48 protein-coding genes (2 of these 48 only partly in view) are annotated in these 57,671 nt (G+C 66.2%); 25 read left to right on the top strand and 23 right to left on the bottom strand.

Features of this window, described 5'->3' with window-relative positions:
• A protein-coding gene (locus BLT40_RS09630; protein ID WP_090353852.1) for a uroporphyrinogen-III C-methyltransferase crosses the window boundary here: on the top strand, window positions 1-86 show its 3' portion. The gene continues 1,087 nt to the left of window position 1, outside the view; 86 of the gene's 1,173 nt are visible here — the last part of the coding sequence; its start codon lies beyond the left edge, outside the window; it ends in the stop codon at window positions 84-86.
• Window positions 83-1,336 carry a heme biosynthesis HemY N-terminal domain-containing protein gene (locus BLT40_RS09625; RefSeq protein WP_090352775.1) on the top strand — a complete coding sequence of 418 codons (1,254 nt, stop codon included), beginning with the start codon at window positions 83-85 and terminating at the stop codon, window positions 1,334-1,336. The genes BLT40_RS09630 and BLT40_RS09625 overlap by 4 nt, the downstream gene beginning before the upstream one ends.
• Here the strand turns inward: BLT40_RS09625 and BLT40_RS09620 are convergent, their stop codons facing one another.
• From BLT40_RS09620 to polA, 6 genes are all read right to left on the bottom strand, one after another.
• Window positions 1,337-2,482, bottom strand: coding sequence for a hypothetical protein (locus BLT40_RS09620; protein WP_090352774.1), 1,146 nt, complete (start codon window positions 2,480-2,482; stop codon window positions 1,337-1,339).
• Window positions 2,479-3,396: a J domain-containing protein gene (locus tag BLT40_RS09615; protein ID WP_090352773.1), complete on the bottom strand. Its 918-nt coding sequence runs from the start codon at window positions 3,394-3,396 to the stop codon at window positions 2,479-2,481. Before BLT40_RS09615 ends, BLT40_RS09620 begins: the two co-directional genes overlap by 4 nt.
• A gap of 5 nt (window positions 3,397-3,401) precedes the next feature.
• Window positions 3,402-5,117 (bottom strand): molecular chaperone HscC, encoded by a 1,716-nt coding sequence (locus BLT40_RS09610; RefSeq protein ID WP_090352772.1) that lies wholly within the window; start codon window positions 5,115-5,117, stop codon window positions 3,402-3,404.
• Window positions 5,118-5,184: 67 nt separating this feature from the next.
• Complete coding sequence (gene uvrD, locus BLT40_RS09605; RefSeq protein WP_090352771.1) at window positions 5,185-7,392, bottom strand: DNA helicase II; 2,208 nt, start codon at window positions 7,390-7,392, stop codon at window positions 5,185-5,187.
• Between the two features lie 46 nt (window positions 7,393-7,438).
• Window positions 7,439-7,657 (bottom strand): hypothetical protein, encoded by a 219-nt coding sequence (locus tag BLT40_RS09600; protein ID WP_079520367.1) that lies wholly within the window; start codon window positions 7,655-7,657, stop codon window positions 7,439-7,441.
• A 400-nt stretch (window positions 7,658-8,057) separates the two neighbouring features.
• Window positions 8,058-10,808 (bottom strand): DNA polymerase I, encoded by a 2,751-nt coding sequence (gene polA / locus BLT40_RS09595; RefSeq protein ID WP_090352770.1) that lies wholly within the window; start codon window positions 10,806-10,808, stop codon window positions 8,058-8,060.
• A gap of 109 nt (window positions 10,809-10,917) precedes the next feature.
• On the opposite strand from polA, the gene BLT40_RS09590 reads away from it, so the two are divergent.
• On the top strand, window positions 10,918-11,451 hold the full coding sequence (locus tag BLT40_RS09590; protein WP_036110089.1) for a DUF2782 domain-containing protein: 534 nt from the start codon (window positions 10,918-10,920) through the stop codon (window positions 11,449-11,451).
• 47 nt (window positions 11,452-11,498) lie between these two features.
• Here the strand turns inward: BLT40_RS09590 and BLT40_RS09585 are convergent, their stop codons facing one another.
• A complete protein-coding gene (locus BLT40_RS09585) occupies window positions 11,499-12,197 on the bottom strand; it encodes a glutathione S-transferase (RefSeq protein WP_090352769.1) in 699 nt (232 codons plus the stop codon).
• Between the two features lie 45 nt (window positions 12,198-12,242).
• Window positions 12,243-13,133, bottom strand: coding sequence for a LysR family transcriptional regulator (locus BLT40_RS09580; RefSeq protein ID WP_079520371.1), 891 nt, complete (start codon window positions 13,131-13,133; stop codon window positions 12,243-12,245).
• Between the two features lie 96 nt (window positions 13,134-13,229).
• On the opposite strand from BLT40_RS09580, the gene BLT40_RS09575 reads away from it, so the two are divergent.
• The gene (locus BLT40_RS09575; RefSeq protein WP_079520372.1) at window positions 13,230-14,219 is read left to right on the top strand and encodes a bile acid:sodium symporter family protein; all 990 of its coding nucleotides are present in this window, start codon (window positions 13,230-13,232) and stop codon (window positions 14,217-14,219) included.
• 45 nt (window positions 14,220-14,264) lie between these two features.
• Here BLT40_RS09575 and purH read toward each other — a convergent pair whose 3' ends face one another.
• The 3 genes from purH to BLT40_RS09560 form a co-directional block, all read right to left on the bottom strand.
• Complete coding sequence (gene purH / locus BLT40_RS09570; RefSeq protein ID WP_090352768.1) at window positions 14,265-15,854, bottom strand: bifunctional phosphoribosylaminoimidazolecarboxamide formyltransferase/IMP cyclohydrolase; 1,590 nt, start codon at window positions 15,852-15,854, stop codon at window positions 14,265-14,267.
• Between the two features lie 71 nt (window positions 15,855-15,925).
• Window positions 15,926-16,159, bottom strand: coding sequence for a helix-turn-helix domain-containing protein (locus tag BLT40_RS09565; protein ID WP_051943271.1), 234 nt, complete (start codon window positions 16,157-16,159; stop codon window positions 15,926-15,928).
• 223 nt (window positions 16,160-16,382) lie between these two features.
• The gene (locus BLT40_RS09560; RefSeq protein ID WP_090352767.1) at window positions 16,383-17,189 is read right to left on the bottom strand and encodes a zinc-ribbon and DUF3426 domain-containing protein; all 807 of its coding nucleotides are present in this window, start codon (window positions 17,187-17,189) and stop codon (window positions 16,383-16,385) included.
• A 62-nt stretch (window positions 17,190-17,251) separates the two neighbouring features.
• Here BLT40_RS09560 and prmA point away from each other — a divergent pair, with 62 nt between their 5' ends.
• On the top strand, window positions 17,252-18,151 hold the full coding sequence (gene prmA / locus BLT40_RS09555; protein ID WP_090352766.1) for a 50S ribosomal protein L11 methyltransferase: 900 nt from the start codon (window positions 17,252-17,254) through the stop codon (window positions 18,149-18,151).
• Window positions 18,152-18,246: 95 nt separating this feature from the next.
• On the opposite strand, the gene accC is transcribed toward prmA, so the two are convergent.
• The 6 genes from accC to BLT40_RS09525 form a co-directional block, all read right to left on the bottom strand.
• Window positions 18,247-19,611, bottom strand: a complete 1,365-nt coding sequence (accC, locus tag BLT40_RS09550) for an acetyl-CoA carboxylase biotin carboxylase subunit (protein WP_036110106.1) — start codon at window positions 19,609-19,611, stop codon at window positions 18,247-18,249.
• Between the two features lie 10 nt (window positions 19,612-19,621).
• Entirely contained in the window at window positions 19,622-20,092 is a 471-nt protein-coding gene (accB, locus tag BLT40_RS09545) for an acetyl-CoA carboxylase biotin carboxyl carrier protein (protein WP_036110111.1), read from the bottom strand.
• Between the two features lie 61 nt (window positions 20,093-20,153).
• Window positions 20,154-20,603 (bottom strand): type II 3-dehydroquinate dehydratase, encoded by a 450-nt coding sequence (gene aroQ, locus BLT40_RS09540; protein ID WP_036110114.1) that lies wholly within the window; start codon window positions 20,601-20,603, stop codon window positions 20,154-20,156.
• A 137-nt stretch (window positions 20,604-20,740) separates the two neighbouring features.
• Complete coding sequence (locus BLT40_RS09535; RefSeq protein ID WP_079520375.1) at window positions 20,741-21,295, bottom strand: DUF1415 domain-containing protein; 555 nt, start codon at window positions 21,293-21,295, stop codon at window positions 20,741-20,743.
• A 20-nt stretch (window positions 21,296-21,315) separates the two neighbouring features.
• The gene (locus BLT40_RS09530) at window positions 21,316-21,849 is read right to left on the bottom strand and encodes a TlpA family protein disulfide reductase (RefSeq protein ID WP_079520376.1); all 534 of its coding nucleotides are present in this window, start codon (window positions 21,847-21,849) and stop codon (window positions 21,316-21,318) included.
• Window positions 21,846-24,083 carry a protein-disulfide reductase DsbD family protein gene (locus BLT40_RS09525; protein WP_090352765.1) on the bottom strand — a complete coding sequence of 746 codons (2,238 nt, stop codon included), beginning with the start codon at window positions 24,081-24,083 and terminating at the stop codon, window positions 21,846-21,848. The genes BLT40_RS09530 and BLT40_RS09525 overlap by 4 nt, the downstream gene beginning before the upstream one ends.
• Before the next feature lie 242 nt (window positions 24,084-24,325).
• On the opposite strand from BLT40_RS09525, the gene BLT40_RS09520 reads away from it, so the two are divergent.
• Together BLT40_RS09520 and groL are read left to right on the top strand one after the other, a co-directional pair.
• Window positions 24,326-24,619 (top strand): co-chaperone GroES, encoded by a 294-nt coding sequence (locus tag BLT40_RS09520; RefSeq protein ID WP_036110126.1) that lies wholly within the window; start codon window positions 24,326-24,328, stop codon window positions 24,617-24,619.
• Window positions 24,620-24,679: 60 nt separating this feature from the next.
• Window positions 24,680-26,323 (top strand): chaperonin GroEL, encoded by a 1,644-nt coding sequence (groL, locus tag BLT40_RS09515; RefSeq protein WP_036110129.1) that lies wholly within the window; start codon window positions 24,680-24,682, stop codon window positions 26,321-26,323.
• 89 nt (window positions 26,324-26,412) lie between these two features.
• On the opposite strand, the gene BLT40_RS20605 is transcribed toward groL, so the two are convergent.
• Entirely contained in the window at window positions 26,413-27,420 is a 1,008-nt protein-coding gene (locus BLT40_RS20605) for a hypothetical protein (protein ID WP_090352764.1), read from the bottom strand.
• Between the two features lie 201 nt (window positions 27,421-27,621).
• Window positions 27,622-29,514, bottom strand: coding sequence for an LTA synthase family protein (locus tag BLT40_RS09505; protein ID WP_090352763.1), 1,893 nt, complete (start codon window positions 29,512-29,514; stop codon window positions 27,622-27,624).
• A gap of 177 nt (window positions 29,515-29,691) precedes the next feature.
• Between BLT40_RS09505 and glnE the strand changes: the two genes are divergently transcribed.
• From glnE to BLT40_RS09485, 4 genes are all read left to right on the top strand, one after another.
• Window positions 29,692-32,577: a bifunctional [glutamate--ammonia ligase]-adenylyl-L-tyrosine phosphorylase/[glutamate--ammonia-ligase] adenylyltransferase gene (glnE, locus tag BLT40_RS09500; RefSeq protein WP_090352762.1), complete on the top strand. Its 2,886-nt coding sequence runs from the start codon at window positions 29,692-29,694 to the stop codon at window positions 32,575-32,577.
• Window positions 32,578-32,626: 49 nt separating this feature from the next.
• Complete coding sequence (locus BLT40_RS09495; protein ID WP_079520381.1) at window positions 32,627-33,559, top strand: nucleoside hydrolase; 933 nt, start codon at window positions 32,627-32,629, stop codon at window positions 33,557-33,559.
• A gap of 88 nt (window positions 33,560-33,647) precedes the next feature.
• Window positions 33,648-33,893, top strand: a complete 246-nt coding sequence (locus BLT40_RS09490; RefSeq protein WP_036110142.1) for a type B 50S ribosomal protein L31 — start codon at window positions 33,648-33,650, stop codon at window positions 33,891-33,893.
• Window positions 33,894-34,159: 266 nt separating this feature from the next.
• Window positions 34,160-35,455 (top strand): citrate synthase, encoded by a 1,296-nt coding sequence (locus BLT40_RS09485; RefSeq protein ID WP_090352761.1) that lies wholly within the window; start codon window positions 34,160-34,162, stop codon window positions 35,453-35,455.
• 131 nt (window positions 35,456-35,586) lie between these two features.
• Here the strand turns inward: BLT40_RS09485 and BLT40_RS09480 are convergent, their stop codons facing one another.
• Together BLT40_RS09480 and BLT40_RS09475 are read right to left on the bottom strand one after the other, a co-directional pair.
• A complete protein-coding gene (locus BLT40_RS09480; protein ID WP_090352760.1) occupies window positions 35,587-36,243 on the bottom strand; it encodes a hypothetical protein in 657 nt (218 codons plus the stop codon).
• Window positions 36,244-36,277: 34 nt separating this feature from the next.
• Entirely contained in the window at window positions 36,278-38,854 is a 2,577-nt protein-coding gene (locus tag BLT40_RS09475) for a penicillin-binding protein 1A (RefSeq protein ID WP_043696079.1), read from the bottom strand.
• Window positions 38,855-39,089: 235 nt separating this feature from the next.
• Here BLT40_RS09475 and BLT40_RS09470 point away from each other — a divergent pair, with 235 nt between their 5' ends.
• The 11 genes from BLT40_RS09470 (at window position 39,090) to BLT40_RS09420 (ending at window position 51,499) form a co-directional block, all read left to right on the top strand.
• Window positions 39,090-40,148: a pilus assembly protein PilM gene (locus tag BLT40_RS09470; protein WP_036110152.1), complete on the top strand. Its 1,059-nt coding sequence runs from the start codon at window positions 39,090-39,092 to the stop codon at window positions 40,146-40,148.
• Complete coding sequence (locus BLT40_RS09465; protein ID WP_079520382.1) at window positions 40,148-40,894, top strand: PilN domain-containing protein; 747 nt, start codon at window positions 40,148-40,150, stop codon at window positions 40,892-40,894. Before BLT40_RS09470 ends, BLT40_RS09465 begins: the two co-directional genes overlap by 1 nt.
• Window positions 40,891-41,541 carry a type IV pilus inner membrane component PilO gene (gene pilO, locus BLT40_RS09460; protein WP_036110159.1) on the top strand — a complete coding sequence of 217 codons (651 nt, stop codon included), beginning with the start codon at window positions 40,891-40,893 and terminating at the stop codon, window positions 41,539-41,541. The genes BLT40_RS09465 and pilO overlap by 4 nt, the downstream gene beginning before the upstream one ends.
• Window positions 41,541-42,068: a pilus assembly protein PilP gene (locus BLT40_RS09455; RefSeq protein ID WP_036110163.1), complete on the top strand. Its 528-nt coding sequence runs from the start codon at window positions 41,541-41,543 to the stop codon at window positions 42,066-42,068. The genes pilO and BLT40_RS09455 overlap by 1 nt, the downstream gene beginning before the upstream one ends.
• A gap of 19 nt (window positions 42,069-42,087) precedes the next feature.
• Window positions 42,088-44,367 (top strand): type IV pilus secretin PilQ, encoded by a 2,280-nt coding sequence (locus tag BLT40_RS09450; protein ID WP_090353850.1) that lies wholly within the window; start codon window positions 42,088-42,090, stop codon window positions 44,365-44,367.
• A 139-nt stretch (window positions 44,368-44,506) separates the two neighbouring features.
• A complete protein-coding gene (locus BLT40_RS09445; protein WP_036110165.1) occupies window positions 44,507-45,499 on the top strand; it encodes an AAA family ATPase in 993 nt (330 codons plus the stop codon).
• Between the two features lie 152 nt (window positions 45,500-45,651).
• A complete protein-coding gene (locus BLT40_RS09440; protein ID WP_255363983.1) occupies window positions 45,652-46,416 on the top strand; it encodes a DUF58 domain-containing protein in 765 nt (254 codons plus the stop codon).
• A 20-nt stretch (window positions 46,417-46,436) separates the two neighbouring features.
• Window positions 46,437-46,925, top strand: coding sequence for a DUF4381 domain-containing protein (locus BLT40_RS09435; RefSeq protein ID WP_176809138.1), 489 nt, complete (start codon window positions 46,437-46,439; stop codon window positions 46,923-46,925).
• On the top strand, window positions 46,918-47,898 hold the full coding sequence (locus BLT40_RS09430; protein WP_043698355.1) for a VWA domain-containing protein: 981 nt from the start codon (window positions 46,918-46,920) through the stop codon (window positions 47,896-47,898). The genes BLT40_RS09435 and BLT40_RS09430 overlap by 8 nt, the downstream gene beginning before the upstream one ends.
• Entirely contained in the window at window positions 47,895-49,817 is a 1,923-nt protein-coding gene (locus BLT40_RS09425; RefSeq protein ID WP_090352757.1) for a tetratricopeptide repeat protein, read from the top strand. The genes BLT40_RS09430 and BLT40_RS09425 overlap by 4 nt, the downstream gene beginning before the upstream one ends.
• 2 nt (window positions 49,818-49,819) lie before the next feature.
• Complete coding sequence (locus BLT40_RS09420; RefSeq protein ID WP_176809137.1) at window positions 49,820-51,499, top strand: BatD family protein; 1,680 nt, start codon at window positions 49,820-49,822, stop codon at window positions 51,497-51,499.
• Here the strand turns inward: BLT40_RS09420 and BLT40_RS09415 are convergent.
• The gene (locus tag BLT40_RS09415; protein WP_090352755.1) at window positions 51,496-52,008 is read right to left on the bottom strand and encodes an O-acetyl-ADP-ribose deacetylase; all 513 of its coding nucleotides are present in this window, start codon (window positions 52,006-52,008) and stop codon (window positions 51,496-51,498) included. The genes BLT40_RS09420 and BLT40_RS09415 overlap by 4 nt on opposite strands.
• A gap of 77 nt (window positions 52,009-52,085) precedes the next feature.
• Here BLT40_RS09415 and BLT40_RS09410 point away from each other — a divergent pair, with 77 nt between their 5' ends.
• From BLT40_RS09410 to BLT40_RS09400, 3 genes are all read left to right on the top strand, one after another.
• Window positions 52,086-52,547: a MarR family winged helix-turn-helix transcriptional regulator gene (locus tag BLT40_RS09410; protein ID WP_036110181.1), complete on the top strand. Its 462-nt coding sequence runs from the start codon at window positions 52,086-52,088 to the stop codon at window positions 52,545-52,547.
• A gap of 122 nt (window positions 52,548-52,669) precedes the next feature.
• Complete coding sequence (locus BLT40_RS09405; RefSeq protein WP_090352754.1) at window positions 52,670-53,797, top strand: efflux RND transporter periplasmic adaptor subunit; 1,128 nt, start codon at window positions 52,670-52,672, stop codon at window positions 53,795-53,797.
• Complete coding sequence (locus BLT40_RS09400) at window positions 53,794-56,895, top strand: efflux RND transporter permease subunit (protein WP_090352753.1); 3,102 nt, start codon at window positions 53,794-53,796, stop codon at window positions 56,893-56,895. Before BLT40_RS09405 ends, BLT40_RS09400 begins: the two co-directional genes overlap by 4 nt.
• A 33-nt stretch (window positions 56,896-56,928) precedes the next feature.
• Here BLT40_RS09400 and BLT40_RS09395 read toward each other — a convergent pair whose 3' ends face one another.
• Window positions 56,929-57,671 carry the 3' portion of a M20/M25/M40 family metallo-hydrolase gene (locus BLT40_RS09395; protein ID WP_043696059.1) on the bottom strand. Its footprint extends 700 nt past the window's final position, so the window shows 743 of its 1,443 coding nt (coding positions 701-1,443); the start codon falls outside the window, past its right edge — the gene reads right to left on this strand; the stop codon is at window positions 56,929-56,931.

Genomic DNA, 57,671 nt, shown 5'->3' with positions numbered 1-57,671 from the left:
GTCCCGCCCATGCGGCCAGCGCGTCCGCGCCTGCGGCACCGGCCGTTCCGTCGAGCGCCGCTCCGGCGCCGAAGGCCACGCCATGAAGCTCTGGCGCTGGATTGTCGGTCTCATTCTCGTCGCGGTGATCGCCGCGTTCGCATGGCACTGGGTCGCCGACGATCCCGGCTATGTACTGATCCACCTGCGCGGCACCAACGTGCAGATGACGGTGGTGACCGCCGTCGTGATCCTGTTGCTGGCATGGGCGGCGATCACCGCGCTCGTGGCGCTGATCCGCTGGCCGTTCGGTGCGATGACGCGTCGTCATCGCAACCTCAGTCGCCGCCGTCTCTCCGATGGTCTCGTCTCGCTGATTGAAGGCCGTCACGGCGAAGCCGAGCGCGACCTCAACCGCGCGGCGCGTTACCCCTCCGTTCGCGGTCCCGCCCTGCTCGCCGCCGCCGAAGCCGCCGAGCGTCATGGCGAGTCGACCCGAGCGCTGGAAACACTCGACCAGGCCGCGCAGGAAACGCCGCGTGCCGCCCGCGTGTTGCGTGCCCGGTTGTTGCGTCGTGCCGGTAAGCCGGCCGACGCCGCCACCTTGCTGGCGCCCGAAGCCAACAGCGGTGCGCTCACGCCCGCGGGCTGGATCGAATTTGCCGAAGCCTCGCTCGCCTCGGGTGACGCACGCGGCGCGGTCCGCGCGATCGAACCCTTGCAGAAGAGCGGTGAGTTCGGCTCGCGTGCCTTTGCCGAACTGGAATCGCGCATCGTCACGGCGTATATCGCCAGCGCGCCGGACGGCGCGGCACTGGCCGCGTTGTGGTCGCAGCTGCCGAAGGGGCAGCGTCGCCTGCCCGCGGCCGTGGACGCGTATGCGCGGCAGGCGGCGCGTCACGGTCAGATCATGGCGGCGATGGACGAGATCGAGACGTCACTGCGTCGCGAATGGTCGCCGACGCTGATCGCCACCTATGGCGGCATGGGTGCGGAAGATATCGATCAGCGCCTGCGCAAGGCGGAGGCATGGATCGACACGCATCCGAACGATGCGGCACTGCTTACGGCAGTCGGCCGTATGTGCGTTCGCGTGCGTCTGTGGGGCAAGGCGAAGCCGCTGCTGGAGCGCGCGCTGGCCATCGAGCCCAGCGTCGCCGCCTGGGAAGCGCTTGGCGACGTCTACGTCGGCGAAGAGAATCCCGCCATTGCCCAGCGTTGCTATCGCAACGCGCTGGCACTGGCGCGCGGCGAGGTCACCGAGGCACTGCCCGAGATCCGTACGGGACGTATCGATACGCGTGTCACGGCGGTGGAAGAGCGTGACCAGCACGGGGTGCCGCGTTTGTCGCCGTGATCAGCGACCGGGCGCTGGCGGATGCCAGTGCCCGGCTCTGGCGCAGCGGTCCGCACGTGTCTTGAGGCGTTCCGCCTCCACAGATGCCCTTCCGGCCAACGCGTCAGGCGCATCGAGTTCCAGATAGAGATCGGCACACTGGCGTGGCGTATCCGCCGGTAATGGCGTCGGGTCGTACGGCACGGAAGGTTTGTCTGCGAACCCGTTAAAGACCAGATGTCCGATGCCTACGCACATCGACATGACCAGCACCGCCAGCCACGAGGACGACCTGCCTCGTGCGCGTTCGCGGGCACGGGCGACCCTGGCCGGTAGAAAGGCCGAATCGGGCAACGCCATGCGCCTGTACATGTCCTGGGAGGATGGCGACTGCGCGTCGAACATGGATTGCCATGCTTGCAGCGTGTCATGCGACAGGTGCAGGCCGAGCCACGCCGGATAGCTCTCGCGGAGCCTTGCCACCTCAGGCCAGTGTCGCAGCAGCGATGTGTCCAGCGACGTCCCGGCACGGGCGAATACCGCGAGCCATCCATGGCGCTGGTCGGTACCCAGCTCGTTCCACGCATCGCGTTCGGACAGCACCTTCTCGACCCACTGGCCCCGTTCGCCCAGCGCGGCAAGATGGCCCACCTCGTGCCAGTGGAACTGCTCTTCCGCCGCCGCGAAGACGTCCACCCGATGGCCGATACGCTGCAGCGCGACCAGATCGATCAGGTGTTCCTCGTACAGTCCCGGCGCATCGATGTATTGCTTGCGCACCTCCGCCAGCGAAGCAGCCAGAAGCGCGGCCACCTGCCCGGCGCCGTGGGTACCGACCCCGGCGGCGAAATCCATGGCCAGCGCCAGTGTGTTGTCCGTCACGGGGGGATGGTCGGGGGATGCCCCGGCGGTCACTTCTTCCGGCTCACGGGCGTCGTACCGGAGCGCCCCGACGTCCGTCGACACGGCGAGGGGCGGCTCGCTTGCTCCCGCCTCGCACCACGCCCGGGCCGCTTCGTACGCTTCGCGCAGCCTGCCGAAACCGGCGGGATCCGTTTCGGGATCGATCTGACGGAGCGCGGCGGCGTACGCGCGACGGACCGCGACCGGGTCCGCATACCCCGGCAACCCGAGCACCTGCAGATGCCACGGGGTTCCCGCGGTCACTTCATCCATCCGAGCTGGCGAAAGATGGCGACGGCGATGCGGACCGCCATGCCGAAGTAGAAGAGCCAGGCAAGTCCGCCAGTGAAACGCTCCCTGATCCAGCTCCACCACGCCGCCGGTGCCGCACCGCGCTCCGCCTTGCGTTCGAGCTTGCGACGACGCGCCGGCGGCAAGGCCGCAAACGCCTCGCGCCAGGCCTCGAGCACCTCGTTCGTGACGCGAAGTGACAGGTAGGTTCGATACGTACCGAGATATCGGGCGATCAGGGGCCATGCGGCGACCACGTGGGGCGCCCGCACGTCGTCCTCGCGTGTGGCGGCGCGAATCGCGTCGAAAACCCGCTCCTGCACGCGTTCCGGCAGTGCCTTCCATCCGGTCTCCTGGACGAGCACGTATTCGACCCAGCGCCCGTGATCGCCCAGCTCGGCGAGACGGCCGACCTCGTTCCAGTGGAATTCCTGCGTCGCCGCAGCGAAGACTTCATCGCGCCTGGTCAAATCCTGCCCGGCGATCGCGGCGATCAGCAGCACTTCGAACCAGGCCGGCGCATCGACGTGGCCGCGTACGGTCTGCGTCACGCGATACAGAAGCACACGCGCGCCGGTGCCAGGCTCCGCGACAAGGCTGCCCGCAAAGGACGACAAGGCAGCGCTCGCTTCGTCCCGGGGGTCGAGGCTGGCTGTCGCGGGTGTCGGCGGAACATCGTCCGTCACCGCGTGCTGGCGCGGAACGTCGGCGCCCGCGCCGTCGCGATACCACGCCTGCGCCTCTTCATACGCCTCGCGCAGCGTCGCAAAGGCCGCTGGCTCCCGCGCCGGATCGATGGCCTTCAGGCGTGTGGCATACGCGCGCCGGATGGCGCGCTCATCGGCGTCGGGATCGATGCCCAGCACGGCGAAGAAGGATGATTCCATAACGGTCAGACCGCCGGATCCGGCATGAGGTAATGGTCACGTTCGACGCTGTCGATCGCCTCGCGGAACGCGGCCGCGTCGCGTGCGATCAGTCGCGGATCCTGCGTGGCGAGCGTCTGTTCAAAGCGGAGAATGACGTCGCCGAGACGATCGCGCAGATCGCCCAGCGATTGCTCGTACATGCGTTCCGCCCGCGCGAGCAGCGTCCTGTTTTCCAGGGTGTCGCGGGGATGGATCTTCAGCTCGGACAGCGCGGCAAGGCGACGGGCGACTTCGGCGGGTTGCATGTGCGTATCGCCGCTCTCGATCACGAGCTGCTCGACCTTGCCCGTCGCGACGACGGTGACCTCCACCTCGAGCAGGCCGTTGACGTCGTAGGTGAAGCGAACATCCACACCGTCGGCGTGTCCGGGGCCCGGCTCCAGCGGCAAGGTCAGTTCACCCAGTGAGATGTTATCGCGCACCATGCGCGACTCGCCCTGATACACACCGATCCGGATCTGTTTCTGCTGCGGTGTCAGCGGTACGAAACGCTGTACACGACTCACCGGCACCACCGTGTTGCGTTCGATCACCGGCGCATAGAAGCCGGCGGCCTGGCTGCCGTTCTCGATCCGTCGAGACACTTCCGTACCCAGCGTGTACGGGCATACATCGGTCATTACCGTCTCGTCGAGCGCCTTGTCCTTCATTTTCAGGCCCGCCTGCACGGCGGCGCCGAGCACGACCACCTCGTCGGGAGGGTGACCGACCGCGGGGAAACGCCCGAACATGCGTGTCGCCAGCGCGCGAATCATCGGCATGCGTGTGGCACCGCCGGCCAGCACCACGTTGTCCAGGTCCGCGGCGCGAATGCGCGCGTCACGCAACGCACGCTCGATCGGGCGCCACAGGCGGTTCAGAAGCGGCTGGGCGAGCTTCTCGAACGCGTCCCCGTCGAGCGCCACGGCTACGGTCTGGTCACGCCAGGCGATCTCGAAGCGCGCCTTTCCCTGCGTACTCAGCTCACGCTTGGCGATTTCCGCCCGTGCCGCGAGGCGCTGCATGAACCTTGCATCGTCGCGTGCGGCTTGCGGAATACCCTCGACGAAAGCGAGATCGGCAATCAGTGTGGCGAAATCCTCGCCACCCAGCATGTTGTCACCCGCGCTGGCGCGCACTTCCATGACACCTTCGAACATCTCCAGAATCGACACGTCGAAGGTGCCGCCGCCCAGGTCGAAGACCAGAAACTGGGTCTCGCCGCCGGCGTCATGCAAGCCATAAGCGAGCGCCGCGGCCGTAGGCTCGTTGAGCAACCGCTCGACCTTCAGCCCGGCGAGTTCACCGGCGACACGCGTGGCTTTGCGCTGTGCATCGGAGAAATACGCCGGGACGGTGACGATGGCCTCGGTGACCGGCTGGCCGAGGAATGCTTCGGCATCCGCTTTCAGTGAACGCAGGACCAGGGCGGAAAGTTCTTCCGGGCGATACTCGCGATCGGCCAGACGTACGGTCCGGGCACTGCCCATGTACCGTTTGAACAGGGATGCCGTGCGCTGCGGGTGGGTCTGCAGGCGCTCGCGTGCCGCCGCGCCGACGAGGACGCTGCCGTCGTCATCGATGCCGACGCAAGAAGGCGTCAGCACGCCGCCCAGAGCATTCGGAATGAGGCGCGGCGCGCCATCGATCCACGCGGCAACGAGACTGTTCGTGGTTCCCAGGTCGATCCCGACGATCATGCCTTTCTTCCCTTGCCTGCATGAGCCGCGTAGTCGTCCATGCCAGGCGATCGGCGTTGGAGCCCCCTTACAACGCGGTCAGATTGGCATAAGCGTAAACCAACCACTTGCTCCCGGCATCCTCGAAATTCACCTGGACGCGCATGTGCGCACCGGCGCCCTCGGCACTGACGATGGTGCCCTCGCCGAACTTGGGGTGGCTGACCCGCTGTCCCAGGCGAATCGGCGAGGCTTCCTCGAGCGATGGACTGCCGGCGTAACGGTCCGCATACGCCGGGCGGGACACCTGCACCCGCGGGCGCAGCTCATCGATCAGCTCGGGCGGGATCTCGCCAAGGAAGCGCGACGGTCGGGCGAGCATCTCGGTGCCGTGCATGCGGCGCGATTCCGCATGCGACAGGAACAGGCGCTCGCGGGCGCGCGTGATGCCCACATACGCCAGGCGTCGTTCTTCCTCGAGGCGATTTTCTTCCTCCGTGGAGCGCTGGCTCGGGAACAGGCCTTCCTCCATGCCGACGAGGAACACCACCGGGAATTCCAGGCCCTTGGCCGAATGCAGGGTCATCAGCTGGACGCAGTCGTCCCACGCTTCGCCCTGACCTTCGCCCGCCTCGAGCGCGGCGTGTGACAGGAAGGCGGACAGCTCGTTGAGCCCGGCATCCACATCTTCCGGTGTCATCTCGAAGCGGCTGGCCACGTTGACCAGCTCGTCCAGGTTCTCGACCCGGGCCTCCCCGTTGCCGCGCTTGTCGTTTTCGTAGAAGTCGCGCAGACCGGTATGCAGGATGGCGTGTTCGATCTGCTCGGCGAGGTCGAGCGCGGTGGGGGTGTCGTCGCCGCTGACGTTGTCGTGACCGCCGAAGGTACGAGCCAGGTTATCGATGAGCCCGATGAAGGCCTTCAGTGCGTTTTTCGCCCGGCCCGCCAGCGAACCGATCGAGGCTTCGGTGAGTGTGGATTCCCACATCGAGCTGCCATCGCTGCGGGCGCGGCGGCGCAGTTCGTCGAGCGTGCGGTCGCCGATGCCGCGAGGCGGCGTGTTCACCGCGCGCTCGAAGGCGGCGTCGTCATGACGGTTGGAGGCGAGGCGCAGATAGGCCAGCGCGTCCTTGATTTCGGCGCGCTCAAAGAAGCGCAGGCCGCCATACACGCGGTAAGGCGTATCGCGCTGGATGAGCTGTTCTTCGAAGTTGCGCGACTGCGCGTTGGAGCGGTAGAGAATGGCGCAGTCGCGGGCATTGCCGTGCTCCGCGATGTGCTCGCGGATACGTTCGACCACGAAGCGTGCTTCGTCCTGTTCGTTGTACGCCGCATACAGCGCGATGCGCTCGCCTTCGCCGCCGTCGGTCCACAACTGCTTGCCCAGGCGTCCGCCATTGCGGGCGATCACCGCGTTGGCGGCGTTGAGGATGGTCGAGGTGGAGCGGTAGTTCTGCTCGAGGCGGATGGTCCTGGCGCCCTGAAAATCGCGCAGGAACTGCTGCACGTTTTCCACCTTTGCGCCGCGCCAGCCGTAGATCGCCTGATCGTCGTCGCCGACCACGAAGACCTGCCCCGTGTTGCCGGCGAGCACGCGGATCCACGCGTACTGCAGCGTGTTGGTGTCCTGGAACTCGTCGATCAGCAGGTAGCGCCAGCGATCCTGGTAGTGCTTGAGTACCTGCGGGTCCTTCAGCCAGAGCTCGTGCGCGCGCAGCAGCAACTCGGCGAAGTCGACCAGGCCGGCGCGCTGGCACTGCTGCTCGTACGCCTTGTAGACCTCGACGAACGTGCGCGTGACCGGATGGTCGCGGTGCTCGATGCTGTCCGGACGCTTGCCCTCGTCTTTCCAGTTGTTGATCTGCCAGGCGGCCTGACGCGGCGGGAAACGCGCCTCGTCCAGCCCCATGCCGGCAATCACCCGCTTGATCAGCCGTTGCTGGTCGTCGGAGTCGAGGATCTGAAAGCCCTCGACCAGCCCGGCCTCGCGCCAGTGACGGCGGAGCAGGCGGTGGGCGATGCCGTGGAAGGTGCCGACGGTAAGCCCCTGCGTACCGCCAGGGATGATCCCCTCCAGGCGCGAGCGCATTTCGCCCGCCGCCTTATTGGTGAAGGTGACCGCCAGGATCGCCCAGGGCGGAACGCGTTCGACCTGGGTCAGCCAGCCGATGCGGTTGATCAGGACGCGGGTCTTGCCGGAGCCGGCGCCCGCGAGGATCAGATAATGGCCGGGCGGGGCGCTGACAGCCTCACGCTGGGCGTCGTTCAGATCGTCGAGAAGGTGGGAGACATCCATCCGCCCATTGTAGCGGCTAGGCTCCCACCTTGGCCCGAGGGGGCGATCAGCGCTTCTGCGCGATGCCCGCGACAGCGACGATGCCGCCGATCACGATCCCGGCGATGCCCACCCACTGCGGGATGGACTTGTTATGGGTCGCTTCGATCTTGGCCGGTCCCAGCGACGCGACGGTGTCGGTCTTCTGATAGCTGCCGCCGCCGACGGTGATCCAGATACCTGCCGCGACAAGGATAATGCCAACGACAATCAGGCCTGCACGCATGTTTGATTCCTCCCGGTTCGATGTGGGCGGGAGGATGCGTTGACGGATGTGAGGGCGACGTGGGGAGAGCCGGTTTCCGCAAAAAAAACCCCGGAGGCCAGGGGAGCCTCCGGGGCGGGGTGGATGACCGGGCCCAGGGGAAGACCGGGTCGTCCTGAGGTGATCCCAGGGAGGTGGGATCCACCGATGGGACGCCGTTGCGTGCGTCCGAAGATATAGACGCGCGAACGAGGAGAAAGTTGCAACGGATCGCGAAAAAAAGTCAGCCCGTATTTATGGGCTGACTTATCAACGAGTTGCCGTCATTCAATATGAACGACAAAACGGAAATCTTACGTTTGGACGGCCGCGTGATTCCGAAAACGACCAAGAGCGCCGCGGTACGACGCTTGGTACACCCTCAGTGCGCCTCGTCCCAGTTGGCTCCGACGCCGATGTCGACCTGTAACGGCACGCTGAGCGATGCCGCACCGGTCATGTGCTTCTCGATGCCGGCGCGGATCTCGTCAACGGCGTCCTCGCGAACCTCGAAGACCAGTTCATCGTGCACCTGCATCAGCAGGCGGACATCGTCGCGGCCTTCGATCCAGCCCGATACCGCGATCATCGCGCGCTTGATGATGTCGGCGGCGGTTCCCTGCATCGGCGCGTTGATGGCGGCGCGCTCGGCACCGGCGCGAAACGCCTGATTGCGCGAGTTCAGATTGTCCAGGTACAGGCGGCGGCCGAACAACGTCTGCACGTAGCCGTCGCGATGCGCCTGTTCGCGGGTCGTGTCCATGAACGTGCGGACGCCGGGATAGCGCGAGAAGTAGCGACCCATGTAATCGGATGCTTCGCCTCGATCGACGCCGAGCTGCTTCGCGAGCCCGAAAGCGCTCATGCCGTACATCAGGCCGAAGTTGATCGCCTTCGCCGCGCGGCGCTGGTTGGTGGTGACCTCATCGGCCGGTACGCCGAAGACTTCCGCCGCGGTGGCACGGTGGACGTCGCCTCCCTCCCGGAATGCGCGAACCAGACCCTCGTCGCTGGACAGGTGCGCCATGATGCGCAGCTCGATCTGGGAGTAGTCGGCCGCGACGATGCGCCATCCCGGCGGCGCGACGAAGGCCTGGCGGATGCGCCGGCCTTCCTCGGTGCGCACCGGAATGTTCTGCAGATTCGGGTCCGACGAGCTGATGCGGCCTGTAGCGACCGCGCCCTGGTGGTAGCTGGTGTGTACGCGGCCCGTACGCGGGTTGACGATGCCGGCGAGCTTGTCGGTGTACGTCGAGCGCAGCTTGGCGAGGCCGCGGTACTCGAGGATGATGCGCGGCAGTTCGTGCGTTTCGGCGATCGCTTCGAGCGCTTCCTCGTTGGTCGAGGGCTGGCCGGTCGGCGTCTTCACCTTCGCCGCGAGACCGAGCTCGTCGAACAGCACGGCCTGCAGCTGCTTCGGTGAGTCGAGGTTGAACTCGTGACCGGCCGACGCGTGCGCGACGCTCTGCAATTCCAGCATGCGCTTGCCGAGCTGCTGGCTCTGCAGACGCAGCACGTGCGCATCGATCAATACGCCGGTGCGCTCCATCTTCGCAAGGACGGGGACGAGTGGTACCTCGATGTCCTGATAGACGTCACGCAGCGACGGCTCGGCTTCGAGCTTCGGCCACAGCGCGTGGTGCAGGCGCAGCGTGATGTCGGCGTCTTCCGCGGCGTAGCGGCAGGCCGTGTCGCAGTCCACCTGCGAAAACGGAATCTGCTTCGCGCCCTTGCCGGCGACCTGTTCGTACTTGATCGTCGTGTAGCCGAGGTAACGCTGGGCCAGCGAGTCCATGTCATGGCGCGTGGCGGTGGCGTTGAAGATGTACGACTCCAGCATGGTGTCGTGCGCCAGCCCCTGCACGTCGATACCGTAGTGCGACAGGACATTGATGTCGTACTTGCCGTGCTGACCGACCTTGCGGCGCTTCGGATCTTCGAGGACCGGTTTCAGCGCGCTGAGCACATGATCCCTCGGCAGCTGCGTCGGCGCGCCGGGATAATCGTGGGCCAGCGGGATATACGCGGCTTTGCCGGGTTCCACGGCAAGCGACACGCCGACGATCTCCGCCATCATCGCGTCGATGCTGGTGGTCTCGGTATCGAAGGCGATCAGCGTCGCGGTTTCGAGCTTCTCCAGCCACGCGGCGAGGCGGTCTTCGGTGAGGACCAGTTCGTATTCGCCGGGGTGGGACAGCGAGACATCCGGTGCGGCGACCACGGGAGCGGCCGATGTCGCCGGCGCGGCGGAACCCGCCGCGGAGACGGAAGCCCTGGCCGGTGCGTCAGTGCCTGCCTCGAGGTCTTTCAGCGCGGCCTTGAAGTCATAGCGCGCATAAAGCTCTCGCAGTGCGTCGACATCGCGATCGCGCATCGACAGGTCGACCGGCGCGAATTCCAGCGGCACATCGGTACGGATCGTCACCAGCTCGCGGGATAGCGGCAGGCGCGGGATGGCCGCGCGCAGGTTCTCGCCGATCTTGCCGCCGATCTTGTCGGCATTGGCAAGCAACGTATCGAGGTTGCCGTACTCGCCCAGCCATTTCGCCGCCGTCTTCGGCCCGCACTTTTCCACGCCCGGGACGTTGTCGATGCTGTCTCCCATGAGGGTGAGGTAATCGACGATCTGCTCGGGACGAACGCCGAACTTGGCGAAGACACCGTCGGCATCCATGGTGGTGTTGGTCATCGTGTTGATCAGCAGCGTGTGCTTGCCGACCATCTGCGCGAAGTCCTTGTCGCCGGTGGAGATGATCGTATCGATGCCCTGCTCGGCCGCCTGGCGGGCGAGGGTGCCGATCACGTCGTCGGCTTCGACACCGGTCACGCAAAGGATGGGAAAGCCCAGTGCGCCGACGATTTTCATCATCGGTTCGACCTGCGCGCGCAGGTCGTCCGGCATCGACGGGCGGTTGGCCTTGTACTCCGGATACAGATCGTCGCGGAAGGTACGTCCCGGTGCGTCGCAGACGAAGGCGACGTAGTCGGAACCGGCCTTCATGGTCGTGCGCAGCATGTTGACGATACCGAACAGCGCTCCCGTGGGTTCGCCGAAAGCATTGGTCAGGGGAGGCAGCGCGTGGAACGCGCGATACAGGTACGAGGACCCGTCGATGAGCGTGAGTGTAGGCATCCCCGGATTCTCTCACGGCCGGTCGCGCAGGGTTCGTCATGGCCGATCGTTCACGTGGAAACAGGGTGGCGCCTTGCTATCCTCGTTCCCCCGCCTGGAGAGATTCCCCATGAACCGCTCGTCTGTCCTCGTCGCCGCGCTCGCCCTCGTCCTGGCGCTGCCCGCCGCCGCGCAAACCGCCACGGATCCGAAGTTCGCCCCCCTCCCGCCGCCACCGGGGCTGAACGATCCGGGCGTCAAGCCGGGTGAAGCCGACCGCTCGGGGCAGAAGCCCGTCGACCGGCCGGTGACCTACGATGAGGCCCAGGACGGCAAGTCGACGCCGGCCACCTCGGACGCCCAGGGCGTTCGCTCCCCGGTCGACCTGCCGACCATGCAGGACCGTGGCGCCGTCGATGCCCGCGGCCAGCAGGCGCCTCAGGTGACCGTGCGCAATCAGGACAATGGCGACCGCGTTGAGGAATACCGTACGGGTGGCAAGCTGTTCATGGTCGTCGTGACGCCCAAGAACGGCGTGCCGCAGACGTATATGGCCGACCCGGACGGCAAGCTGCACAACGACCCGAAGAACGGCCCCGTGAACCCGGTTTACTACAAGGTCTACGAGTGGGGCGCCGCGCCGAAGCCCGCCGGTTCGAACTGACGGGTTGAATGGGTGCCCGCCGTGGCAGGCGGGCTCCTGCCCGAAGCTCAGTCATCCAGTTCGGGGTAATGCCGGAAGATGCCGTTGGTGTTGAACGGCACACGGCGTTCCGACGCCAGATAGGCGGCGATATTCGGCCGGTCGGCTACGCGTTTCGCCAGGTCCCTCAGCAGCGGTACTTTCTGCTTCGCCAGCGCTTTGGGAAACGCGTACTCCAGTCCCGCCATGATCTGGAACAGCGACAGGTCCACGTACGAGTGCTCGCGCAGCGGAAACCTGCCGCCGCCGCGTTCGAGCGACTTCTCGAAGTAACCCAGGAATTTCGGGATGCGGTGCTCGCGGAAATCCTTCGCGCGCTTCTTCGCCTCGTCGCGCTGGTCTTCGTAGTACAACTCGTTGGAAACCGGGTGATGCGTATCGTGGACTTCGGCCACGAAGTCGGTGATGGTCAGTTCCAGCTGGTGCGCATGCAGCCGCTTCGACTCGCCTTCCGGCACCAGCCCATGGCGCGGCCCGAGGTACTGCAGAATGTTGGCGACCTGCGCGATCACGAGGCGCCCGGACTTCAGGAAGGGTGGGGCGAAGGGCAGGGCGCCCTCCCGATCGCCGCTGAGAAACGGCATGATCGCATCGTCGCCCTCGATGCGCGCGACGTCGGCGTATTCGGCGCCCGCATCCTCGAGACACAGACGAACGAACTCGCCGCGTCCCTGCAGTCCCGTCCAGTAATAAAGCTGATAGCTCATCGACCGACCTCCTGCCACAAAGCGCGAAGGGTGCGCCCGCCGCGTTCAAGCCAGCGTGAGCGCGATGTCGCGGAACGTTTCCCAGACCGTTTGCGCAGGCGGCGACAACGATCGCGCCCGGCGACGAACCAGCGTGACTTCACGGCTCAGCTCCGGCGTCAGGCGTATCGCCACCAGGCCCGGCCGCAACGCATCCAGCGACAGCCGTGGTGTGACCGTCACACCGAGACCCGCTTCGACCATACGGAACGCGGTATGCGGGTGCCCCACTTCGAGTGTCACGTGCATCGGGATGTCGTGTGAGGTGAACGCGGCATCGATGATCCGCCGGCTGCCGGAGGCATGGTCGAGCAGGATCAGCGGCTGATCTTCGAGGGCCTCCCACGGCACGATCGGCATCGAGGCCATCGGATGATCGCTGCGGCACACGACGTCGAAAGGATCGCGAAGAATCGTCTCCGCGTCGAACTCTTCCACGGTCGCCGGTTCCACCGTCAGGCCGAAGTCGATCTCGCCGCCCCGCACCGCGTCCAGTACCTGGGTCTGGTTCTGGTCGCGCAGAACGATTTCCAGCGACGGGTGCCCGATCGCGCAGCGGGCGATGCATAAGGGCACCAGGCCGGCCGACAGCGTCGGTACCGCCGCGATTCGTACGCGCCCGCGCAGAGGATCCGCCTGGGTGCGGGCATGGGCGAGGACCCCGTCGAGCTCATCGAGGACGCGCGCCAGGGCCTGCTCGAGATAGCGGCCGGCTTCGGTCGGCACGACCTCGCGCGTGCTCCGGTCGAAGAGGCGGACGTCGAGCTCGCCCTCGAGGTCGGCCACGAGGCGGCTGACGGCCGGCTGCGTGAGATGCAGGGTCTCCGCTGCGCGTCGGAAATGCCGGTGGCTGGCGACGGCCAGGAACGCCCGGAGCTGTCGCAGGGAGACATTCATGCGATTAATGTATCACTGAATCAGATAAAACGAATTGCCTTATCAACCGGTTGAAGCTGCAATAGGTGCCATTCCCGCTGCCCCTGTGTCGCCCCCATGCGCCGCTTTCTCCCCGATGGTTTCACCCTTTCGCTGATCGCCACCGTCCTGCTGGCCAGCCTGCTGCCTTGCAGGGGCGAGGCCGCCGCCGTCTTCGAGGTGGTCACCGACCTCGCCATCGCCCTGTTGTTCTTCCTGCACGGCGCGAAGCTGTCGCGTGAGGCCGTGGTCGCCGGGATGACCAACTGGCGGCTGCACCTCACGGTGCTGGCCAGCACCTTCCTGCTGTTCCCGCTGCTCGGCCTGGTATTGAAGCCGGTACTGTCGCCGCTGGTCTCACCCGATCTGTACCTGGGCATCCTGTTTCTGTGCACGCTTCCCTCGACGGTGCAGTCGTCCATTGCGTTCACGTCGATCGCGCGCGGCAATGTGCCGGCCGCGATCGTATCGGCGTCGGCATCGAGCCTGCTGGGTATCTTCATCACGCCGTTGCTGGTCGGCCTGATGATCGCGGGCACCGGGCAGGGCGGCCTGTCGTGGCACTCGGTGGGCGCCATCGTCATGCAACTGTTTGTGCCCTTCGTCGCCGGCCAGATCGCGCAGCGCTGGATCGGCGGCTGGGTACGCAAACACGCGAAGCTGCTGACCTACGTCGACCGCGGATCGATCCTGCTCGTGGTGTATACGGCTTTCAGTGCCGCCGTGTTGCAGGGGCTCTGGCATCAGTTGCCGGTGCCGGTGCTCGCCGGCCTGATCGTGGTGAACATCGTGCTGCTGGCCTGCGCGCTGCTGGTCACGCGTTACGGTGCGCGAGCATTGGGCTTTGCGACGGAGGATGAGATCACGATCGTGTTCTGCGGCTCAAAGAAGAGCCTGGCCTCGGGCGTGCCGATGGCGAAGGTGTTGTTCGCCGGGCATCCGCTGGGACTGATCGTATTGCCGATCATGCTGTTTCATCAGATCCAGCTGATGACGTGTGCGGTACTGGCGCGGCGTTATGCGATGCGGCGGGTTGAATCGCCGGCAGGGCTGGCTTCTACAAGGTAACGGATTCCCTGCAGGAGCCAGCGCTGCTGGCGAAAGCACGCGACCTCAGTGCCTGAAGTGGCGAACGCCGGTAAACACCATCGCCATATCGTGCTCATCCGCCGCGGCGATCACTTCGTTATCGCGCATCGATCCGCCCGGCTGGATCACCGCACGAATACCGGCGGCGGCCGCCGCGTCGATGCCGTCGCGGAACGGGAAGAACGCATCCGACGCCATGGCGCTGCCCGGCACGACGAGGCCTGCTTCTTCGGCCTTAAGGCCTGCGATCTTCGCGCTCACCACGCGGCTCATCTGGCCCGCGCCGATGCCGACCGTGCGGTTGTCCTTCGCGTAGACGATCGCGTTCGACTTGACCATCTTGGCGACGCGCCAGGCGAACAGGAGATCGTCGAGTTCGGCGGCGCTGGGCTGGCGTTTGCTGACGACCTTGAGTTCGTTGCGCTGCACCTGCCGATGATCGGCCGTCTGCACCAGCAGGCCGGAGCCCACGCGCTTGATGTCGTGCGTATTGCGACCGTCACCGGGCGGAATTTCCAGCACGCGCACGTTGGCTTTCTTCGTGGCTTCTTCCACCGCGCCCGCATCCACGGACGGTGCGATCAGCACTTCGACGAACTGGCGCTTGAGGATGACCTTCGCGGTCTCCGCGTCGAGCGGGCGGTTGAAGGCGATGATGCCGCCGAACGCCGAGGTCGGGTCGGTCGCGTAGGCGAGTTCGTAGGCGGCGAGCGGATCCGCCGCGACGGCGACGCCGCAGGGATTGGCATGCTTGACGATGACGCAGGCGGGAGCGTCGAACTGGCGCACGCATTCCCACGCCGCATCGGCGTCGGCGATGTTGTTGAACGAGAGTTCCTTGCCCTGCAACTGGCGGAACGTCGCGAGCGTGCCCGCTGCCGGATACAGGTCGCGATAGAACGCGCCGGCCTGATGGGGATTTTCGCCGTAGCGAAGATCCATCACCTTCACGAAGCGTCCGTTGGACTGCTCCGGAAATTCCGCGCGCGACGAGACCGCGGTGTGCGTGTCGTCCAGTGAAACGCCGGAAAGGTAGTCGCTGATCGCCGCGTCGTAGTTCGATACGCGATTGAACGCGGTGACGGACAGCTTGAATCGTGTGGCGCGCGACAGGCCACCCTTGCCTTCGATTTCCGCGAGCGCGTCGTCGTACTGCGCCGGATCGGTCAGTACGCCGACGTCGTTCCAGTTCTTCGCGGCGGCGCGAAGCATGGCCGGTCCGCCGATATCGATATTTTCGATCGCATCGTCCAGCGAGCACGCGGGATCGGCCACGGTGCGCTCGAACGGGTACAGGTTGAGCACGAGAAGATCGATCGGCAGGATGCCATGCTCGGCCATGACGGCGTCGTCGGTACCGCGACGTCCCAGCAGGCCGCCATGCACACGCGGGTGCAGCGTCTTCACGCGGCCGGCCATGATTTCGGGGAAGCCGGTGAGGTCGCCGACGTCCCGCACGGGGATGCCCGCGTCGCGCAGCGCCTTCGCCGAGCCGCCGGTGGAAAGGATTTCGATGTTCGCGGCCGCGAGGCGGCGGGCGAGTTCCGTCAGGCCCTGCTTGTCGGAAACGCTGACGAGCGCGCGGCGGACGGGAACGAGGTCGGGCGTGGACATGGGCACTTCCGGGGCGGAAAGCGCTCCATTATAGCCGCCCGGACGTCCGTGCGGCCCCGGGACGGATTGCCTCAGGAAATGCCGTGGGCGGCCAGCTTCTTGCGCAGGGTGGCACGGTTGATGCCAAGAGCGACCGCGGCACGGCTCTGGTTGCCATCGTGGAAGGCGAGCACTTCGCGCAGGAGGGGGCCTTCGACTTCGCGGATGACCAGGGCGTGGAGGCCTTCGCCGCCTTCGGTGTCACCGATGTCGGCGAGATAGCGACGAACCGTACGGCTGACACATTCGCTGAGGGCACTCTGCATGGAGGTCTCGTTGGCGGCCTCACCAGCAGCAAGTCTCACAGCGTTCAAGGCATTCCCCTCTCACAGGCCGGGGCGCAGGGCCCCGGTCGGTTCTTATTCGGTATGGTCGCTTGGAATGCGACTTGGACACGCCGTGAACGGGGTCTGGAGTCGCGAAGGGAACCGAGTGTACTCGTCCCGGACCGGGAAGTGCAGGCTTGCAAAAAGAAATTTTTTCGCACGCTCATTCGAACGAGAAGGCGAAAGCGACCGCCCGCTGGCCCGGGTCTTGCACCTCGAAGACCATGGCGGTGGTCGCGCCGCCCGGCAGGCCCCGCTCGCGCACGCCCGTGTCGCCGACATAGTCCTCGGGCTGGAAACGCCGCATCGCCAGACGCTGCCCGTCAGCGTCGGACAGTACGATGGTGACCACGGGGTAGGGCTGCGCGAACGACGCATCGTTGCGCACGCTGGCGGTGATCAGGAGGCCGTCGCGTACGGAGGGATGCTGCTCCACATCGCGCGCCATCAGGCGCAGCTGTGACGGCGCCGGGACCAGCGGCAGGTGACAGCCGACCATGGCGCAGCCGGCGGCAAGCACCGGGCCTACGGTGGGATCGGCGATCAGGGAGTCGCGCTTCGCCCAGGCCAGCTGCGCGCCCAGGCCGAGCAGCAAGGCTACGCACACCACGGTCCACGCCGCCGTGTGCCAGGACCGCCGGCGCTTCCTAGCGAACCCGGGGGTGAAGGTGAGCTTCGAAAAATCTTCGGCGGCCCCGGAGTCATCGCTGGCGAGCGCATCGTCTTCCGCGGGCGGTTCGTCGATAACCGGACGCGGACGGAAGACCGCCACCTCGGCCAGCGGCGGCGTCTGGTCGAGCGCGTGCTCCGCAAGGCGGGTGAACGGCTCGGGCGGGAGCTGCGCGGCGAGGGTGCCCAGCGCGTTGAAAACCGTGTCGCAGTGGCTGCAACGCACGCAGCCGCACGCCGGGACGAGCGTCTCGGCTTCCAGCTTGTAGACAGTCAGGCACTCGGGACACTGCGTATACATCGTTCGATCATAACGTGCGCGCCCGGTAGAATCGTCCTCCCGACCAACGATCTGGCCCTCCGATGCCCTGGCTCGAACTCTCCCTGACGATCCGCGCCGCCGAACAGCCGCGTGTCGAAGCCGCGCTCGAAGACCTCGGCGCGCTGTCGATCACTCTGCAGGACGCCGATGCCGAAACCCCCGACGAAGAAGCGATCTTCGAGCCGGGCGTCGGTGAGCTTCCGCTGTGGAACCAGATCGTGCTCAACGCGCTGTTCGACGCGGAAGCCGATCGGCGCGGTCTGACCGCCGCCATTGCCGACGACCTCCCCTTCATCGAACCCGCGCAGATCGTGTGGCGCGACGTGGGCGATCAGGACTGGACGCGTGTCTGGATGGATGACTTCAAGCCGATGCCGTTCGGCCGCCGCCTCTGGGTCTACCCGTCGAACATCGATCCGCCCGCCGACGGCGACATCGTGGTCGTTCGCCTCGATCCCGGCCTCGCCTTCGGCACCGGTACGCATCCGACGACGGCGATGTGTCTGGAGTGGCTGGACGGCCAGCAGATGGCCGGCAAGCTGGTGCTCGACTATGGCTGCGGCTCGGGGATTCTCGCCATTGCCGCGCTGAAGCTTGGCGCGGCGCGCGCGGTCGGTATCGACAACGACCCGCAGGCGATCGTGTCGTCGCACGACAACGCGGAACGCAACGAGGTGCGCGACGATCTGGCCGTCTATCTCCCGGGTGAGGCGCCTGCCGAACTCGCCGATGTGCTGGTGGCGAATATCCTCGCCGGTCCGCTCGGCGAGCTGGCGCCGGTCTTTGCCGCCGCCGTGAAGCCTGGTGCACCGTTCGCGCTCTCGGGCATCCTGATCGGGCAGCACGAGGAACTGCTCACGCGTTACGCGGAGTGGTTCGACGATCTCGAGGTGCGCACGCTGGAGGACTGGGTACGGATCAGTGGGCGACGGAAGGCGTAAGCGCCGGAACGTGGCTTCGTGAGATCGGACAACTGGCCTGAGCGGGGCGCGATGCCCCATTAAAAAGAAACCCCGCTCGAGGCGGGGTTCTTTTTTTACGCGGCTGGCGGCGTTTCTTTCTGTTCCGCCATACGTTTTTCCAGGTAGTGGATGTTCTGTCCGCCCTGCTGGAAGCCGATGTCGGCCATGATCCGCTGCTGCAGCGGGATGTTGCACTTCACGCCCTCGATCACCGTCTCGTTCAGCGCCATGCGCATACGTGCGATGGCCGTGGCACGGTCCGGACCGTGCACGATGATCTTGCCGATCATCGAGTCGTAGTTCGGCGGGATGCGGTAGCCGTCGTACAGGTGAGTGTCCACGCGCACGCCGGGGCCACCCGGTGCCTCGAAACGCTTCACCGTGCCGGGGCTCGGCATGAAGGTGTCGGGATCTTCCGCGTTCACACGGCACTCGATGGCGTGGCCGGTGAGCACGATGTCTTCCTGACGGATCGAGAGCTTCTCACCGCCGGCGATCAGCAGCTGTTCGCGGACCAGGTCGATGCCGGTCACCAGTTCCGTCACCGGATGCTCCACCTGGATACGGGTGTTCATCTCGATGAAGTAGAAGCGGCCGTTCTCGAACAGGAACTCGAACGTACCCGCGCCGCGGTAACCGATGCGGAGGCAGGCGTCGACGCAGACCTTGCCGATCTCGGCGCGCATCTCCGGCGTGATGCCCGGTGCCGGCGCCTCTTCCACGACCTTCTGGTGACGGCGCTGCATGGAGCAGTCGCGTTCGCCGAGGTGGATGGCGTTGCCCTGGCCATCGGCGAGTACCTGGATTTCCACGTGGCGCGGATTTTCCAGGAACTTCTCCATGTAGACCTGATCGTTGCTGAAAGCCGCCTTGGCTTCCTGCTTGGTCATCACGATGGAGCTGGCAAGGTGCGGTTCGGTGCGCACGACGCGCATGCCGCGACCGCCGCCGCCGCCGGCCGCCTTGATGATGACGGGATAGCCGATCTCACGGGCGATGCGGATGTTTTCTTCGACATCGTCGCCCAGCGGGCCGCCCGAACCGGGCACGCACGGCACGCCGGCGGCCTTCATGGCACGGATCGCCTCGACCTTGTCACCCATCAGGCGGATGACGTCGGCCGTGGGGCCGATGAAGACGAAACCGGACTCCTCGACCTGCTCGGCGAAATTCGCGTTCTCCGAGAGAAAGCCGTAACCCGGGTGGATCGCGGCGGCGTCGGTGATCTCGGCCGCGGCGATGATGCGCGGGATGTTGAGGTAGCTGTCGACCGAGGGACCCGGGCCGATGCACACCGATTCGTCGGCCAGGCCGACGTGCTTCAGATTGCGGTCCACGGTGGAGTGCACCGCGACCGTCTTGATGCCGAGCGCGTGGCATGCGCGCAGCACGCGCAGCGCGATTTCGCCGCGGTTAGCGATGACGACCTTCTCGAGCATGGGTCTGGCCTCAGGCGATGACGAACATCGGTTCGTCGAATTCGACCGGCTGACCGTTCTCGATCAGCACGGCGACGACGGTACCGGCCACATCGGCCTCGATCTGGTTGAACATCTTCATGGCTTCGATGATGCCGAGCGTCTCACCGGCCTTGACCTGCTGGCCGACGACGGCGAACGCCGGTGCGCCCGGGGTCGAAGCGGAGTAGAACGTGCCGACCATCGGCGCCTTCACCACGTGACCGGCCGGAAGGCCGGACTCGGCGGGTGCCGCCGCGGGTGCCGAGGCCGCCGCGGCCGGTGCCGCTGCCGCGGGAGCGGCGGCCGCCGGAGCCGGCGCCGCATACATCGGCTGGGCGACGGCGGTGCCCTTCGGCACGCGGGACAGACGGACGACTTCTTCGCCTTCCTTGATTTCCAGCTCGGCGAGGTTGGATTCCTCGAGCAGGTCGATGAGCTTCTTGATCTTGCGCAGGTCCATGGGGCAACCCTTAGTCGGTGGTGGAGGTGCGGGCGCCGTATGGCGCGCCGCGAAGGGGAATTCAGGCGGCGGGTACGGCCAGCCGGAGAAGTGCGGCTTCGAGCGCCAGGCGGTAGCTGTCGCCGCCGAAACCGCAGATCACGCCCGCGGCGATATCGGACACATAGGAGTGGTGCCGGAACGCTTCACGCGCGTGCGGATTGGACAGGTGGATCTCGATGAACGGGATCGCCACGCCGGCCAGCGCGTCGCGCAGGGCGATCGAGGTATGCGTGAAGGCGGCGGGGTTGATCAGGATCCAGGCCACGCCTTCGTCGCGGGCCTGATGCACCCGGGCGATCAGCTCATGCTCGGCATTGGACTGGAACCAGCTCAGGTCGTGTCCGGCCGCCTGTGCGCGGCCCTGCAACGAGCTGTTGATGTCGGCGAGCGTCTCGCGCCCGTAGACCGACGGCTCGCGAACGCCGAGGAGATTGAGGTTGGGTCCATGAAGGACAAGGATCCTGGCCACGCTTCACCTGTGCCGTAGGTCCGGAAATCCGGAACGCCGCGCAGTGTGCGCCTGTCCCCCGGAGTTGTCCAGTTCGGTGAAGATCGACGCAGTTCGCTGGAGATCGCGACTTTCCACACGCTCCCGTATGGTCTTGGCTAGGGCTCGGGGAACAATGCCCGCCATCCGTCGTGCCCGAGCTTGTCCAGCGTGGCCATGTTGGCCTCGAAAATACTGGCCGCCTCCGGAAACGCGGCGACCGCCCGGTCGATGCTGGCTTCGCGCAGCAGGTGCAGGGTTGGGAACGGCGACCGGTTGGTGTAATTGGTGATGTCGTCCGGTGCGGTACCTTCGAACTGAAAGTCCGGATGAAAGCTGGCTACCTGGATCTCGCCGTCCAGCGAGAGCTCGGCCACCGTTTCGTCGGCGATCTCCAGGAATTCGTTGAAGTCCATGAAGTCGCCGAGGACGCGCGGGTGAATCAACAGCGTGGTGTCGATCGTCTCCGGATCGCTGTCCCGCAGGCGTTTGAGTTCCCGCACCAGATCGTCATGCAGTTGCAGGGGCTGCTCCGCCTCGCTGACGACGAAGCGGATCTGGCCCTTCCTGTGCACGGCCTTGGCGAACGGGCACAGATTGAGGCCGATGACGGCACGTTCGAGCCAGCGACGGGTCGCATCGATCGCCTGGTCGTCTGAAAGCGGGGCATCCATGGTGAAGTTCTCCGGGAGATCTAAGGCGCGAGCCATTCGTCGATCTCGGCCGCGCTGAAGCCGCCGAGTTTGCGCCGCAGGATACGCCCGTCGTCGCCGATGAGGATGCTGTAGGGCAGAACCCGCCGCGTATTGCCGAAGGAGAGCGAGCTGCCGGGGGCGTCGCTGTCGACCAGCAGCACGGGGTAGTTCACCGGGCGCCCGGCGAGATAGCGTGCCGCGTCGGCGTCGGTGTCCTCGGCCACGCCCAGAATGGCGACCGTGCGACCGTGGTCGCGGTCCGAGGCGGCGCTCAGGAGTGGCATCTCACGCCGGCAAGGGGCGCACCACGAAGCCCAGAAGTTGATCAGCACGCGCCTGCCTCGCCATTCGGACAGGCGATGGGGCGTGCCATCGATAGCGACGTAGGTGACGTCGGGCGCCACATCGCCCACCTCGGCCACCGTCATCCCGTCCGGGGGCGACGGATTGGCGCGGCGGTGCTCGACATACAGGCCGGCCGTGGCCCCGGCGATCGCCAGGGCCACGATCCAGAAGGTCGGGCCGCGTGTCACGAGCCGGGCGCGGTATCGAGCGCCTTCGCCACGCCGTCGTAGGTCAGGACGGTGGACAGCTTCCTGCCGTCGCCGCCACCCTTCGGATAGACGACGTACAACGGCACGCCTACCGAGTGGAACTGCTCCAGATACGCGGCGATGGGCGCATTGACGTCGGTCCAGTCACCCTTCATGTAGACGGTGCCCGTGCGCTTGAGCAGGTCTCTGAACGCGTCGGTGTCCAGCACGGCCTTTTCGTTGGCCTTGCAGGTGATGCACCAGTCGGCGGTCATGTCGACCAGTACCGGCGTGCCCGCGGCACGAAGTTCCGCGAGCTTGTCGGCCGAGTAAGGCACCGAGCCGTCGCTGGCCGTGGCGGTGGTCGTTGCGGCGGGAAGTCCATGCACCGTCCACAGCGCGGCCATGGCGCCGACAGCCAGCACGGCGGTGAAGACCCATGAGAGCGCGCTACGACGGCTGCGGCCGTACCACCACAGCGCCATCGCCAGCAGCACGCCGCCTGCCAGCACCAGCGCCGTCGCGTCGGCGCCACGCTGCTTGGTCAGTACCCACAACAGCCACACCGCGGTGAGGTACATCGGGAAGGCCAGTGCCTGCTTCAGCGTTTCCATCCAGCGGCCGGGGCGCGGCAACAGGCGGGCGACGGCCGGCACGAAGCCGATGAGCAGGAAGGGCAGGGCAAGGCCCAGGCCGAGTGCCAGGAAGATCAGGAAGGCGATCGCCACCGGTGCCGCGAAGGCGAAGGCGATAGCCGAACCCATGAACGGCGCGGTGCACGGGCTGGCGACCACCACGGCCAGCACGCCCGTGAAGAAATCGCCCGAGGCGCCGGAGCGCGAGGCGAGGCCGCTGCCGATGTTGCCCAGCGAACCGCCGATCTCGAACACGCCCGACATCGACAGGCCCACGGCGAGCATGACGTAGACCAGCAGGCCGATGGCGACCGGCTGCTGGAACTGGGCGCCCCACTGGATCCCGTGGCCGGCGGCACGGATGCCGACGATGATCACGCCGAGCGCGGCGAAGGCGACGAGCACGCCGGCGGTGTACCAGAGCGCGTGCTTGCGCGCGGCAGCGGGGCTTTCGCCACTCTCCAGCACCGTGATCGCCTTCAGCGACAGTACGGGCAGGACGCAGGGCATGAGGTTGAGCACCAGGCCGCCCAGCAGGGCGAGTCCGATCGCGGCGATGAAGCCGACCGGCGCATCGGAGGCGGCGCGCGTCAGGCCGGCTGGCCGCGGGGTGGGCGCCACCTCGGCCGGGGCGCTGGCCGGAGGCGCCTCGGTGGCGCCGCCGATCGTGGCCGCGTGGGTGGCGAGATCGACGCTGACCCGGCGGGTCATTACCGGGTAGCAGATGCCGTTCTCGAGGCAGCCCTGATAGGCCACGTCGACATCGACCTTGCCGCTCTTGCCCGCGCCGGTAAGCGGCACCGGCACTTCGACCTGGTCGAAATAGACGATGGTGTCGCCGAAGTGCTCATCGTGATGGGCGGTGCCACTAGGCCAGTCGGGCTCGCCCGCGCTGACGCCGGCCGGCGAGACCACCTTGAGTTCGGTCTTGTCGCGGTAGAGGTAATAGTCCTTCGGCATCGTCCAGCGCAGCAGCAGGCTGTCGCCGCCCTTGACCAGCGCCTCGAAACGGAAGGCCTGATCGGCGGGCAGTGCCTGGGCTTCGGTACCCGGCAGCGAAGCCGGCGCCCCCAGCAGCGAAGCGCCGCCGGCAGCGGCTGGCGGCGCGCTGGCGGGTGCCGCGGCCGGGATGGTCGACGGGCCACCGATCGTGAGCTTCAGGTGCTCGGTGTTCGGCGGGTAGCAGATCTTCGGCTCGACCTCGTGGCAGCCCTGGTACTGGACGTCGAGCGCGAGCGTCTTCGTCGCGGCGTCGGCGAGCGTATAGGGCACGGTCGCCTCGATCTCGCCGTGGTAGATCTCCACGTCGCCGAGGTATTCGTCGTGCTTTTTGAGGCCGTCCGGGAGGGTCGGCTGGCCCAGCGTGGCGCCGGCGTCCGCCGCCTTGATCCTGATCCGGCCGCGGTAGAGGTAATAGTCGGGCGCGATGGTCCAGTGCAGCCTGACCGAACCGGGCTGGCTCGCGTCGGAGGTGAGATGGAAGGCCTGGGTGACCGGCAGCAGGTCGTCTTCGGGATCCTGCGCGAAGGCCGGGGAAACGGCGAGCAACAGGCCGAGGGAGGCGACGAGGTTCCGCGCGAGGCGGGATAGCGGCGACATGGGGCTCTCCAGTAAGGCGTTGGTCATTATGACCGGGCAAACTCCAGCTGGCTTGCATCGGCGCGGGATGCTTTTTTGCACCGCGGCCCTTGAACGGTTCGCCGCCGCCGCCATCTGTCGACCATCCAGATAGTTCTTCCGATCCCGGGGCTGTTCTGGCTAAAATTCTGGCACTCACCCTGGGCAAGTGCTAACAGGGTGGCCTAAATTCCTTTCCCGTCAAACACATGTTTGGAGAAGTCATGAGCAAACTGCGCCCGCTGCACGATCGCGTCATCGTCAAGCGTCTCGAAGAAGAGCGCGTCTCGGCCGGTGGCATCGTCATCCCCGACAGCGCCACCGAAAAGCCCACCCGCGGCAAGGTCATCGCCGCCGGTACCGGCCTGCTGCTCGCCAGCGGCCAGCTCCGCCCCATGGGCGTGAAGGAAGGCGACGTGGTCCTGTTCGGCAAGTACGCCGGTCAGGAAATCAAGGTCGACGGCGAAGAGCTGGTCTTCCTGAAGGAAGACGACATCGTGGCGGTTCTGGAAGGCTGAGCCCCGGCTCGCCCCGTTCTCCCGACTTTCTCTACCTAACTATTCAAGGATTCAACGATCATGGCATCTAAAGAAGTCCGCTTCGGCGAAGACGTCCGCGCCCGCATGCTGAAGGGTGTCAACACCCTCGCCAACGCGGTGAAGGTCACCCTGGGTCCGAAGGGCCGCAACGTCGTGCTCGAGAAGAGCTTCGGCGTCCCGACCGTCACCAAGGACGGCGTCTCGGTCGCGAAGGAAATCGAGCTCGCCGACAAGTACGAGAACATCGGCGCGCAGATCGTGAAGGAAGCCGCCTCGAAGACCTCCGACGTGGCCGGTGACGGCACCACGACCGCGACCGTCCTCGCCCAGGCGTTCATCCAGGAAGGCCTCAAGGCCGTTGCCGCCGGCATCAACCCGATGGACCTCAAGCGCGGTATCGACCAGGCCGTCTCGGCCGCCGTCGGCGAGCTGAAGAAGCTGTCCAACCCGACCGCCGACGACAAGGCGATCGCCCAGGTCGGTACGATCTCGGCCAACTCCGATGCCAACATCGGTGACATCATCGCCACGGCGATGGGCAAGGTCGGCAAGGAAGGCGTGATCACGGTCGAAGAAGGTTCGGGCCTCGAGAACGAACTCGACGTCGTCGAAGGCATGCAGTTCGATCGCGGCTACCTGTCGCCGTACTTCATCAACAACCAGCAGTCGCAGCAGGTTGAGCTGGACGACCCGTTCATCCTCATCCACGACAAGAAGATCTCGAACGTCCGTGAGCTGCTCCCGGTGCTCGAGGCTGTCGCCAAGGCCGCCAAGCCGCTGCTGATCGTCGCCGAGGAAGTCGAGGGCGAAGCCCTGGCCACGCTCGTCGTCAACACGATCCGTGGCATCGTCAAGGTCGCCGCCGTCAAGGCGCCGGGTTTCGGCGATCGTCGCAAGGCCATCCTGGAAGACATCGCCCAGCTGACGGGCGGCACGGTCATCTCCGAGGAAGTGGGTCTGGCTCTGGACAAGGCCACCATCAACGACCTGGGTCGCGCCAAGCGCGTCGTGATCACGAAGGAAAACACCACGATCATCGACGGTGCCGGCGATGCCGAAGGCATCCAGTCGCGCATCAAGCAGATCAAGGCGCAGATCGAAGAGACCTCGTCGGATTATGACCGTGAGAAGCTGCAGGAGCGCGTTGCCAAGCTTGCCGGCGGTGTTGCCGTCATCAAGGTCGGCGCGGCGACGGAAGTCGAGATGAAGGAAAAGAAGGCCCGCGTCGAAGACGCCCTGCACGCCACGCGCGCAGCCGTCGAAGAAGGCGTGGTCCCGGGCGGCGGCGTCGCCCTGATCCGTGCACTCAAGGCGCTCGAAGGCCTCAAGGGCAAGAACACGGACCAGGATCTCGGCATCGCGATCACCCGTCGCACGCTCGAGGCTCCGCTGCGCGCCATCGTCACCAACGCCGGTGAAGAAGCGTCGGTCATCGTCAACCAGGTCAAGGCCGGTGAAGGTAACTTCGGTTACAACGCCGCCACCGGTGAGTTCGGTGACATGATCGCCTTCGGCATCCTGGACCCGACCAAGGTCACGCGTTCGGCCCTGCAGTTCGCGGCCTCGGTCGCCGGCTCGATCATCACGACCGAAGCGGCCGTGACCGAAGTGCCGAAGAAGGACGACGGCGCCGGCCACGGTGCCCCGGGTGGCATGGGCGGCATGGGTGGCATGGACTTCTAAGTCCCCGCCTTCCGGCTCGCTGTACGAAAGAGGCCCCGCTTGCGGGGCCTCTTTTTTTTGCTTCGATGTGAGTCAGCGCCGTTGGCGGTTCAGTACGCGATGGTCGCCGATGTCGGCGTCGTGCTCAGTCCGTAATTGCACTGCGGATCGATGCCCGACGTATCGCTACCCTGCCACGGCGGTGACGCTACGCGCTGGTTGTTGCGGTCGTAGACCTCGATGTCATGGAAGGTGATCGGTCCTCCGGGATACTGCCCGCACGTCGCGACGCTGTACACCTCGAGCACACCACCAAAGACCCAGGTCAGATCCGCATACGGATTGGTCGTCAGCGAGCTGGTCTGGCCCGTGGTCGTGTTGCGCGAGTCGATCTTCCACGTCGAACAGGCTTCGCCCGCCGCGCATGTGGAGTACGTATCGCCCACGACGTTGTCACCTGCGCTTGCCGGTATCGGATCGCTGTGGAACGTCGTGCCGTCGACACAGCAGTTCCAGCTCGCCAGCGTCCACGCCTTGTCGCCGTAACCGTTCCAGCCAAGTACGGGCTGAAGGATGGACTGCACGTTGGGCAACTGTTCGAGGCCGGGGAAGAAATAGATCACCTGGTCGCTCTGCGTCGTCGGCGCACTGGGCACCGTCCACGTGGCCACGATGCGACCGATGGGCGTGCTGCTCGCGTAGTTTGCTGACTGCACCCAGCCGCTCTGCGCCGGTGGCGGCGTCGCCGCGGACCGTAGCGTATGGCGGCCGTCCGCTTCGACGCGTTCGCCCTGCAACGTGAAATTGGCCTTGCCGCAGGTAGCGGCTTTCTCCGTCATGCCCGAGGCACGTTTAATCAGACCGTTTTTCTGAAGCTGATCGCCTGCATGCACGGTGGCGACGCAGTCGGGTGAGAAATAACCATTGGGTGTGACGACGTAATCGTCCGGAACGCCCGCGGGCTTCGCGGTGGCCGGCATGGCGCCGACGCGGGTGAGTTGAAGCGTAGGCGCTGCCTGCGACGTATCCGCCGCGCTGGCGCTCAGCGTTACGGAGAACATGGCCGCGATGATGCCCGCGCGCGCCACAACCCTGCCGATTGAAGCGAACCTCTTCATGCGTACGACTCCTGCGTTGGAAGGATATCGTCCATGTGCCGCCGACCGGATGATCGACGTGCGTCCCCCAGGCTCCTTTGCACTACGACGAGTGCAGAGCCACGCTAACAGTGCGGTGACAGGTATTTTGTGACGCAGGCGCTATTTGAATGACAAATAGCTACGTATGCCATTTTTGCGCACGAAACCTTCAGCGGCGGCCTATTGTCCCGCGCCGGACGCCGCGGCTTCTTCGGCTTCACTGGCCTGACGAGCGACCAGGTTCGGATCGGGCTGCGCGTATTTCGCCACCAGGGGGTCGAGTTTCCGCTTCATGCGCAGCAACGCGACGTTGCGCATCGAGGTGTCGGTGAATTTCAGGCCGGCGTCTTCAGGCGCTTCCCTCGCATCGGGTGCGTGTGTCAGGGCCGCCAGTTGTCCACCGACGACCTGCGTCAGCGCAAAGTACGCATCGTCATGCACGCCAGCCTGTTCCAGCAGTTTCCCCGGCAGCATCCACGATGCCAGATCGGTCTTTACCGGAGCGGGGCCGTCCTCGTGTGCGTCGATCAGAATGTACGGCACGGTCTGAGTCAGCATGTCGCGACCGTTCGTGAAGCCGGCCTTGGCGTAAGTCTCGGTCAATGCGGGCAGGTGGTCGCCGTAAAACAGCAGGAGCGTCGGACGCTCGCGCTGCTTCAGGAGCTCGGCGAGGCGTCCGAGCTCGGCGTCCGCGTGACGCATGTGATAGATGTAATTGCGCAGCTGCAGCTTGGCATCATCGCTGATGCCATCCGGCACGGGAATGGCGTCGCGCTCCTTCGTGTCGATGTTCACCGACTTGTCGTAGGGCCCATGCGCCTCCATGCTGATGGCGAAGACGAACCGGGGCGGCCCGTCGTTCTTCAGCTGGCTCATGATTTCGTCGGTCATGGCGCTGTCGGCCATGTATTCGCCGTCCTTGCGGAAGCCCTTCGGGAAATCGGGCTGCGAAACGAAGCGATCGAAACCCAGCGATCTGAAGGCGGCCGTGCGGTTCCAGAAGCCGGCGTCGTTGCCATGCACGGCGATGGTTTCGTAGCCGTGCGAGCGCAGTACGCGAACCATGCCCGGCATGACACCGGCCTGCATCTGCAGATACGGGAATTGCATGGTCGGGAAGTAGCGCAGCGACAAGCCGGTCAGGACTTCGAATTCGGTGCGGATGGTGCCGCCGCCAAAGGTCGGTACGTGCAGCTGGCCCGTGCTGGCATGCTCGGCCAGGCGATGCAGGTTGGGCGCGAAGTCCTCCTGCTCGATGCCCCTGATGACGCTGGGATCAAAGAAGGACTCGCTCTGCACGATCACGATATCAGGCGTTTGTCGGCCATTGGTGGCGGCCTCCGCCATGTGCTGGCGCAGGTCGCCGCCGGTCGCGGCGATGAATTGCTCGGCCTCGGCGGGATCCGCTTTCTCCTTCTTGCCCGCGTTCTGCAGGCGGAACTGCATGATCGTGGTCACGACGCCGTTGTAGCCCGCGTTGGACGCGGCCGACCACGGCTGCATGCCAAGCCGGTCCTTGTTGTACATCTTCGACCACGCGGGAACGCCCGCGAGTAGCGTGCCGATCAATGCAAAAAGGGTAAGCCCGGTGATCAGTCGACGCCCGTGCGTGCGGCGCGCGAACAGCGCCGGCTCGAACCGGGCGACGATCGCGATGAGGCCGATGGTGCCGAGGATCGCGAAATACGGCAGGGGGCTCGAGGGCAGGTAACCGCCGAGCAGGTGCAGGCCACCATTCTTCAGCTGACCCACCATGCGGAAATCCGCAGGTAACAATGGCGAGCCGAGATTCTTCATCTTGATGGCGCTCACCGCGAGCACGGCGCCCTGCACCATGAACGCGACGCCGAACGACAGCCACGCCCGTCGGGTCAGCACCAGAAGCAGAAAGGCGAGCATGAGCCCCGGCAAGGCGTTGGCGAACAGGTGCCACGGGCGGTCGGCCCAGGCGCTGCTGGCGACGCCGGGATTCCCATCGAGGAACCCGGTATAGAGGACGAACGCGACCGCGAGCAGGAGCGGCAAGGCGACCCGTCCGGCGATGTCACGCCAACGCGTTGAATTGACAGTCATAACGTCCTCTTGTCACGCCCCTGTCAGCGAGGGGGTAGGGACTGTAACGCAACGGACATGAACCGGTTGTCAGGCGGATGCGCCATGTCGCGACGAAAAAGGTCATGATTCGTAAGAAAAATCTGAATCCTCTCACCCGGCCGCCACAGGCCTCGTCTCGGGCACAATGACCGCCTCATGAATGCTTCCACGCCAACACCGCGCGAAAGTCCCGAGCTCCGCGCCCTGATCGACCACCGCTACGCCGACGTGATGGCGGCGTGTCGTGCCGCGCGCATCCCCTTGCACGATGACGCGGGCGTCGCCGAGCGTATCCGCCGCACGCTTCTCGCCTCGGACTTCGCTTTCGATGTCCTGCGACGTCAGCCCGAGTTGCTTGCGCCAGCGGGACTGGAGCGACTGCGCGGCAATGCCGACGCGAGCACGCGCGCCACCTCGCTCGATCTGCCCGCCGACGAAGATCGCTGCATGGCGATGCTGCGCCGTTTCCGGCACGCGGAGGCGCTGCGTATCGTGTTTCGCGACGTCAACGGGCTCGACGATGTCGATGACACCTTGTCGTCGACGAGCGCGCTCTATGAAACGCTGCTGTCGGCCGCCCTGCGCTGGTCGGAGCACTCGTTGCACGCGCGCTTCGGCCGCCCGCGCGATGCGGCCGGTGTCGAACAGCGCATGGTCGTGATCGGCTTCGGCAAGCTGGGCGGCAACGAACTCAATTTCTCCTCGGATATCGACCTCGTGCTCGCCTACGCGTCCGGAGGTGAGACCGACGGCTCGCGTCCACTCGACAATGGCGAGTATTTCATTCGGGAGACGCGACAGCTCGTACGGCTGCTGGCCGAGCCGACGGTCGACGGCATCTGTGCCCGTGTCGACCTGCGACTGCGTCCGTTCGGCAACGCCGGGCGGCTGGCGTTGCCTTTCGCCGCCATGGAGCAGTACTACCAGCGCGAAGGCCGTGACTGGGAACGCTACGCGTGGATCAAGGCGCGACCGGTGGCGGGCGATCGCACGGCCGGTCGCGAATTGCAGGACATGCTGCGGCCGTTCGTTTACCGGCGCTATCTCGACTACACGGCGTTCGCCGGGCTGCGCGAGATGAAGTCGCTGATCGATGCGGAGGTGGCGCGAAAAGACCTTGCCGGCAACCTGAAGCTGGGTCCCGGTGGTATTCGCGAAATCGAATTCGTGGTGCAGCTCACCCAGATGATTCGCGGCGGTCGCGACCCGGCCCTTCGCGTGCGGGGACTGCTTCCCGCCCTGCGGGCATGCGAGGCGAAGGGCTATATCCCCAAGGCGCGCGCGAAGCTGTTGCGCGAGGCTTATCTCTTCCTGCGCCTTCTGGAGAATCGTGTGCAGATGTTGCGCGACGCGCAGACGCACGATATTCCGGACGACGAGCTGTCGCGCGAGCGCCTGGCGCTGGGTCTGAACTACCCCTCGTGGGATGCGCTGGCCGAAGTCCTGACGCGTCACCGCGACGCGGTCTCGGCGGAATTCGCCGCGGTGCTGGTGCCGCAGGCAGGCGGGAAAGCCGTCGCGCCCGCCGCCGACGTGGAGCTGTGGGAGGCCGCGCGGGACGAATCGCTGGTGGCGGCGACGATGGAAGCCTCCGGTTTCCGGCCCGGACACGACGTGGCGTCGGAGCTGATCAAGTTGCCTCGGGCGGCATCGGTGCGGTCGATGTCGGCGCGTTCGTCCGAGCGCCTGCAGCGGCTCATGCCGCAGCTGATCGGTGCCGCCCGCAGCAGTGCGTCGCCGGCATCGAGTCTGTTGCGCATGCTGCGCCTGGTGCAGGCCGTCGCGCGCCGTTCGTCGTATCTCGCGCTGCTCGACGAGCAGCCCAGTGCGCGCCGTCGTGTCGCCACGGTATTTGCGGACAGCGCGTTCCTTGCCGAGCGGGTGATTGCGCAGCCGCTGTTGCTCGACGACGTGCTCGATCCGCGCATCGATCAGCTGCCGCTGAAGCGCGCGGACATCGCGGTGGAGATGGCCCGCTCGCTGGGCACGCTCGACGAGCGCGACGCCGAGCACGAACTCGAGCGCATCAATGAATTCCGTTCCAGTATCGCCTTCCGGCTGGGTCTCGCTTTCAACGACGGTCGTGCCGACGCGACCGCCACGGCGCGTCGTCTCGCCGGACTGGCCGAGGCGGTGGTCGCCGCGGTGCTGGCGCTCGCCACGCGCGAACTGACCGCTCAGCACGGGCGCCTTCCCGGGGAGGGCAGCGGCTTCGCCGTGCTCGGCTACGGCAGCCTGGGCGGTGAAGAGCTGGGTTTCGCCTCCGATCTCGATCTTGTCTTCGTCTATGACGGCAAACGCGCCAATGCGATGAGCGATGGCCCGCGTCCGGTCGATGGCACCCGGTGGTATCAGCGTCTCGCCCAGCGTGTCATGCATTGGCTGAGCGCTCAGACGCATGCCGGCAAGCTCTACGATGTCGACACGCGTCTGCGGCCGGACGGTTCGAAGGGGTTGCTGGTCGCCAGCGTGGATGCCTTCGAGGCCTATCAGCGCGATCGCGCCTGGACCTGGGAGCATCAGGCGCTCCTCCGGGCTCGTCCGGTTGCCGGCGACGCGCGCGTGGGCGGCCAGCTGGCGGAGATCCGTCGGGAGATTCTCGCGACGCAGCGGGACGGTGTGCGGGTGTTCGCTGAAGTCAGCGCCATGCGGACTCGCTGGCGCGGCGAGCGCGACCGGTCGGATGCCGAGCAGGTGGATCTGAAGCAGGGCGTGGGTGCGCTGATCGACATCGAGTTCATCCTGCAGGGCATGGTGCTTGCGCACGCCGCCAGCTGTCCGCCCATTCTGGATACGCCGGCCAGCAGCAGCCTGATCGACGTGCTGCGCGAGCAGGGGCTGCTGACCCAGTCGCAGGCGGATACGCTGCACCTGGCCCATGCGGATCTGCTCCAGGCGGGACTTACGTGCACGCTCGATCTTCGTTCGCGCATCGCGACCCGTACCCCGTCGCTCAGACGGGTGCTCGCTGGCGTGAGCCAGGTCGCGTCGGAGCTCGGCTTCGAGTTCGGCACGGCCGAGATCGCGTCGCAGGCTGTCTGAAGGGCCCGGCCGGCGGTATGCTGTCCGGCCGTCCACGGACCGATAACCGATGACCCGACTTCCGTTGCTGATCGACACCGACCCCGGCGTGGATGACGCGCTGGCGATCCTCATGGCGCACGCGCATACCGATGTCGCCGCCCTGACGGTTGCCGCGGGCAACGTAGGCCTCGGTCATACGGTGCGTAACGCCCGTACGCTGGTCGAACTGATCGGAGCGACGACGCCCGTGTTCGGCGGATGCCCGTCTCCGCTGGTGCGTGCGCCCGATGAGGACGCCGCGTTCGTCCACGGCGCGGATGGCTTTGGCGATGTCGGCTTTCCTGAGCCCCAGCATGCTGCGGAGGCCGAGCACGCCGCGCTCGCGCTGATCCGCCTGACCCGCGAACGTCCGGACGAGCTCACGCTCGTCGCACTGGGTCCCCTGACGAACCTGGCCCTGGCCGTGCGTCTGGACCCGACGCTGCCTGCGCGCGTGAAGCGCCTGGTCATCATGGGCGGCGCCGTCACCGGTCACGGCAACACGGGGAAGATTCCCGCCGAGTTCAATATCGGATTCGATCCCGAGGCGGCGCACGTCGTCTTCGAGGCATTCGAGCACTTCGATCTGGTGGACTGGGAGGCGACCGTCCGTCACGCCTTCCCCGACGAGGTCTACGAGCGCTGGGTCGCCTCCGGCGATAAGCGCGCCTCGTTCTTCGAGAAGATCTTCGCGACGGCCCGCCGCTTCAACGCCGAGCACGAGCGTACCGGGTTCATCGCGGCCGACGCGCTGGCCATGGCCGTGGCGCTGGATCCCGCCATGATCGTGCGCGCCGAAACCCGCCACGTCGCCATCGAGCTCGACGGGCGACTCACGCGTGGCGCTACCGTGGTCGACTGGCATGGCCGTCTCGGCGGCAAGCCGAACGCCCGCATCGTGCTCGAGGTCGACCAGGCCCGTTTCGGCGAGCTGATCGCGGGCGCACTGGGCGCCGTCTGAGATCCCGCCCGCGGTGCCGGCTTGCACGACCCCGGACCCCGGGCTACAATGCCGCTCTTTTCACCCCGCTATTTCTCAGGTTCAAGCCATGAAAGAGAACATTCATCCGAAGTACCAGTCGGTGGTCTTCCAGGACCTTTCGTCCGATTTCGCGTTCCTGACGCGTTCGACGATGTCCTCCAAGGAGACCGTCAAGTGGGAAGACGGTAACGAGTACCCGGTCATCAAGCTCGATATCTCGAGCCACTCGCACCCGTTCTACACCGGTAAGCAGAAGACGCTGGACATCGGCGGTCGCGTCGACAAGTTCCGTCAGCGCTACGGTCAGAAGTAAGACCGCACCATCCGCGCGCCGCCTGCGGGGTGGCGTGTCGCGAGGATAGAGGACACGGGGCGAGCCCATGGCTTGCCCCGTGTCTTTTTGCGTGTGCGATTTACACGCGGTCCTAACGGACGTTTGAATCGTCGCTGTGTGATAATGGGGAACTTCGGTCGCGGGTTGCGGCCGGTACGGGACCTTCCCCAGGGTGCCGTTATTCCAACCATTGCTACGTCGTTCCATTGCGTGGAGCGGCGGGAACAAGCACAGAGGAGCTCGCCGTGTCCGACGCCAAAACCGTCAAATTGGTCGATGAATCCAACAAGCCCGTGAGCGAACTGCCGGTCATCGGCGGCACGCTCGGCGCCGAGTGCGTCGACATCGGCACGCTGTACAAGGACACCGGTTACTTCACGTACGATCCGGGTTACGGCAGCACCGCCAGCACCAAGAGCGCCATCACGTACATCGACGGCGACAAGGGTGTCCTGTTGTACCGCGGCTACCCGATCGAGCAGCTGGCCGAGAAGTCCACCTTCCTCGAGACCTCGTACCTGCTGCTCAACGGCGAACTGCCGACGAAGCCGGAGTTCGAGAAGTTCTCCGGTGAGGTCACGCATCATTCGATGATGCACGAGAACCTTAAGGACTTCCTCAAGGGTTTCCATCACAACGCGCATCCGATGGCCATGCTGGCCGCGTCGATCGCGTCGCTGTCGGCGTTCTATCACGACAAGCTCGATGTCGATAACCCGGAAGACCGCAAGCTCGCCGCCGTCCGTCTGATCGCCAAGATGCCGACCATTTCGGCCGCTATCTACCGTCATTCGATCGGCTGGCCGACGCGCTACCCGCGCAACAACCTCGAGTACGTCACCCGCTTCCTGCACACCATGTTCGAAGTGCCGAGCGAGCCGCTCGAACTGAATCCGGTGGTCGCCAAGGCGCTCGACCTGCTGTTCATCCTGCACGCCGATCACGAACAGAACGCGTCGACGTCGACGGTCCGTCTGGTCGGCTCGACCGGAGCCAACCCGTACGCGTCCGTTGCCGCCGGCATCACCGCGCTCTGGGGTCCGGCGCACGGTGGCGCCAACGAAGCCGTGCTCAAGCAGCTCGAAGAAATCGGTACCGCCGACAAGGTCGAGACCGCGGTCAAGCGCGCGAAGGACAAGAACGACTCCTTCCGTCTGATGGGTTTCGGTCACCGCGTTTACAAGAACTTCGATCCGCGCGCCAAGATCATCCGCGAGATGTGCCACAAGGTGCTCGAGGAGCTCGGCGTCAACGATCCGCTGCTCGACGTCGCCATGAAGCTGGAAGAAGCCGCGCTGAAGGACGACTACTTCGTGGAGCGCAAGCTCTATCCGAACGTCGACTTCTACTCGGGCATCATCTACAAGGCGCTGGGCATCCCGACCGAGATGTTCACCGTGATGTTCGCCATCGCGCGTACGTCGGGCTGGATCTCCCACTGGATCGAGCAGCACGAAACCCCGGGGGCCCGCATCGGCCGCCCGCGTCAGATCTACACCGGTGCCGACGTTCGCGATTACATCCCGAACGACAAGCGCTAAAAAGGAAACCCCGCGAAAGCGGGGTTTCTTTTTAGCGCGGTAGGAGCGCGCCCCGCGCGCGAAAGGCCAACGGAGCGACGAAGCGGTACCCCGTCACCGCCCTGTTGGCTTTTCGCGCGCGGGGCGCGCTCCTACATGGCCGCGTTGTAAGCGGCCAGGTCCTCTTCCGCCAGCAGGTTCTGCACCATCGACGCGGTGGCGCGGCGCATCGGCCGTTCGTCGACACGGTCCAGTGGCGCCTGGCGCAGCGCGTCCAGTGGCAGCACGGTGAGGTCGAACGGGATACCGTCCGCACCGAACAGCAGTACCGGATGTTCGCTCTGTTCGTTGTTGGACCAGCGCAGCCGGCGGGTCTGGGTCTCCAGCGGAATGCCTTGTTCCTGCAGGAACAACACGGGCGCTTCAGGGTCATCGCTGAACAGGTGCAGGCAGACGGCCGAGTGCTCGTCCGCCGTGCCTTCGAGCACCGCGCCGACCAGTCGTGCGTCGAACCCGCGCAGAAACCGCATCGCCTCGATGGCTGCCTCGCGACGTGCCCGCAAGGCCTGTGGCTGAGTATCGGCCTGGAAGATGCGCTGGTGTTCGCGCAACGCGTCTTCGATCTCGTTGTTGCGCGGAAGGGCCTGGGTGTCGACGATACCGAGCCGCTCCGCCGCCTTCAGCTTCGCGTGGTGGAAGTCACGAATGCCATGCTCGCTCATCAGGCGCGCCGCCTCCTGGGCGACGAGGACGCGATGCCGCTGCGTCCGGTCCTGCGCATGGATCTTGTGGTGCTCGCCTCGTGCCATGACTCACCCCCGTGTGGTGTGTAATGTGGACGTATCAGAAGATGTCGTAGGCGTGTTCCTGCTGATCCTCCTGCTGTTTCTGCGCCGCCTGTTCGCGAAGACGATCGACATCCTCGACCTTCATGATTTCGTTCATGCCGCCCGGTGAGGGCAGGCCGGAGCCCGGATCGATCTGCACCGTGGCGATGCCCGGAGGCATGGCCAGCGTATGCGACGGCTTGTCCTTGAGTACGGCGCCCATGTAGTCCATCCAGATGGGCAAGGCCGCCTTGGCGCCGAACTCGCCGCGACCCAGGGAGCCGAAGTCGTCGAATCCGACCCAGACGGCGGTGGAGACATCGCCATTGAAGCCGACGAACCACGCGTCGCGGTGATCGTTGGTCGAGCCCGTCTTGCCGGCGATATCGTCGCGACCGAGCGCGCGCGCCGCCGAGCCCGTGCCGCGCTTGACCACGTCCTGCATCAGCGAGGTCACCAGGTAATCGTTGCGCACGTCGATCACGTGCGGCGCCAGCTTGGGCGCCTGCGCTGTATTGTCGTGGGCATCGGCGGGCAACACCGCATCGCCCGTGCCGCTACCGGCGGCCGTGCTGGCGGCGGCGGGCTTGGCCGGGATCAGCGCCGTCGATGGCTGCGTCGGCGGGCCGGCGGGCGTCGGGTTGAGCAGGCGCTCCTGGCAATCCGAGCACGCGCGCTCGGGGTTCGCCACGTAAACCGGCTTGCCGTCCCGATCGTCGATGCGCGAGATGAAGTAGGGCGTGATGAGGTACCCGCCGTTGGCGAACACCGCATAGCCGCGCGCCATGCTCATCGGCGAGACCGAGGCGGTACCCAGCGCCAGCGAGAGGTTCTGGGGCAGGGCGTCCGGCGTGAAGCCGAAGCGCGTCATGTAATCGCGGGCGAAGCGCAGGCCGATCGCGTCCAGCAGGCGGACGGAGACCAGATTCTTAGACTGCACGAGCGCCTCGCGAAGGCGCATGGGGCCGGCGAACTTTCCGTCGTCGTTCGCGGGCGTCCACATGCCGTCGGGGCGCGACGGGTCGGGGAAGGCCACCGGCGCGTCGTTGACGATGGATGCGGGTGTGAACCCGCGCTCGAACGCGGCCGAGTAGAGATAGGGCTTGAAGCTCGAACCCGGCTGCCGTGCGGCCATGACCGCGCGGTTGAACTTGGACCGTACGAAGCTGAAACCGCCGACCAGTGCGCGGACCGCGCCGTCTTCCGGGTCCAGCGACACGAGGGCGGCCTGCACGGCGGGAATCTGGGTCAGGCGCCACGGCCCCTTGGCTGGCTCCGGATGGGACTCGGTGCTGACTTTGGCGGTATCGGCGGCGCTGGCGTTCTCGGACAGGTCGTCCTTCTCGCTGCGGATCAGGCGGACGATGTCGCCACGCTTGAGCACCGTGTCGACGCGTGTCGGAGCGGCTCCCGCACGCCCTTCGTTCACGTAGGGCCGGGCCCAGGCGATCGACTCGAGGCTGATGGTGGCGGTTTCCTTGGCGGACAGGTACACCGTGGCCTCCTTCGCGCCGGTCGCGGTCACGATGCCGGGCATCATGCCGGCCACGCTCGTGTAGCCCGCGAGAACGCGGTCGTAGTCCTCGGGGCCAGCCTGCGCGGGCAGTTCCTCGTGACCCTCGGGGCCACGATAGCCATGGCGGCGGTCATAGGCGGACAGGCGTCCGCGCAGCGCGTCGTTGGCGGCGGCCTGACTGTCGCTCGGCACGGTGGTGCGCACGACATAACCTTCGGTCAGGGCGTCGTTGCCCAGCTTCTCCAGCACCTGCTGGCGGACCATCTCGGCGAGGTACGGCGCATCGACTTCGATCTGCTGCTCGTGCGGGAAGGCGTCGTTGGGCTCCTTCACGGCCTCGTCGTATTCGGCCTTGGTGATGAACCGGTTCGACAGCATCTGGCCCAGCACCCAGTTGCGCCGGGTGACCAGTCGCGCCTGGTTGTTCAGCGGATTGACCACCGATGGCAACTGGAACGTGGACGCCAGCGACGCGCATTCGGCCACCGTCAGCTGGTCGAGGGTCTTGCCGTAGTAATACGAGGCTGCGGCGGCCAGTCCGTAGGACCGGTGGCCCAGGAACATCTTGTTGATATAGAGCTCGAGGATCTGGTCCTTGGTCAGCTCGTTCTCCATGCGCAGCGCGATGAAGACTTCCGTCAGCTTGCGCGAGTAGAGCTTCTCGGGGCTGAGGAAGAAGTTGCGCGCCACCTGCTGGGTGATGGTCGAGCCGCCGGGTCCCTTGTCACCGCCGGAAACGATCACATGGATGCCCGCGCGGGCGATGCCGTGCCAGTCGACACCCGGGTGGCTATAGAAATCCCCGTCCTCGGCCGATAAGACAGCATTCTTGAGGCGTGCCGGAACGTCGGCGATGTGGACCGGGACGCGGCGGGTTTCACCGAAGGAGGCGATCAGGCGTCCATCCGAGCTCAGGACTCGTAAGGGAACCTGCATGTGATAGTCGCGCAGGACCGCCACGGAAGGCAGGCGTGGCGCCAGGAGCCAGTAGGCGACGCCGATGGCGCCCGCCACGAAAAGGATGCCGGCCAGGGCGAGATACAGCGCGATGCGCAGCAGACGCTTGAGAATTCGCATGGAAGAGAAGGGGTCACCGGCGGATGGGTCGTCGCGGAGTATAGAGCCTCGCCGGGGGGTGGGGCGGGTGACCCGGGTTCGACGGGGTGTGAGAGGGTTTCGCTAACCCAGTGACAGGATTTGTGAATTAGTGCCGGTAAGGGCTGAAACGGCCCGTTGCCAATCCGTTAAGTTTTAGATCTAATGCCTTCGCGCCGAAGACCAATTCCGACAAGGCGCGGGGAAGGGGGACAACGTGGGGCTCTTTACACCCAAAGCGGCGCCGCTCATCGGCGTCGATATCAGTTCGACCGCAGTAAAGCTGCTGCAGCTCAGTCAGGCAGGTGGACGCTACCGCGTCGAGCACTACGCCGTTGAGCCGTTGCCGCCAAATGCCGTCGTTGAAAAGAACATCGTCGAGGTCGAGGCGGTAGGCGAAGCCATTCGCCGCGCCCTGGCCCGGTCCGGATCCAAGCTCAAGCACGCGGCGGCAGCCGTGGCGGGTTCGGCCGTGATCACCCGCATCATTCCCATGTCCGCCGATCTCTCCGAGGACGACCTCGAGGGGCAGATCCAGGTCGAAGCGAACCAGTACATCCCCTACCCGATCGAGGAAGTCAGCCTCGATTTCGAGGTCATGGGGCCGGTGCGTGACAACCCGGAAATGAATAACGTGCTTCTGGCGGCCTCCCGCACCGAAAACGTGGACATGCGCATCGCCGCGCTCGACCTGGGCGGTCTGACCGCCCGCGTGGTCGACGTCGAGGCCTTTGCCATGGAGAACGCCTTCGGGATGGTCGCCGACCAGCTCGCGGTGTCGCGCGACGCCCTGGTGGCGGTGGTCGACATCGGCGCGACCATGACCACGCTGGCGGTACTGAAGAACCAGCGGACCATCTACTCGCGCGAGCAGGTCTTCGGCGGCAAGCAGCTGACCGACGAAATCATGCGTCGCTACGGCCTCTCCTATGAGGAAGCCGGTCGCGCCAAACGCAAGGGCGGCCTGCCCGAATCGTACGAGATGGAGGCACTGGAGCCGTTCAAGGAGTCGCTGGTCCAGCAGGTCAGCCGCCTGCTCCAGTTCTTCTTCGCCGGTAGCGAATACAGCCGCGTCGACCAGGTGGTTCTCGCCGGCGGTTGCGCCGCGATCGACGGCATCACCGAGTTGCTCGAGCAGCAGCTGGGCGTGCCGTGCGTCGTCGCCAACCCCCTGGCGCGCATGTCGCTGTCCAGCCGCGTGCAGGCACAGACCCTGGCCCAGGACGCCCCCGCGCTGATGATTGCCGTCGGCCTCGCCATGAGGAGCTTCGACTGATGGCACGGATCAACCTACTTCCCTGGCGTGCCGAGCGCCGTAAACAGCGCGAGCGGGAGTTCTACATCCAGCTCGGTCTGGCCTTTGGCGCCGCCCTCGTGGTGCTCATCGGCTGGTCGCTGTGGATGGACGCCCGGATCGACAACCAGAACGAGCGAAACGACTACCTGACCACCGAGATCAAGCAGCTCGACGATCGCATCGCGAAGATCAAGGATCTCGAGAAGGTCAGGGCCGATCTGCTCCAGCGTAAGCAGATCATCGAACAGCTGCAGGCCAACCGGTCGCAGATGGTCCACCTGTTCGACGAACTGGTGAAGACGATCCCGGCATCGGCTCGCCTGGCCGGCATGAAGCAGTCGGGTGACTCGATGTCGCTCGATGGCGTCGCCCAGTCGAACTCCAGCGTGGCCGAGTACATGCGCAACGTCGAGGCGTCGCCCTGGATGGGCCATGCCGACCTGCGCAAGACCGAGAACACGCATGACGCCTCGCGCATGCCGTATGCCTTCGGTCTCGACGTGCACCTGAAGAGCCCGGGCGACAATCCGCAGGACGGCGCCCCCGCCGGTGCCTCCACGGTCGCCCCGCCGGCCGCCGCGGTGCCCGCGCCGCTGGTCAACGCCGCCAATGCCGTTACGGCCAGCCCGGGTGCTCCCGCACCCGCCGCGGCGCCGGCTACGCCTGCCACTCCGCCGGCGGCCACGCCTGCGGCTGCCGCCGCTCCGGCAGGAGTCAAACAATGAAATTCTTTGACGATCTGCGCAATCTCGATCGGCACAACGTCGGTGGCTGGCCGAAGCCCATCAAGATGTTTTTCACCGGCCTGGTCTTCGTGATCGTGGTGCTGGCTGGCTGGTACTTCCAGATCAGCAGCCAGCAGGACGACCTGGCCAGCGCCGAGTCCAAGGAAACCAGTCTCAAGTCCGAGTTCTCGCAGAAGCAGGCCAAGTCCGCCAATCTCGAGGCCCTGGAGCAGCAGCTTTCCGACATGCAGGACATGTTGCGGACCCTGCTGCGCCAGTTGCCGAGCAAGACGGAAATGCCCGAGCTGCTGATCGACATCTCGCAGACGGCGTTGGCCGCGGGCATCGAGACCGAGCTGTTCCAGCCCGGTCCGGAAACGCCGAAGGACTTCTACGCCGAGAAGCCGATCACGCTGCGCATGGTCGGTACTTACCACCAGTTCGGCACCTTCATCAGTGGCGTGGCCTCGTTGCCTCGCGTCGTGATTCTGACGCTGCACGACGTCTCGCTGAGCCCGAAGAGCACCGACAAGAAGGCGGCCGGCAACGGCCAGCTGGTTCTCCAGGGCACCGTGAAGACCTACCGCTACCTCGAGGACGACGAGACGCCGCAGGCGAAGAGCAAGCTGCAGAAGGGGAATAAGTGATGAATCGCCATTACTCCCTCGCCCGCCCGCTGGCCGTCGCGCTGTTCGGTGTCATTTCGCTCGCCGGTTGCACCAAGGGCACGTCCGACCTGCGCGAGTGGGTCGACGCCGAAAAACACAAGAAAGGCGAGCCGATCCCGCCGTTGCCGGTGATCCGCACGTTCGAGACGTTCGCTTACCAGGACCAGGGCGCACGCGATCCCTTCAGCCCGAGCACGGCTGAAATGGACAGCAATGTCGCCAGTGGTCCCCGTCCGGACGAAAACCGTCCGAAGGAACCCTTGGAAATGTTCGGCCTCGACGCTCTCAAGATGGTTGGCACGGTTGGTGCTGGTGCAAACCTGGAGGCGCTTGTGAAGGATCCCGGTGGGGTGATCCATCGTGTCCATCGCAATGAGTACATGGGGCAGGCCTACGGACGCATCACGGCCGTTGGCGAGGATCGGATCGATCTGGTCGAACTGGTGCCGAATGGCTCGGGCGGCTGGATGGAGCGTCCGGCAAGCATCGCGGTCGGCGAAAAATAAGAACTCGGGGATGACGCACATGACGACCAAACTGAATCATCTGCCGGGTAGCGCGCGTCTTCGCACGCGACGCTGGATCCTCGGCACCGCGCTGGCCTTCGCCGGCGGTTTCGCCAGTGCCGCGTCGGCGGAGAACACGTTGCAGAACGTGAGCTACGACGCTCAGCCCGGCGGCCGCATCGAACTCCGGCTGGCTTTCTCGGAAAAGGCACCGGATCCGAAGGTCTTCACGACCAACAATCCGCCGCGTATCGCGATCGACCTTCCGGACACCACCAACAGCTACAGCACCCGCCATCTCGATATCGGCAAGGGTTCGACATCGGGCGTGTCGGTGGTCTCCGCCGGTGGCAAGACCCGCGTCACGGTCGAGCTTTTCCGTGAGTCGGCATACCGCACGCGCGTCGATGGCAAGAACCTCGTCGTCACCGTGAACAACGGTCCGACGGGTGCCACGACGACGACGGCGACCGTTTCCGATCCGACCAAGGCGTTGCCTTCGTCAGCCGGCACGCCGGTATCGAACATCGACTTCCGTCGCGGGCCGAACGGCGAAGGCCGCGTGCTGGTCACGCTGGGCAGCTCGGCGACGACGCCGGAAATGCACCGCGAAGGCGACCACGTGATCGTCAGCCTGTCGGGCTCGTCGCTGCCGCCCAAGCTCGCTCAGCGTCTCGACGTGCTCGACTTCGCCACGCCGGTGCAGTCGATCGAATCGAAGTCGGCTCCCGGCGGTGCCCGCCTGGATGTCCGCACCAAGGGTGATGTCGAAGTCTCGGCCTATCAGAGCGGCAGCGATTATGTCGTCGAAGTGGCGCCGAAGAAGGCCGCCGCCCCGACGGGTAAGGCCGCGAAGGGTCAGGATCCGACGTATTCGGGTTCGCGTCTGACCTTCAACTTCCAGGACATTCCCGTGCGTTCGGCCCTTCAGCTGATCGCGGACGAAGCCAAGCTCAATCTGGTCGCCTCCGACAGCGTCGGCGGCAGCGTCACCCTGCGACTGGTCAACACGCCGTGGGATCAGGCGCTGGACGTGATCCTGCGGGCCAAGGGTCTGGACAAGCGTCGCAGCGGCAACGTCGTCTGGATCGCTCCGCAGGCCGAGCTTGCCAGCTACGAGCAGAGCCTCGCCGACGCTCGTCAGAAGGCCCAGGATTCCGCGGAGCTGGTGTCCGATTACATCCCGATCAGCTACGGCAAGGCGGAAGACATCGCCAAGCTGCTGACCCAGGGCAGCATGCAGGGCGGCGGTGGCAGCAGCGGCTCCAATACGACGCGTGGCTTCCTGTCCCCGCGTGGCAGCGTCTCGTTCGACGACCGCACCAACACGTTGCTGATCAACGACACGCCGGACAAGATCCGTGACCTGCGCGAGCTGATCGGTACCCTCGATCGTCCGGTGCAGCAGGTGCTGATCGAGTCGCGCATCGTGGTGGCGACCGATACCTTCACCCGCGAGCTGGGTGTGCGCTGGGGCGTCCAGGGATACAACCACAACAACGCCAACCAGGTCGTCGGTACGTCGCCGGATCTGAGCAGCGGCTCCACCGGTACCACGGCCGGCGGCACGGGCGGTCTGGTTACCAGCGTCCACAACAGCGATGTCGGCTATACCAACGCGGTGAACCAGTACAACGCCAACGGCGGCACGGGGACGATCCCGACGCCTGCCGCGGTCAGCCTGCCGGGTGGCTACAACGTCAACCTGCCGGTCGCCAACCCCTCGGGCAGCATCGGCCTGGCGATCCTGGGTGCGAACTATCTGGTCGACCTCGAGCTTTCGGCGGCGCAGACCGAGGGTCGCAGCGAGCTGATCTCCAGCCCGCGTGTGATCACGGCCAACCAGCAGGAAGCGGTCATCAAGCAGGGTCAGCAGATCGGTTATGTGACCTACCAGGCCTCGAGCTCCGGCGGCGGCGCGCAGAACGCCACGGTCCAGTTCAAGGATGCTGTGCTCGAGCTGCGTGTGACGCCGACGATCACCGCCGACAGCCGCGTGTACCTGAAGATCAACGTGAAGAAGGACGCGCTGGCCCAGTTCGTCGCCAGCCCGGGCGGCGGTTCGGTCCCGCAGATCGACACCCGCGAAATCAACACCTCGGTGCTCGTCGACAACGGTCAGACCGTCGTCCTCGGTGGCATCTACGAGATCACCAAGACGAACACGACCAAAAAGGTCCCGGGTCTTGGCGATATCCCCGGTCTGGGCGTGTTGTTCCGCAATACTTCGCGGACCAACGACAAGGCCGAGCTGCTGATCTTCGTCACGCCGCGGATCCTGTCCGACGCGCTGCAGTAAGCGCGTCGCCAGGACAACGGAGAAAGGCGGCCCGCGTGGCCGCCTTTTTCGTTTCGCGACCCGTGAACGACATCCGGGCCTAAACTTCCCGGCCTCGCTGTGGTCTCATCGGGGACTTCCACCGACACGAGAGCCCCCGATGTCCGAGACGCCAGCCGCCACGACCCCGCTCCAGGAGGCCTTCGTCCGCCTGCGCGAGGAACTGACCCGGGGCATCATCGGGCAACCTCACCTGGTCGAATGCCTGCTCATCGCCCTGCTGGCCGACGGGCACCTGCTGGTCGAAGGCGCGCCCGGTCTGGCCAAGACGACGGCCATCAAGGCGCTGGCGACGCGCGTGGAAGCCGACTTCCACCGCATCCAGTTCACGCCCGACCTGTTGCCCGCCGACCTGACCGGCACCGATATCTTCCGGTCGCAGACCGGCACGTTCGAATTCGAACGCGGGCCGCTGTTCCATAACATCGTGCTTGCCGACGAGATCAATCGCGCACCGGCGAAAGTCCAGTCCGCGCTGCTCGAGGCGATGGCCGAACGGCAGATCACCATCGGCCGCCGCACCTGGCCGCTGCCTGACCTTTTCATGGTGATGGCCACCCAGAACCCGATCGAGCAGGAGGGGACGTTCGCACTGCCCGAAGCCCAGCTCGACCGTTTCCTGATGCACGTGACCATCGGCTATCCGGACGCCGAGGCGGAACTCGCCATTCTCCGTCTTGCTCGGCAGCAGGCCCGCGAGGTCATGCACCCGGCGCCGCCACCGGCACACATGCTGCGCCCGGCGGACGTCTTCGCCGCGCGCGACGCGGTGCTCTCGGTACACATGGCGGCGCCGCTGGAGCTCTACATCACGCAGCTGGTCGTCGCCACGCGCGAGGCCGGCAAATACGGTGCGGAGCTGGCGCGCTGGATCGCCTGGGGTGCCAGCCCGCGCGCCACCATCGCGCTGGACCGCTGTGCGCGCGCGCACGCGTGGCTCGCCGGTCGCGACTATGTCCTCCCGGAGGATATCCATGCGATCGCCCACGAGGTGCTTCGCCATCGCGTCTTGCCGAGCTACGAGGCCGAAGCGGAAGGCGTGCGCGTGGATACGGTGATCGATCGCCTGCTGGACCTCGTGCCGCTGCCGTGAATGCCGCTGTCACCGACGTCGAAGGGCGCGTCCACGTCTCGCTCCCGGAACTCATCGCCCTGCGCTCCCGCGTCGCGCGTGCACCTGCTCCCCGGGTTGTATCGCGCGCTCCGCGACATGGCCAGCGCCCCGCGCGGCTGCATGGCCGGGGCATGGACTACGCCGAATCCCGCGTCTACCAGGCCGGTGACGATGTACGCCGCATGGACTGGCGCCTGACGGCGCGCAGCGGTGTCGCGCATACCAAACTCTTTCAGGAAGAGCGCGAGGGACGCCTGCTGATCCTGCTCGACATGAACGCAAGCATGCGTTTTGGAACGCGCACGCGCTTCAAGTCCGTGCAGGCCGCGCGAGCGGCGGCGACAGCCGCCTGGTACGCACTGCGCGGCACGGAGCGCGTGGGCGTGCTTGCCTTTGGCGGACAACGTCAGGTCGTCAGGCCTCAGGGCGGAGCGCGTGGCGCGCTGACGGTGCTCGGTGCGATCGCCGCATGGGATGCGCTCCCCGCGGATGGCGATGAGTCGCTGTCTTCCGCGCTGCAGCGGGCGGGACGATTGATGCACGGTGCGTCACGCGTTCTGTTGATCAGCGACGGATTCGCCGTGGACGAGGCCGCACGTGGCCGCATGCTCGGGCTGGTCGGCAAGGCTGAAGTCTCGGTGCTGGGCGTCGCCGATCCGCTGGAGCTCAGCGAACCGCCCGCCGGTCGCTACCCCTTCGCTTATCGCGGTACGCATTACGACATCGCGCTTCAGGGCGATCGACAGCGCGAAGAGTTCGCCCGCGGCCTCGGCGAAGGGCAGCGCAGACTGACCGCGCTGGCGGGCGGTCTTGGCCTGCGCGTGCGCACGATCGACACCACCGACGATCCGCTCGACGCGGTCACCGCGTTGCTGGGTACGAGGAGGGCGCGCTGATGCCGGATCAGGGACCCCGCTTGCGCGATGTTCACGTGCCGCACGTCTCCGCATGGTGGCCTTTGGCACCGGGCTGGTGGGTGCTGGCCGCACTGCTGCTGATCGTGGCGGCGGTGGTGATCCTGGCCTGGCGCAGACGTGCCGCGTGGCATCGGTACGTCGACGGCACGTTGCAGGAACTGCGTGACGCATCGCGGCGGCATGCGCAGGACGGCGACGCCGCGGCGTTCGCGACGACGGTCAGTCAGCTGATCAGGCGCGTGGCGCGCACGCGCGATCCACGAAGCGTGACCCTGCGCGGCGCCGCGTGGCGTGATGCGCTGGCGTCGATGGCGCCCCGGCAGGATGTCACGCGCATCGCCGAGCTCGATGTCGCCTTGTACCGCCCCGCGGTATCGCTCGACGCATCCGTCGTGGCTCGCGACGCCGAGGCCTGGGTCCGCCAGGCGATGCGTCGCGACGCGCAGCGTCCGCATGCGGGGAGGGCGAAGACGCATGTCGGTGCCTGATTTCGCGTGGCCCTGGGTGTTCCTCGCGCTGCCACTGCCGTGGCTCCTGCGTCGCGTCCTGCGACCGGTGAAGCCAGCGCAGGCAATGAATCTTCCACAGCCCGGCCTGACGTTGATGCAGGCGGCCCGGATGCGGGCGCCATTCGCATCGACGTTGTTGCTGGCGCTGGCGTGGCTCTGTCTCGTCACCGCGGCGGCACGGCCGCAGCGACTCGGCCCGCCGGAGCCGCAGCAGCGCAGCGGGCGTGCGACGATGCTCGCCGTCGATCTCTCGGGCAGCATGGCGCTCGACGACATGCGCCTGGCAGGACGCACGGTGACGCGTTTCGCCGCGGTCGAAGCGATCGCGGGCGATTTCATCGACCGACGTGCGGGCGATGAGCTGGGGCTCATCCTGTTCGGATCGCAGGCGTACCTGGTGACGCCGCTGACGTACGATCTCGACGCGGTGCGTGCGCAGTTGCATGGCGCCGTCGTCGGCCTGCCGGGACGGGAAACCGCCATCGGCGATGCGCTGGCTGTCGCCGTAAAGCGTCTCGCCGACATGCCCGAGCAGGCGCGCGTCGTCGTCCTGCTGACCGATGGCGTGAACAACGCGGGGTCGATCGCGCCGCGCGAAGCGGCACGCGCGGCGAAGGCCGCAGGCGTTCGTGTCTATACGATCGGCATCGGTGCCACCGCGATGCGCGTGCCCGACTTTTTCGGCAGCCGCACGGTCAATCCGTCGGCCGACCTGGACGTAGGCATGCTGACCGACATCGCCAACCAGACCGGTGGGCGGTTCTTCCGCGCGACGGATACGGATGAACTGGCGAACGCCTATCGTGCCATCGACGCGCTCGAGCCGGTGCCGCAGCAGGGCGCCGCCCTGCGCCCGCATGTCGAACTGTTTCGCTGGCCTCTCGTCGTCGCGCTGGGTTTGCTCGCGTTGGCCGCGCTGCCTCGTTATCTGGGTGGGAGAGTGCGCGCATGAGCACCTGGATCGCCGACTTTCATTTCCTCGAACCACGCTGGCTGTGGTTGCTGATCCTCGTGCCCGTCATCGGGTGGATCGTGGGGCGTCGCTCGGGAGAGTCCCGCGCCTTGTCCCGGATCGCGGACCCCGCCTTGCTTCCGTATCTGCTCGACGGCAAGCCCGCGGCATCGCGCGCGCCGGTCGCGGCGGTGGTCGCGGCATCGTCGCTCGCCGTGCTCGCGCTGGCGGGGCCCACATGGGATCGCCAGTCGCAGCCGCTGTTCGCCGAGCGAGCCGGGCAGGTCGTCGTGGTATCGATGTCACCGGACATGCTCGCGAAGGATATCGTTCCGGATCGCCTCAGCCGCGTGCGTTACAAGATCCGCGAACTGTATGCCGCGAACAAGGACGGCATGAACGCGCTGATCGCGTACACGGGCGAGGCATTCATCGTGGCGCCGCTGACCACGGATGCGCACAGCGTGGACGATCTGCTCACGGCGTTGTCGCCCGACACCATGCCGGTGACCGGCGATGATCCGGGCAAGGCGATCGACATGGCGGCGGACCTCATCCGTCACGCGGATCTGCGTGGCGGGTCGATCGTTCTCGTCACGGATCGCGCCGATGCATCCGCCGCGTCGGCAGCGCGCCGCGCGCGCGCGGCCGGCGCAACCGTGTCGGTGCTCGGCGTCGGTACGACGCGTGGCGGTCCCGTGCCGACCGGGGACGGGGGTTTCCTGAAGGACGATCGCGGCGATATCGCGCTGGCTGCCCGTGACGACGCGTCCCTGTCCGCCGTGGCATCCGCGGGCGGCGGCCGCTTCGTTCCCGTGGCGGATGGCGGCTCCGACGTCGCGGCGCTCCGGGCTTTTCTCAGCGGCGACGGTGACGGGAAGGCCGTTTCCGGCGCGAAGGCAGGTGAGTGGCAGGATCGCGGACCGTGGCTGCTCCTGCCCGTGCTTCTGCTGGTGGCGCTGGCGTTCCGTCGTGGCTGGTTGCTCGTTCTGGCGATGGCCTGTCTGCCATGGTCGCCGCCCGCTCATGCGGATGGCGTCGCCGATGCCTTCCGCACGCGCGATCAGCAGGCGGCGCAGGCCCTGCGCGAAGGCGATGCAAAGCGCGCCCAGGCGCTTGCACGCGATCCTGCCCTGCGTGGTGTGGCGGCGTATAAGGCCGGGGACTTCGCGACGGCGGAGGCGGCGCTCAAGTCAGGCAAGGACGGCGATTCGCAGTACAACCTCGGCAACGCGCTGGCGAAACAGCAGCGCTACGAGGATGCGATTGCCGCCTACGACCGTGCGCTGCGCATCGATCCGCATGACGAGGACGCGATCGCCAATCGCAAGGCGGTCGCGGATTATCTGAAGCAGCAGAAAGACGGTTCGAAGCAGCAGCAGGACAAGGGCGGCAAGCAGGACGCGAAGAACGGCGACAAGGATCAGCACGGCCAGTCGGGGCAGCAGGACAAGGGCCAGTCGTCCGGGCAGCAGGACGGCAAAGATAAACAGGACGGCCAGAGCGGGCAGCCGTCGGGCGCCGATGGAAAAGGCGAGGATGCGTCCGACAAGGGCGCGCAGGACAAGGCAGGCGAAGGCGAGGGCGGCGACAAGGCGAAGGACGACGGCAAGGGGCAGGCGCCGCAGGGCGACGCCACAGCCAAGTCCGCCGCCGAGCAGGCGCAGGCCGATCGCGCCCAGGCGGCGCTCAAGGAAAAGATGGATCAGGCGCTCGCCGGTAAGGCGGGGCAGCCGGATGCGAAGGACGACGGCAAGGGGCACGATCTGGGCGCATTGTCCGCCAGCGATGCCGCGTCGAAATTGCCGCCCGACGTGCAGCGCGCGCTGCTTCGCGTGCCGGACGATCCGGGCGGTTTGTTGCGGAGAAAGTTCATGCTCGAGTATCAGCGTCGTCATGGGACGGAGCCGGAGGAATGACGATGCGTCGCGTAATCCTCGCCTTCTTTCTGATGTGCGTGCCCGTCGTCGTCCTGGCACAAGCCAGCGGGCCAACGGCCTCGCTCGACCGAACGACGATCGGCGCGGGCGAAACCGTCACCCTGAACATCGAAGGCGCCGACGACGCCGACCCGTCGCCGGACCTCGCGCCACTGATGCAGGACTTCGTGGTTCTCGGCACATCCACCAGCCATAACCTCAGCATCATCAACGGGCGCCGTGAGGCGCATACCGTGCTTGGCGTCGCGTTGCGACCGCGTCGCGAAGGTCGTCTGACCATCCCGTCGCTGGTCATCGGGGGGCAGCGGACACAGCCCCTCTCGGTGGAGGTCAGCGCCTCCGCCGATACCGGCGCGGTACCGGCGGAGAAGTCCGTCGTTCTCGAGGGCAAGGCGGATCCCGCGCAGGTGTATGTCGGTCAGCAGATCGATTACACGCTGCGCCTGTACTTCGCCGTCAATCTGGCGGATGGACAGCTCGGCGATCCGTCGGCGGAAGGGGCCGAGGTCCGCCGTGTGGGGCAGGACGCGAACTTCCAGACCGTTCGCGGGGGCCGGCGGTTCAACGTGGTCGAGCGTCACTACGCCATTTTTCCCCAGCGCGCCGGGGCGCTGTCCATCCAGCCGCCAGCCTTTCAGGGCACGGCGGTGGATCCCACGGACGCCAATGCGTTCTTCGGCGCGGGTTCGCCCGTCAATGCCGTGGCCGAGCCCAGCAGCATCCAGGTGCGTGCGCGTCCGACCGCTGCGGCCAGCGGTGCGTGGATACCCGCCCGCGAACTCAAACTCGCCCTCGACGGTGTGCCACCCGATGGCAAGGCCCGCGTCGGTCAACCGCTGACGCTGACCATGCGGCTCGATGCGACGGGCATGCCGTTCGAGGCGCTGCCGGCGCTGTCGCTGCCGACGCTCGACGGCGCGGACGTCTATCCCGACAAGGCGGTTACCGGTGGCGGCGTCAGCGGGCCGTGGATCACGGGCCACCGGCAGCAGGGCTTCGCCGTGGTGCCAACGCGTCCGGGAACCCTGCATATTCCCGAGACGACGCTGCACTGGTGGAACGTGGTGACCGACAAGGCCGAAGTGGCGACATTGCCGGCACGCGACATCGAGGTCGCACCCGCCAGCGGCGCGGCGGTGGCCGCCGCCGGAACCACGCCGGTCGCGCAGACGGTCCGGCCGGACGCTTCGTCAGCGGCGGGCTCTACGGTTGTCGAAGCCGGCTTGCCGTGGCGATGGCTGTTCTTCGGCGCGCTCGCCTTGTGGCTGGTCACCGTCGGTATCTGGGTGATCCTGCGCCGACGCGGTGGGGTCATCGCGGCCGCGAGACCGGCGGAGGCGACAGCACCGGCGACCCGCGAAGGTCCGGCGCGTGAGGTTTTTCTCAAGAGTGTCGACGCCGACGAGCCTGCCGCCATCGAGCGCAACCTGCTTATCTGGGCGCGCGCGGTGCAGCCATCGATACGCTCACTGGGTGCGCTGTCGACCGCTCTGGCCCCGGGTTCGCAGCCGGTCGCGATCGCCGGTCTGCAGCGCGCACGCTTCGCTGGCGGCACGCTCGACCGGAGCGCCTTGCGGACGGCGTTCGCCAAGGGCTTCGTCTGGAAATCCGTCGGCGGCGCCGGTGACACGCCGGGCCTGCCGCCGCTCTACCCTCGCTAGGGGTTGAGCGCCGTCTCGTACGCGCGCGTCATCGCGGCACCGAACGTGCAGAAGATTACCTGCGCAGGCCTCCACGGCGCGCCGCGCAGGGTGTCGACGGCGACCCGGGCGGCCGCCTCGGGCGGGTAACCGTAGACCCCCGCGCTGATGGCGGGAAAGGCGATGGAGTCGATGCCGTGCTCCTTCGCCAGGGCCAGGCTGGCGCGGTAGCAGGCCGCCAGCAGCCCGGCTTCGCCGCGTGTGCCGCCGTGCCAGACCGGTCCCACGGTATGAATCACGAAGCGCGCGGGCAGGTCGAACCCCGGCGTGATCCGCGCTTCGCCGGTGGGGCAGCGAACGCCTCGCGGGCTTTCGGGGAGCGCACGGCAGGTCGCCAGCAATCGCGGCCCCGCGCCACGGTGGATCGCGCCGTCCACGCCCCCTCCGCCCAGGAGGGATTCGTTCGCCGCGTTGACGATGGCGTCGACGGCCAGCGTCGTGATGTCGCCTTCGCGAATCGTGAAGCTCATGGCTCAACTCCTTGTGACGGCACGCCCGCAATTGGCTACGATGGCGCCTTGTCAGTTCTGTATTGTTTCAGAAGGTTATGGCCGACTCGCTCAAAGTTGAAGACATCTCGTTCGCCTATCTCATCAACGACGTGACCTTGCTCTTCCGCAAGCACTTCGATCGGCGGGCCGTGCGCTTTGGGCTGACGCGCGCGCAGTGGCGTGCCCTGAAGGCGCTTCATCGCCGGCCAGGCATGCGCCAGAACGAACTGGCGGAGCAGCTCGATATGGAGCCGATCGCCGTAGGCAGGGTCATCGACCGCCTTCAGGCCGCCGGTTTCGTGGAACGTCGCGCCGATCCCAAGGATCGCCGCGCCTGGCGCCTGCACGATACGGAGCAGGCCCGCGGGGTGATCGACGACATGGAAGACATCGCACGCGGCCTGCGCCGGGATGCGACGCAGGGCATCTCGCCCGACGACCTCCAGGTCATGCTGGCCGTCATGGACCGCATGAAGGAAAACCTCCAGGGCCTCGATGGTCCCGGCGAGGAACTCTGAGCGCGGGGTCAACCTCGGCGCCGGATATGCGTTAGCTTTTACGGATAGCCCACCCGAAAAAAAACCATGTCCGCGTCATCGAGCGCGGCGACCGGAGCCTGAGGGTTCCGGCCGGAGTCCTCATGCAGCGATCCCCAGGGAAGAAACTCGTTCTCATCATCGGCCTGGTGGCCCTCGCCGCGGCCGGTGTGGGCGTATGGCGTCACGAGACGGGCGGCAAGGAGGCCCCGAAATCGCTCAACGGCAAGCAGGCATCGGCGGGTACGCCGGTCACCACAGCCGTCGCGCAGCGCGGCGAGATCGATCTGCCGCTCAAGATCATCGGCAGGGCTGAGGCGTATTCGACGGTCAACGTGCGTTCCCGCGTCAGCGGTCAGCTCGATACGCTGGCTTTCACGCCCGGCACCCACGTGAAAAAGGGCGATCTCCTTGCCCGGGTCGATCCGCGTCCGCTCAAGGCCGCGCTCGACGAAGCCCAGGGCAAGGTGGCCAGCGACGAGGCTCAGCTGGCCAAGGCCGAGGCGGACCTCGGGCGTTACCAGAACATGCTCGGCAAAGGCTTCGTCAGTCGCGCGGATTTCGATCTGTACAAGGCCAACCTCGGTGTGGCCCGCGCCGCCCTCGTCAGCGATCGTGCCGCGGCGCGTGCCGCGCAGACGCAGCTCGACTTCACCACGATCTCCGCGCCCTTCGATGGTGTCACCGGTGCGCCTCTGGCCTATCCGGGGGCGACGCTTACCGCCGACACGACCGATATCGTGGTGCTCAATCAGGTCGATCCCATCCGTATCGCCTTCGCGATTCCCGAGGACAGTCTGGCCGCGGTGCGCAACAGCGCGCGTCGCGGCGCGCTCCCCGTCCAGGCGAAAATCCCCGGCGACACCGGTGGACCGCTGAAGGGCGAACTGGAGTTCATCGACAACGCCGTCGATGTCACGACCGGCACGATCGTCCTGAAAGCGCGTTTCGCGAATGCGGACGGCCGCCTCACCGCGGGCCAGTTCGCTGAAGTGACCCTGCCGACGACGCGGCTGACCGATGCCGTCAGCATCCCGGTGATCGCGTTGCAGAGTTCATCCGCAGGCACCTTCGTCTTCGTGGTCAAGGCCGACAAGACCGTGGAACAGAGGCCCATCACGACGGGTGCGACGACCGCCGACCGGGTCGTCGTGGACAAGGGCCTGCAGGCGGGCGAACGCGTCGTCACCGAAGGTCAGCTGTTGCTCGTCGACGGTGCGCGAGTGCGATGAACCTGCCGGAGCTCTGTATCCGTCGTCCCGTCATGACCACGCTGCTGATGGCGGCGCTGGTGATCTTCGGCATCGTCGCGTACCCGAAGCTGCCGGTGAACGAACTGCCGAACGTCGACTTCCCGACGATCAATATCAGCGCGAGCCTGCCGGGCGCGTCGCCCGAGACGATGGCCTCGTCCGTCGCGACACCGCTGGAGGCGCAGCTGTCCACGGTCGCCGGCATCGACTCGATGAGCTCGTCCAGTTCGCTGGGCTCGACCACGATCACCGTGACCTTCGCCCTCGACCGCAGCATCGACGGCGCGGCTCAGGACGTGCAGGCGGCGATCTCCGCGGCGCAGCGCCAGTTGCCGCAGGACATGCCGACGCCACCCACCTACCGCAAGGTGAATCCGGCCGACGCGCCCATTCTGTTCCTCACCATGCAGTCGTCGACCTTGCCGCTGTCGACGGTCGACGACTACGCCGAGACCGAACTCGCGCAGCGCCTGTCGATGGTCGACGGCGTGGCCCAGGTCAACGTCTACGGTTCGCAGAAGTACGCGGTGCGCATCGCCGTCGATCCCGATCGTCTGGCGGCCACCGGTATCGGCGTCGATCAGATGTCCACCGCCATCGCCGCGGCCAACGTCAACAAGGCTACCGGCTCGCTCAACGGAAGTCGCCAGTTGCTGTCCATTCGTTCGGACGGCCAGTTGATGCGTGCCGCCGACTACGGGCAGATCGTGGTCGCTTACCGCAATGGCGCGCCCGTACGGCTTTCCGATATCGCCGTGCCGCGCGACAGCGTGCAGGACGACCAGAAGGCCAGCTGGTTCAACGGCGTCCGTGCGATCACGCTGGCGATCCAGCGGCAACCGGGCGCGAATACCGTCGAAACGGTCGACCGGATCCTCGCGTTGCTGCCCGGTTTTTCCGAGACGCTGCCGCCGTCGGTCAAGCTCGACGTGATGTACGACCGCTCGGTGTCGATCCGCGACTCCGTGCACGACGTGCAGTTCACGCTGGTGCTGGCGGGTATTCTCGTGGTGCTGGTGATCTACCTGTTCCTCGGCAATGCGTCGGCGACCCTGATTCCGGCGGTGGCGCTGCCCATCTCCGTACTGGGCACGTTCGGCGCGATGTTCGCGCTGGGCTACAGTCTCGACAATCTCTCGTTGCTGGCGCTGACGCTGGCCGTCGGCTTCGTCGTGGACGACGCGATCGTGATGCTCGAAAACATCATGCGTCACATCGAACTCGGCGAGACGCCCTACGAAGCTGCGATCAAAGGCGCGACCGAAATCGGCTTCACCATTTTCTCGATGACGCTGTCGCTGGTGGCGGTTTTCATCCCGGTGATGTTCATGGGCGGCATCGTGGGGCGTCTTTTCCACGAGTTCGCCGTGGTCATCAGCGTGTCGATCCTGATTTCCGGATTCGTCTCGATCACGCTGACGCCCATGCTGTGCAGCCGTTTCGTCAAGGCGCACGACCACGACAAGCGCAGTGTCATCGTGGTCTGGTTCGACAAGGGCTTCAGCGCCGTGACCGATGGCTACACGCGCACGCTCGCCTGGTGCATGCGCCATCCGCGCACGGTGCTGGCGGTCTTCGCGCTCAGTCTCGTCGCCACCGGCGTCCTGTTCGTCGTCACGCCGAAGGACTTCATTCCGGCGGGCGACAGCGGTCAGTTACGTGTCACCACGGAGGGGCCGACGGATATTTCGTTCGCGGCGATGTCCGCGCGACAGAAAGTGCTGGCGCAGCTTGCGCAGGACGATCCGAATATCCAGGGTGTGATGTCGAGCGTCGGCGCCGGCGGTGCGCGCGCCACGGTGAATTCCGGCTCGCTGCTTCTGCGACTGAAGGATCCCGGCGACCGCGGGCATACGACGCCGGACGAAATCATTCAGGCGCTCCGGCACAAGTTCGCCGACGTGCCGGGTATCCGTACCTACATCCAGAATCCCCCGGCGATCCAGGTCGGTGGGCGCCAGTCGAAGGCACAGTACCAGTACACCGTGCAGTCCACCGATCTGAGCGCGCTGTATGCGTGGTCCGGAAAGCTGGTCGCGGCATTTCAGAAGCTGCCTGGTTTCCAGGATGTCACCACCGATCTGGACCTCAATAGTCCGTCGATGGTGGTGACCGTCAATCGCGATAAGCTGGGTCCGCTCGGGCTGACGATGGATCAGGTGCAGTCCGCCCTGGGCGATGCATTCGGTGAGAACCAGATCTCCACGATTTACGGCACGGCCACGCAGTACTGGGTGATCCTGCAGGTGGAGCGACGCATGCAGGACGACCCGGCGGTCCTGTCGAAGCTTTACGTCACCTCGGACACCGGCAAGCTCGTGCCGCTGAACACCGTCGCGCAATTCGTGCGCAAGCCGCAGGTGCTGACCGTGAACCACCAGGGCCAGCTGCCCGCGGTCACGGTGTCGTTCAATCTCGCACCGGGTGTGTCGCTGAGCGACGCGGTGCAGAGCATTCAGCGCGCGACGGCTCAGATGAATCTTCCCGGCACGCTCAGCGGCAGCATCCAGGGCACGGCGCAAGCCTTCCAGGATTCGGTCAAGGGCATGGGATTGCTCCTGCTGCTGGCGGTGTTCGTGATCTATCTCGTGCTGGGCATCCTGTATGAGAGTTTCATCCACCCGCTGACGATTCTCTCGGGTCTTCCCGCCGCCGCGGTCGGCGCGTTGCTCACGCTGGTGCTTTTCGGCGCGTCACTGGATTTGTTCGCCTTCGTGGGCATCGTGATGCTGGTGGGCATCGTGAAGAAAAACGCGATCATGATGATCGACTTCGCGCTCGAACGTCAGCGCGAGAGAGGCGTGGCTCCGCATGAAGCGATCTTCGAGGCCTGCCGCGTGCGTTTTCGTCCGATCATGATGACCACGATGGCGGCATTCGCGGGAACGCTGCCGATCGCGCTGGGTATCGGTGCGGGCGCGGAGACGCGCCGTCCTCTAGGACTGGCTGTCGTCGGTGGCCTGGTGGTGTCGCAGATCCTGACGTTGTATCTCACGCCGGTGATCTATCTGTACATGAACCGGTTGCAGGATCGGCTGGCGTCGCGGAAGCCGGCGCGACAAGCGCCGGCTGTGTAGGAGCGCGCGGGGCGCGCTCCTACATGGTCCTATTTAGTCGTGCGCGCCGTCTTTTGCGAACGCACCGGCCGCCGAACCGAAATTTCCATCCGCCTGCGCAGCCAGATACGCAAAGGTCGCGTACACCGCCACGTTCTGCGCGAGCGCCTTCGGATCGATCTTGTCCAGCGTGTCGTTGGCGTTGTGGTGGTAATCGAAGTAGTCGGTGCCGTCCTGCGTCAGCGAGAGCGCGGCCATGCCTTTGGCATGCATCTGCGACAGGTCGGATCCACCGCCGCCGGGCCGGGCCGCGTCGTACGTCACGCCGATCGGCTCGATCACCCTGGCGATCTGCTCGATCGCGCCGCGTGCTTCGGGCTTCACGCTGGCGCTCATGCGCCAGATGCGGCCGGCGCCGAAATCGGATTCGGTACCCAGCTGAAACTTCGCCACGTCTTTCGCATGCGCTTCGGCATAGGCGCGTCCACCCCACAGACCCATTTCCTCGTTGGCGAAGGCGATGACGCGGATCGTGCGATCAGGGCGCTGCGGCATGTCCTTGATCAGCTTTGCCGCGGCGGCGGCGATCGCCACACCCGCGCCGTCATCGATGGCGCCGGTGCCCAGATCCCACGAATCCAGATGTCCGCCGATGGCGACGACCTGATCCGGGTGCTTGCGACCGGTGACTTCAGCGATGACGTTGGAGCCTTCGTACGTGCCCGCAAAGCCGACATCGAGGTCGAGCTTCAGCGTGACCGGCTTGCCTTCCTTCAGAATGCGCTCGAGCTGATCGG

Origin of the sequence: Dyella sp. 333MFSha, assembly GCF_900102405.1 — a bacterium.
In the GTDB taxonomy this organism is placed as follows: domain Bacteria; phylum Pseudomonadota; class Gammaproteobacteria; order Xanthomonadales; family Rhodanobacteraceae; genus Luteibacter; species Luteibacter mycovicinus.
The sequence above is the reverse complement of the archived record's forward strand: the minus strand, read 5'-3'. Positions and strand labels throughout refer to the sequence as shown.

Excerpts from the sequence above, each read along its gene's own strand:
- BLT40_RS09625 (WP_090352775.1), top strand. The coding sequence starts at position 83 with ATGAAGCTCTGGCGCTGGATTGTCGGTCTCATTCTCGTCGCGGTGATC.
- BLT40_RS09615 (WP_090352773.1), bottom strand. The coding sequence starts at position 3,396 with ATGGAATCATCCTTCTTCGCCGTGCTGGGCATCGATCCCGACGCCGAT.
- BLT40_RS09610 (WP_090352772.1), bottom strand. The coding sequence starts at position 5,117 with ATGATCGTCGGGATCGACCTGGGAACCACGAACAGTCTCGTTGCCGCG.
- uvrD (WP_090352771.1), bottom strand. The coding sequence starts at position 7,392 with ATGGATGTCTCCCACCTTCTCGACGATCTGAACGACGCCCAGCGTGAG.
- BLT40_RS09600 (WP_079520367.1), bottom strand. The coding sequence starts at position 7,657 with ATGCGTGCAGGCCTGATTGTCGTTGGCATTATCCTTGTCGCGGCAGGT.
- polA (WP_090352770.1), bottom strand. The coding sequence starts at position 10,808 with ATGCCTACACTCACGCTCATCGACGGGTCCTCGTACCTGTATCGCGCG.
- BLT40_RS09590 (WP_036110089.1), top strand. The coding sequence starts at position 10,918 with ATGAACCGCTCGTCTGTCCTCGTCGCCGCGCTCGCCCTCGTCCTGGCG.
- BLT40_RS09585 (WP_090352769.1), bottom strand. The coding sequence starts at position 12,197 with ATGAGCTATCAGCTTTATTACTGGACGGGACTGCAGGGACGCGGCGAG.
- BLT40_RS09580 (WP_079520371.1), bottom strand. The coding sequence starts at position 13,133 with ATGAATGTCTCCCTGCGACAGCTCCGGGCGTTCCTGGCCGTCGCCAGC.
- BLT40_RS09575 (WP_079520372.1), top strand. The coding sequence starts at position 13,230 with ATGCGCCGCTTTCTCCCCGATGGTTTCACCCTTTCGCTGATCGCCACC.
- purH (WP_090352768.1), bottom strand. The coding sequence starts at position 15,854 with ATGTCCACGCCCGACCTCGTTCCCGTCCGCCGCGCGCTCGTCAGCGTT.
- BLT40_RS09565 (WP_051943271.1), bottom strand. The coding sequence starts at position 16,159 with ATGCAGAGTGCCCTCAGCGAATGTGTCAGCCGTACGGTTCGTCGCTAT.
- BLT40_RS09560 (WP_090352767.1), bottom strand. The coding sequence starts at position 17,189 with ATGTATACGCAGTGTCCCGAGTGCCTGACTGTCTACAAGCTGGAAGCC.
- prmA (WP_090352766.1), top strand. The coding sequence starts at position 17,252 with ATGCCCTGGCTCGAACTCTCCCTGACGATCCGCGCCGCCGAACAGCCG.
- accC (WP_036110106.1), bottom strand. The coding sequence starts at position 19,611 with ATGCTCGAGAAGGTCGTCATCGCTAACCGCGGCGAAATCGCGCTGCGC.
- accB (WP_036110111.1), bottom strand. The coding sequence starts at position 20,092 with ATGGACCTGCGCAAGATCAAGAAGCTCATCGACCTGCTCGAGGAATCC.
- BLT40_RS09535 (WP_079520375.1), bottom strand. The coding sequence starts at position 21,295 with ATGGATGCCCCGCTTTCAGACGACCAGGCGATCGATGCGACCCGTCGC.
- BLT40_RS09525 (WP_090352765.1), bottom strand. The coding sequence starts at position 24,083 with ATGTCGCCGCTATCCCGCCTCGCGCGGAACCTCGTCGCCTCCCTCGGC.
- BLT40_RS09520 (WP_036110126.1), top strand. The coding sequence starts at position 24,326 with ATGAGCAAACTGCGCCCGCTGCACGATCGCGTCATCGTCAAGCGTCTC.
- groL (WP_036110129.1), top strand. The coding sequence starts at position 24,680 with ATGGCATCTAAAGAAGTCCGCTTCGGCGAAGACGTCCGCGCCCGCATG.
- BLT40_RS20605 (WP_090352764.1), bottom strand. The coding sequence starts at position 27,420 with ATGAAGAGGTTCGCTTCAATCGGCAGGGTTGTGGCGCGCGCGGGCATC.
- BLT40_RS09505 (WP_090352763.1), bottom strand. The coding sequence starts at position 29,514 with ATGACTGTCAATTCAACGCGTTGGCGTGACATCGCCGGACGGGTCGCC.
- glnE (WP_090352762.1), top strand. The coding sequence starts at position 29,692 with ATGAATGCTTCCACGCCAACACCGCGCGAAAGTCCCGAGCTCCGCGCC.
- BLT40_RS09495 (WP_079520381.1), top strand. The coding sequence starts at position 32,627 with ATGACCCGACTTCCGTTGCTGATCGACACCGACCCCGGCGTGGATGAC.
- BLT40_RS09490 (WP_036110142.1), top strand. The coding sequence starts at position 33,648 with ATGAAAGAGAACATTCATCCGAAGTACCAGTCGGTGGTCTTCCAGGAC.
- BLT40_RS09480 (WP_090352760.1), bottom strand. The coding sequence starts at position 36,243 with ATGGCACGAGGCGAGCACCACAAGATCCATGCGCAGGACCGGACGCAG.
- BLT40_RS09475 (WP_043696079.1), bottom strand. The coding sequence starts at position 38,854 with ATGCGAATTCTCAAGCGTCTGCTGCGCATCGCGCTGTATCTCGCCCTG.
- BLT40_RS09465 (WP_079520382.1), top strand. The coding sequence starts at position 40,148 with ATGGCACGGATCAACCTACTTCCCTGGCGTGCCGAGCGCCGTAAACAG.
- pilO (WP_036110159.1), top strand. The coding sequence starts at position 40,891 with ATGAAATTCTTTGACGATCTGCGCAATCTCGATCGGCACAACGTCGGT.
- BLT40_RS09455 (WP_036110163.1), top strand. The coding sequence starts at position 41,541 with ATGAATCGCCATTACTCCCTCGCCCGCCCGCTGGCCGTCGCGCTGTTC.
- BLT40_RS09450 (WP_090353850.1), top strand. The coding sequence starts at position 42,088 with ATGACGACCAAACTGAATCATCTGCCGGGTAGCGCGCGTCTTCGCACG.
- BLT40_RS09445 (WP_036110165.1), top strand. The coding sequence starts at position 44,507 with ATGTCCGAGACGCCAGCCGCCACGACCCCGCTCCAGGAGGCCTTCGTC.
- BLT40_RS09440 (WP_255363983.1), top strand. The coding sequence starts at position 45,652 with ATGGACTACGCCGAATCCCGCGTCTACCAGGCCGGTGACGATGTACGC.
- BLT40_RS09425 (WP_090352757.1), top strand. The coding sequence starts at position 47,895 with ATGAGCACCTGGATCGCCGACTTTCATTTCCTCGAACCACGCTGGCTG.
- BLT40_RS09420 (WP_176809137.1), top strand. The coding sequence starts at position 49,820 with ATGCGTCGCGTAATCCTCGCCTTCTTTCTGATGTGCGTGCCCGTCGTC.
- BLT40_RS09415 (WP_090352755.1), bottom strand. The coding sequence starts at position 52,008 with ATGAGCTTCACGATTCGCGAAGGCGACATCACGACGCTGGCCGTCGAC.
- BLT40_RS09410 (WP_036110181.1), top strand. The coding sequence starts at position 52,086 with ATGGCCGACTCGCTCAAAGTTGAAGACATCTCGTTCGCCTATCTCATC.
- BLT40_RS09405 (WP_090352754.1), top strand. The coding sequence starts at position 52,670 with ATGCAGCGATCCCCAGGGAAGAAACTCGTTCTCATCATCGGCCTGGTG.
- BLT40_RS09400 (WP_090352753.1), top strand. The coding sequence starts at position 53,794 with ATGAACCTGCCGGAGCTCTGTATCCGTCGTCCCGTCATGACCACGCTG.